This window comes from Algoriphagus locisalis (assembly GCF_900116615.1).
Classification (GTDB): Bacteria; Bacteroidota; Bacteroidia; order Cytophagales; family Cyclobacteriaceae; genus Algoriphagus; species Algoriphagus locisalis.
The window spans coordinates 1-57,671 of sequence record NZ_FPBF01000003.1 but is presented as its reverse complement, the minus strand read 5'-3'; the positions used below and the strand labels follow the sequence as shown (position 1 = coordinate 57,671).

At 40.7% G+C, this 57,671-nt stretch carries 35 protein-coding genes (1 of these 35 running past the window's edge); 16 read left to right on the top strand and 19 right to left on the bottom strand.

Going from position 1 to position 57,671, the window contains the following annotated elements; all coding sequences use genetic code 11:
- From BM386_RS09270 to BM386_RS09250, 5 genes are all read right to left on the bottom strand, one after another.
- Positions 1 to 251, bottom strand: partial view of a T9SS type A sorting domain-containing protein gene (locus BM386_RS09270; RefSeq protein ID WP_091692980.1) — the start only. It extends 1,585 nt beyond the left edge of the window; the window shows 251 of its 1,836 coding nt (coding positions 1-251); the start codon lies at positions 249 to 251; the stop codon falls past the left edge of the window.
- An 8-nt stretch (positions 252 to 259) separates the two neighbouring features.
- The gene (locus BM386_RS09265) at positions 260 to 970 is read right to left on the bottom strand and encodes a PASTA domain-containing protein (RefSeq protein ID WP_244545495.1); all 711 of its coding nucleotides are present in this window, start codon (positions 968 to 970) and stop codon (positions 260 to 262) included.
- Positions 971 to 1,143: 173 nt separating this feature from the next.
- Positions 1,144 to 4,221 carry a M43 family zinc metalloprotease gene (locus tag BM386_RS09260; protein ID WP_244545494.1) on the bottom strand — a complete coding sequence of 1,026 codons (3,078 nt, stop codon included), beginning with the start codon at positions 4,219 to 4,221 and terminating at the stop codon, positions 1,144 to 1,146.
- Positions 4,222 to 4,232: 11 nt separating this feature from the next.
- Positions 4,233 to 4,481 carry a NifU family protein gene (locus BM386_RS09255; protein ID WP_091692976.1) on the bottom strand — a complete coding sequence of 83 codons (249 nt, stop codon included), beginning with the start codon at positions 4,479 to 4,481 and terminating at the stop codon, positions 4,233 to 4,235.
- 5 nt (positions 4,482 to 4,486) lie between these two features.
- Positions 4,487 to 5,581, bottom strand: coding sequence for an Mrp/NBP35 family ATP-binding protein (locus tag BM386_RS09250; RefSeq protein WP_091692974.1), 1,095 nt, complete (start codon positions 5,579 to 5,581; stop codon positions 4,487 to 4,489).
- A 150-nt stretch (positions 5,582 to 5,731) separates the two neighbouring features.
- On the opposite strand from BM386_RS09250, the gene dnaG reads away from it, so the two are divergent.
- The 5 genes from dnaG (at position 5,732) to BM386_RS09225 (ending at position 12,516) form a co-directional block, all read left to right on the top strand.
- A complete protein-coding gene (gene dnaG / locus BM386_RS09245) occupies positions 5,732 to 7,669 on the top strand; it encodes a DNA primase (RefSeq protein WP_091692972.1) in 1,938 nt (645 codons plus the stop codon).
- Between the two features lie 85 nt (positions 7,670 to 7,754).
- The gene (locus BM386_RS09240; protein ID WP_091692970.1) at positions 7,755 to 8,966 is read left to right on the top strand and encodes a bifunctional 3,4-dihydroxy-2-butanone-4-phosphate synthase/GTP cyclohydrolase II; all 1,212 of its coding nucleotides are present in this window, start codon (positions 7,755 to 7,757) and stop codon (positions 8,964 to 8,966) included.
- Positions 8,967 to 9,048: 82 nt separating this feature from the next.
- On the top strand, positions 9,049 to 9,708 hold the full coding sequence (locus tag BM386_RS09235; RefSeq protein ID WP_342029140.1) for a hypothetical protein: 660 nt from the start codon (positions 9,049 to 9,051) through the stop codon (positions 9,706 to 9,708).
- Complete coding sequence (gene surE / locus BM386_RS09230) at positions 9,709 to 10,494, top strand: 5'/3'-nucleotidase SurE (protein ID WP_091692966.1); 786 nt, start codon at positions 9,709 to 9,711, stop codon at positions 10,492 to 10,494.
- A 78-nt stretch (positions 10,495 to 10,572) separates the two neighbouring features.
- Complete coding sequence (locus BM386_RS09225; RefSeq protein WP_139235878.1) at positions 10,573 to 12,516, top strand: tetratricopeptide repeat-containing sensor histidine kinase; 1,944 nt, start codon at positions 10,573 to 10,575, stop codon at positions 12,514 to 12,516.
- Here the strand turns inward: BM386_RS09225 and BM386_RS09220 are convergent.
- The 5 genes from BM386_RS09220 to ald form a co-directional block, all read right to left on the bottom strand.
- Positions 12,502 to 13,374 (bottom strand): type 2 periplasmic-binding domain-containing protein, encoded by an 873-nt coding sequence (locus BM386_RS09220; RefSeq protein ID WP_091692962.1) that lies wholly within the window; start codon positions 13,372 to 13,374, stop codon positions 12,502 to 12,504. The two genes, BM386_RS09225 and BM386_RS09220, sit on opposite strands and share 15 nt — an antisense overlap.
- Before the next feature lie 76 nt (positions 13,375 to 13,450).
- Complete coding sequence (locus tag BM386_RS09215; RefSeq protein ID WP_244545492.1) at positions 13,451 to 14,770, bottom strand: MFS transporter; 1,320 nt, start codon at positions 14,768 to 14,770, stop codon at positions 13,451 to 13,453.
- Positions 14,771 to 14,787: 17 nt separating this feature from the next.
- Positions 14,788 to 17,235 (bottom strand): glycoside hydrolase family 31 protein, encoded by a 2,448-nt coding sequence (locus tag BM386_RS09210; protein WP_091692961.1) that lies wholly within the window; start codon positions 17,233 to 17,235, stop codon positions 14,788 to 14,790.
- A 183-nt stretch (positions 17,236 to 17,418) separates the two neighbouring features.
- Positions 17,419 to 18,450, bottom strand: a complete 1,032-nt coding sequence (locus BM386_RS09205; RefSeq protein WP_091692959.1) for a LacI family DNA-binding transcriptional regulator — start codon at positions 18,448 to 18,450, stop codon at positions 17,419 to 17,421.
- Positions 18,451 to 18,936: 486 nt separating this feature from the next.
- Positions 18,937 to 20,055, bottom strand: a complete 1,119-nt coding sequence (gene ald / locus BM386_RS09200) for an alanine dehydrogenase (RefSeq protein WP_091692958.1) — start codon at positions 20,053 to 20,055, stop codon at positions 18,937 to 18,939.
- 434 nt (positions 20,056 to 20,489) lie between these two features.
- Between ald and BM386_RS09195 the strand changes: the two genes are divergently transcribed.
- The gene (locus BM386_RS09195) at positions 20,490 to 22,904 is read left to right on the top strand and encodes an alpha-ketoacid dehydrogenase subunit alpha/beta (protein WP_091694413.1); all 2,415 of its coding nucleotides are present in this window, start codon (positions 20,490 to 20,492) and stop codon (positions 22,902 to 22,904) included.
- A gap of 253 nt (positions 22,905 to 23,157) precedes the next feature.
- On the opposite strand, the gene BM386_RS09190 is transcribed toward BM386_RS09195, so the two are convergent.
- Positions 23,158 to 23,991 (bottom strand): helix-turn-helix domain-containing protein, encoded by an 834-nt coding sequence (locus tag BM386_RS09190; RefSeq protein WP_091692956.1) that lies wholly within the window; start codon positions 23,989 to 23,991, stop codon positions 23,158 to 23,160.
- A 101-nt stretch (positions 23,992 to 24,092) separates the two neighbouring features.
- Between BM386_RS09190 and BM386_RS09185 the strand changes: the two genes are divergently transcribed.
- Positions 24,093 to 25,478: a DUF1593 domain-containing protein gene (locus BM386_RS09185; RefSeq protein WP_091692954.1), complete on the top strand. Its 1,386-nt coding sequence runs from the start codon at positions 24,093 to 24,095 to the stop codon at positions 25,476 to 25,478.
- A gap of 743 nt (positions 25,479 to 26,221) precedes the next feature.
- Here BM386_RS09185 and BM386_RS09180 read toward each other — a convergent pair.
- Together BM386_RS09180 and BM386_RS09175 are read right to left on the bottom strand one after the other, a co-directional pair.
- Positions 26,222 to 27,499 (bottom strand): PQQ-dependent sugar dehydrogenase, encoded by a 1,278-nt coding sequence (locus BM386_RS09180; RefSeq protein ID WP_091692952.1) that lies wholly within the window; start codon positions 27,497 to 27,499, stop codon positions 26,222 to 26,224.
- Between the two features lie 275 nt (positions 27,500 to 27,774).
- On the bottom strand, positions 27,775 to 29,076 hold the full coding sequence (locus tag BM386_RS09175) for a M23 family metallopeptidase (protein ID WP_091692951.1): 1,302 nt from the start codon (positions 29,074 to 29,076) through the stop codon (positions 27,775 to 27,777).
- A gap of 321 nt (positions 29,077 to 29,397) precedes the next feature.
- Here BM386_RS09175 and BM386_RS09170 point away from each other — a divergent pair, with 321 nt between their 5' ends.
- Positions 29,398 to 29,724 (top strand): hypothetical protein, encoded by a 327-nt coding sequence (locus BM386_RS09170; RefSeq protein ID WP_091692949.1) that lies wholly within the window; start codon positions 29,398 to 29,400, stop codon positions 29,722 to 29,724.
- Between the two features lie 180 nt (positions 29,725 to 29,904).
- On the opposite strand, the gene BM386_RS09165 is transcribed toward BM386_RS09170, so the two are convergent.
- Entirely contained in the window at positions 29,905 to 30,294 is a 390-nt protein-coding gene (locus tag BM386_RS09165) for a hypothetical protein (protein WP_091692947.1), read from the bottom strand.
- Between the two features lie 564 nt (positions 30,295 to 30,858).
- Here BM386_RS09165 and BM386_RS09160 point away from each other — a divergent pair.
- The 3 genes from BM386_RS09160 (at position 30,859) to BM386_RS09150 (ending at position 36,142) form a co-directional block, all read left to right on the top strand.
- The gene (locus tag BM386_RS09160) at positions 30,859 to 33,909 is read left to right on the top strand and encodes a SusC/RagA family TonB-linked outer membrane protein (RefSeq protein ID WP_091692946.1); all 3,051 of its coding nucleotides are present in this window, start codon (positions 30,859 to 30,861) and stop codon (positions 33,907 to 33,909) included.
- A 25-nt stretch (positions 33,910 to 33,934) separates the two neighbouring features.
- On the top strand, positions 33,935 to 35,398 hold the full coding sequence (locus BM386_RS09155) for a RagB/SusD family nutrient uptake outer membrane protein (RefSeq protein WP_091692944.1): 1,464 nt from the start codon (positions 33,935 to 33,937) through the stop codon (positions 35,396 to 35,398).
- Between the two features lie 357 nt (positions 35,399 to 35,755).
- Positions 35,756 to 36,142: a hypothetical protein gene (locus BM386_RS09150; protein ID WP_211482898.1), complete on the top strand. Its 387-nt coding sequence runs from the start codon at positions 35,756 to 35,758 to the stop codon at positions 36,140 to 36,142.
- Between the two features lie 35 nt (positions 36,143 to 36,177).
- On the opposite strand, the gene BM386_RS09145 is transcribed toward BM386_RS09150, so the two are convergent.
- From BM386_RS09145 to BM386_RS09130, 4 genes are all read right to left on the bottom strand, one after another.
- Positions 36,178 to 37,221 (bottom strand): helix-turn-helix domain-containing protein, encoded by a 1,044-nt coding sequence (locus BM386_RS09145; protein WP_091692940.1) that lies wholly within the window; start codon positions 37,219 to 37,221, stop codon positions 36,178 to 36,180.
- Positions 37,222 to 37,569: 348 nt separating this feature from the next.
- Positions 37,570 to 39,696: a catalase gene (locus BM386_RS09140; protein ID WP_091692939.1), complete on the bottom strand. Its 2,127-nt coding sequence runs from the start codon at positions 39,694 to 39,696 to the stop codon at positions 37,570 to 37,572.
- Positions 39,697 to 40,284: 588 nt separating this feature from the next.
- Entirely contained in the window at positions 40,285 to 40,413 is a 129-nt protein-coding gene (locus tag BM386_RS23935; protein ID WP_244545491.1) for a glucoamylase family protein, read from the bottom strand.
- Positions 40,414 to 41,144: 731 nt separating this feature from the next.
- Positions 41,145 to 41,885 (bottom strand): LytR/AlgR family response regulator transcription factor, encoded by a 741-nt coding sequence (locus BM386_RS09130; RefSeq protein ID WP_091692937.1) that lies wholly within the window; start codon positions 41,883 to 41,885, stop codon positions 41,145 to 41,147.
- Positions 41,886 to 41,992: 107 nt separating this feature from the next.
- Here BM386_RS09130 and BM386_RS09125 point away from each other — a divergent pair, with 107 nt between their 5' ends.
- From BM386_RS09125 to BM386_RS09110, 4 genes are all read left to right on the top strand, one after another.
- Positions 41,993 to 44,338, top strand: coding sequence for a sensor histidine kinase (locus tag BM386_RS09125; protein ID WP_091692935.1), 2,346 nt, complete (start codon positions 41,993 to 41,995; stop codon positions 44,336 to 44,338).
- A 248-nt stretch (positions 44,339 to 44,586) separates the two neighbouring features.
- Positions 44,587 to 46,920, top strand: coding sequence for a T9SS type A sorting domain-containing protein (locus tag BM386_RS09120; RefSeq protein WP_091692934.1), 2,334 nt, complete (start codon positions 44,587 to 44,589; stop codon positions 46,918 to 46,920).
- Between the two features lie 272 nt (positions 46,921 to 47,192).
- A complete protein-coding gene (locus tag BM386_RS09115; protein ID WP_091692932.1) occupies positions 47,193 to 47,639 on the top strand; it encodes a response regulator in 447 nt (148 codons plus the stop codon).
- Between the two features lie 14 nt (positions 47,640 to 47,653).
- A complete protein-coding gene (locus tag BM386_RS09110; protein ID WP_091692931.1) occupies positions 47,654 to 49,306 on the top strand; it encodes a hypothetical protein in 1,653 nt (550 codons plus the stop codon).
- Positions 49,307 to 49,333: 27 nt separating this feature from the next.
- Here the strand turns inward: BM386_RS09110 and BM386_RS09105 are convergent, their stop codons facing one another.
- Positions 49,334 to 49,711: a response regulator gene (locus BM386_RS09105; protein ID WP_091692929.1), complete on the bottom strand. Its 378-nt coding sequence runs from the start codon at positions 49,709 to 49,711 to the stop codon at positions 49,334 to 49,336.
- 508 nt (positions 49,712 to 50,219) lie between these two features.
- Here BM386_RS09105 and BM386_RS09100 point away from each other — a divergent pair.
- On the top strand, positions 50,220 to 57,671 hold a 7,452-nt coding region (locus BM386_RS09100; RefSeq protein WP_091692927.1), incomplete at its 3' end, for an Ig-like domain-containing protein.

Here is a 57,671-nt window from a genome sequence, read left to right as displayed (position 1 = left end):
AGACCTATAGTTTCGGTGTAAGATGCTCCTGATATCGTCCATTTGAGCGTATCTATTCCTTGGGAAAAATCGTCCCAAAAAGGAAGCGTATTACCTTCGGCAATGCGTAAGTTGTTCTCAGAACCCGTAAGTTTCTTGATTTTGGTATGTTGTAATGGAGCAAACTCCACCAATTGACCGAAAGCCAACGTCGAGATGAAAAGGGCTATGATTAGCCCCGTCATTCGAAAAATATGGTGGGTTTTGAGCATGTAGCTTATCAATTATCCTTCGCAATCCAAAGATCGATCAATTCTCCGGTTTTTACCCTTGAGGCTGCCTGAGGAGTCTGTCTCAACACCTTTCCAGCTCCCACTGAGTCTGTGTCAAGATAGTATTTATTACCCACTCTTAGACTAGAACCTAATATCAGGAATTCCGCTTCCACCTCATCCATACCTTTGAGATCAGGAACAGCGAGAATCTGATTGCCCATTCCGTCGCCCACTACTAAGTCAATTGTCGCACCCTTAGGTATTTCAAAGCCTTCAGATACGGTTACTCCCCGGTATTTTTGCTCAAGCACCACGTTTGTTGCGATGTCTGGAACATACCTAATATCTCCTCTCTCCAGTCCCATATTTGATAAAATGTCCTGAACATTTTTCAGATGGGTATTGACCAGATTAGGCATCTTTAGCATCGGGGGATTCTTGGCGTTCAATGTGATGTAAACGGTCTTGCCGGTTTTCACCTGAGCGTTTGCTTCCGGGATTTGTTTCAATATTGCGAAAGTCTTCAAGTCGGTATTGAACCCCGAGTCAAGTGAAACTTCGTACTGAAGCCCTGCCCGATCAAGAATATCGACTCCTTCGTCAAATGTGTAACCGGATAAATCTGGCACTGATACCGATTCTCCATGATTGGTGTACATGGGTAGGTAAACTTTCAAAAAAAGGAAACCCAGTAAAATGGATATTCCTATAATCACAAGGAGGTTAATTAATATCTTTTTCAAAAGGATTGTAAAATAAAATACCTGAGAAATTTTAATAGTTAAAGATAAGGGGGAATTTCAATCCTCACAACGAAGGATTATTCTAAAACTGTTTAAACCCTATGGCAAAAAATAAGCCGAAGAGGATTTCTTCGGCTTATTTTTGATTAATTAATGATTAATCTTCGCGTTTCGCGAATGGTATTGCTGGAGATATTGATAATAAAAACCCCCTTCGAAAACAGCTGAGTGCTGAAAGTATAGGTCTGGTTTAGCGTCATTGGATATTCGATTTCCTGAACCAATGCTCCCGTACTGGAAATTACCTGTATGGTAACGTCTTCAAAATCAGATAGGTTAAATGCAATATTAAAGAAGTCACGGGCTGGATTAGGATATACTACTGACATGCCAACAGCTGGGATGACCGGCTCAGGGTTTGCATTCAAGAACAACTCAATATTATCCAAGTAAATAGGAGAGTCTGACTCGTTCCCGCCTTCAACTAAAAAAGCCAATCTGGTTTGAGTTTTTCCTGTGCCTGCAAAATCGCTTAGGTTCACATATTTTCGTGTGTAATCCCCGGCACTGTTTGGATTGGACTCACCAACCGATACAGTAGAAAGTTCAGCACCACTTACAGACCAAACCTCTGAATAATTATTTCCTCCATTTTCACTGGCTAAGACTTTTAAGGTGGTAGATGGACTTACCTGTCCTGCCGAGAGGTCAAAGAAAACACTGGCTTGACGGCTTACCGAAAGGTCAAACATAGGAGTACCCAACCAGTAACTTCTTCCAGCTAAGATTGTGTTAAGTTCAGCCACATTGTTTGGGCCTTCTCCATTAGAAACCGCCGATACAGACCAGGCGGCTGCATCAGTCTCAGGATTGATAGTTTGCCAAGGGGTCAGTACTGTAGCGTTATTGAAGTTTTGTCGCCAAGGCACTGGGATAGTTGTTTCGGATTGCACGACAAATAGCATCACACTATCAGCATTGTTTTCATTCTGGTCAAAATTAGGATTAGAGGCTACATACTTGAGCCCATTTTTCCCAGTGGAAGCTGCAGTAGGAGTAGTGATTACAAAGCGTTGACCTGGCTGAATAGTGGCTCCGCTCGCGACGTAAGTCCGCAGATTAGCGTTGTTATTAGTAGTAGAGAACAGGAAGCTGTTGATCGGAAGATTTCCAGTATTGGTCAAGGCCACACTATCAACTTCTAGAGCTCCGTCTGAAATTGGTGTAGGTGCTCTTACCTCATCTACACTTAGACTGTAATTGAATTCTTCATTTGGCAGAATTCGGATGTTTCTGATGTAGATGTTGTTTCCGTAGGCATTTTCTGAAATAAACGCCAAACGCACGGATCCCAGATCAGCGTATTCAGACAGGTTGACCAATTCTGTTCTGAACTGGGTATTATTGCTTGGGATAAACTCATCAAGGGTGGCGGCAGTGGTCTGTAATTCAACGCCACTCTTATCATAAGGGGCATTTGCGATATCAAAGATATTACCACAATCCTGGGATACAGCCACGATTAGCCCATCTGTAAACCCAGCTTGATCGTAAGGGGCGTAGGCTAATTCAAATACCAATTGAGCATTTGGATATTCAGCTAAATTGATAATAGGGGAAATGAAATAGTCAAGTTGCCCCGGTGCTTCATACTCGTAATGTCTGATGGAGACTAAATCCTGAGCAGTTCCTGAAATGGTTAAGTTTCTCTTTTCCCAAGTTGTTAATTGATCAGGGTTGGAAATAGCCCAAGGTGCAGGGAAGGTGGATAGGTCCTGAGCATAAGGGAGATCCACTGGTTGCTCTAGAATTGGGTTGATCGTTCTGCTGTTATTTGCAACCGTCAGATCTGCCACGTCATTGGCTTGGGTGATTCGAAATTCTATGTTGTTGGTATTTGGTAAAAGAGTGAACTCATTGAAATTTACCAAGAACCTTTCGCCTGTAGCTAGGTTGAATGTCACTCTTTTTGACTCTAGAACTGTTCCATTTCTTCTGAGCTCGATTCTGCCTGAAGTTAGAGTGTTTTGTCCTGCGTTTAGCACTTCTATTGAAGGATTGATGATAGGGTCACATTCAAACTCTCCAGGTTCTAATACTCGGGCTATAGCAAGGTCATTTTCTGCAAGTTCGGGCTCTTCAGTGGCTCTATTGTTTATCAGAGTAACTCTCCTCGGGCTATTTGCCAAGACTACTTCAAAACGTTCTACCTGCCCCTGAGTAAATAAATTCATACAGGCGTCCGGCGTATAATCCATGTAATTCTGAATCATATCGTTTGAATCGCAGCTAAATCGGGAAGCGTTGGCACTGCAGGTATTGTTAGAATTGTCCTGAAGAGGCGTGTCGGCTACAAAATCATCAACTCCGCATCCTCCATCACCCCAGATATGACGTAGGCCAAAGAAATGCCCAACTTCGTGTGTTGCGGTTCTTCCTCTTGAAGATGAAACAGCACTCCCACCAATTCCAAAATATCTATAATCTATCACTACACCATCTGTGATAGCGGAGGTTGGTGCACCCGTTAGACCCGGTAGGTCAGAAACAGGAAAAGATGCATAGCCAATAAACGGACTCACCAATGGGACTACATACATGTTCATGTATTCATCTGGATTCCACTGGATCAATTGCCCGATGATGCTGGCATCTGTATTGGGGTCATAAGTGGATTTAGATCCAGCAGTGCGGGTTATGCCACTGGTAGGTAGTCCCGAGGGATCCTGTTTGGCTAGAATAAATTCTATATTGATTTGCCCGGCAACAGGAAGAAATTCCGCTGGCGTATTTGCGGCATCAGCATTTAAGCGCTGAAAATCTTCATTCAGAATCCTTAGTTGCTCCTCAATCTGGGAAACCGGTACATTTGTCCCCTGACCTTCACCTTCACCATTATGAATCACATGTACCACCACGGGGATGAGTATGGGGTCATTGTTGGCTCTGAATAAAATTTGCGGAGTATCCTTTTGATCTTCTATTTTGTCATTAATCCAGTTTTCAAAAAATGGCTTTGAGCCAAAATAGCCCATTTCTTTTTCCATTTTCTGTTCCAAAATCACATGACCACATTTTTCTCTATGGGTATGAGAGTTTGTTGGATTCAGCTGATTAGTGATATCTAAGGTTTGGAATTGCTGCGCAAAGCCTGAAGAAAACACAAAAAACGCTCCTATCAGGAGCATACTGGCCTTGACAATAAACCGAAAACCTTTTTTCATTCAAATTCTAATTAAGCGACAGTTAGGTTGACGGCTTCTACACGGATGATCTCAGGGATTGCACGTTTGATAGCTTCTTCCACTCCAGCTTTAAGTGTCATGGTGGACATAGGACAAGAGCCACAGGAACCCAAAAGTTCTAGTTTCAATACCATGTCTTCAGTAAGTTCTACTATCCTCACATTTCCGCCATCTGCTTCCAGATAGGGTCGAATTGTGTCAAGGGCAAATTCTATTTGTTCTTTAAGTTCTGGTTGCATGTTTGTTACGCTTTAATTTCTACCACTTCAGTTTTACCCTTAGAGGCGTTTCTTATGGCAATTTGTCTGGCTATTTCTTCTGCTAGTTTCATGTAAGAGTCCTGGGTGATGCCGCTTTTCATTACAGCTGGGTAGCCTGAATCACCACTTTCTCTGATACTTTGTACAATTGGGATTTCTCCCAAAAACGGTACTTCGTATTTCTCAGCTAATTTTTTTCCGCCCTCTTTGCCAAATATGTAATACTTATTATCGGGTAATTCTTCGGGTGTAAAATAAGCCATATTTTCAATAACACCTAAGATGGGAACGTTAATTTGTGGTTGTCTGAACATCGATAATCCCTTATTCGCATCTGCCAAAGCAACCTTCTGAGGAGTAGTGACGATCACAGCACCTGTCACGGGTACGGTTTGCACCATCGTGAGATGAATATCCGAGGTCCCCGGAGGTAAGTCTATCAACAAGTAATCCAATTCGCCCCATTCCACATCTGAGATAAACTGCTTTAATGCTGAACTGGCCATGGGGCCTCTCCACACTACAGCGCTATCTACTGGAGTGAGAAAGCCAATAGACATCAGCTTTACCCCGTATTGCTCTATAGGGACGATGATGTTTTTATCACCTACTTTTTTAACTGCTGGTTGCTCAGCTTCCACATTGAACATGGTAGGAATCGATGGGCCGGAGATATCCGCATCGATCAAGCCGACTTTGGCACCAGATTTCGCCAGGGAAACGGCCAGATTTACCGCTGTGGTAGATTTTCCCACTCCTCCTTTGCCAGAGGCGATAGCGATTATATTTTTTACTTGAGGTAAAACCGGTGCAGCATCTCTGATTGTGGTCACCTGAGAAGTCATAAATAAGTCCCATTCAGGTTCGGTACCAAAGTCTTCTTCCAGTACCTCCAAGCAATTATTTTTGATCACTTCTTTGAGTGGGCAGGCAGGTGTAGTAAGGACTACATTGAAGCTGACTTTATTTCCGTTGATTTCTATCTTTTGTATCATCCCCAGTGTCACCAGATCCTTCTTGAGGTCTGGGTCTTGAACCCGGGAAAGTGTTTTCAGGATATTATCCTTCGTTAACTCCATGAATTGAATATTGTAATTTTGCGCAATTTAGAGCCAAAAGACTTCTAAATAAAGGATGAATTAAATCTATTGTACTTCTGAACTCGATGAGACCTCAGAAAGTTCTCATTTTTTAGATTGAGCAATTAACTTTGCTACATTCATTTTCCTATGGGCATCAGCAAACTTACTACAGACAAGGTCAAAGAACGCATGGACATCGAAGAGGTGCTCGGCGATTATCTGCCTATGAAGAAGAAAGGGCAGAATCTCTGGGCCAACTGTCCTTTCCATGGGGAGAAAACGCCTTCTTTCTCGATTTCTCCTGCCAAGCAAATCTATAAATGCTTTGGCTGTGGCAAAGCTGGAGATCCGATCCAGTTTGTGATGGATATCGAGGGAATAGGCTTTCAAGAGGCGATCAAACACATTGCCGGGCGGTACGGGATAGAAGTAGAAGAAGATGAAACCCGGACTCCTGAGCAGAATGAGGCTCAAAATGAACGGGAAAGTTTGCTTATCGCCTTAGGGTTTGCCAGAGACTTTTTTGTGAAAAACCTGCAGACAGCAGAAGGGAAATCCATAGGTCTGAGCTACTTCAAAGAGCGGGGATTTACTCCTGCGATTATCGAAAAATTTGATTTAGGCTATGCACTTGATGGTTGGGATAACTTGCTAAATGCTGCGAAAGCTGCCGGTTTCAAAGAAGAAATCTTACTTAAAGCAGGTTTGATCCTTCAGAAGGAAGGAGATGCTTCCCGTGTTTACGATCGATTCCGAAATCGGGTAATTTTCTCCATTCATAACATTTCTGGTAAGCCGCTGGGTTTTGGCGCGAGAATTCTCACTAAGGATAAGAGTCAACCCAAATACATTAACTCTCCTGAGACACCAGTTTATCATAAAAGTGATGTGCTCTACGGGATGTTTCAGGCAAAAAAGGCAATCCGGGAGAAAGACAATTGCTACCTAGTAGAAGGCTACACTGACGTGGTGAGTCTCCACCTTTCGGGTATTGAAAACGTAGTTGCATCTTCGGGAACCTCGCTTACTGATGGGCAGATCAAATTGATCAAGCGCTTTACCGATCAGGTGACTGTGCTTTACGATGGTGACGCTGCGGGAATCAAAGCTTCACTGCGGGGAATTGACCTGTTGCTGGAGGGAGGCTTGAATGTGAAAGCGGTGGTTTTTCCTGACGGAGAAGATCCGGATAGTTATTCTCGAAAAGTCGGTTCTCAGGCATTCCAAGATTATCTGGAGAACAATAGCCGGGATTTCATCGGCTTTAAAATCGGATTATATAAGGAAGAATTCACCAAAAACCCGATTCGCAAAGCAGAAGTGATCCGCGAGGTAGTTCAAAGTATAGGGAAAATCCCTGATCCGATTATTCGCTCCGTTTATGCCAAAGAAGCTTCAGGTCTTTTAGGGATAGAAGAAGACATCATCCACGCCGAGCTGAACAAGATTCTGCTCAAAGGACAAAAGGAGAATTTCAACAAGCAGAAGGACGACATCTTTGCTGAGCAAGCTGTGGATGAATTGATTCCTGGTGAGACAGCTACTTCTTTTTCTGAAATTCTACGAATCCAAGAGCGGGAGATGATACGTATTTTGGTGAATTATGGCTGGCAAAAATTAGGAGATGAGGAAATGCATCTCTGTCAATATTTGCTTTCTGAAACTGAAGATCTTGATTTCACCACACCTATTTACAACCGGATTTTAGACCTCTATAGAGCTAGTCTTATTCAGGGTGAAATCCCCACTTCTGATTATTTCATTGGGTTAGGAGATCAGGCCATACAACAAGAGGTGATAGATTTGATCACTGTTCGTCATGAAGTGTCGCATCATTGGGCAGATACGCATCAGATAATAATTAACACTGAGTCAGATGATCTCTCCGTTACTGGGTTTAAATCCATATTGAGGTTAAAGCGGAAGATGGTGCAAAAGCTGATGGAAGAGGCGAAGGAAAAAATAAAAAATGCAGAATCAGAGCATCTCGATGAGACTAAAGTTCATGAGTTTCAGGTGATTTATTTTGAACTGAAAAAAGTACAACTGGAAATCGATAAGGAGCTGGGAATAGTCATTGGCTAAACCAAACTTTATTTGGCATCTTCCTGTTTAAGATTTGAAAGCGTGTAAATTTGCCTTTCTTAATACTAATTCAAACACAAATTTCGTGGAAAAATATATTCTGGATCCTATTGAAGATGCTATCGAAGCCATCAAAAATGGACAGGTTATCGTCGTAGTAGATGATGAGGATAGAGAAAATGAAGGTGATTTCGTATGTGCGGCAGAGACTGTGACACCGGAAATCATCAACTTCATGGCGACTCATGGGCGTGGTCTTATCTGTGCACCTTTGATAGAAGATCGATGCGAGCAGCTGGGTTTAGAGTTGATGGTAGGTAATAATACCGCAGCTTTCGAAACACCGTTTACAGTTTCTGTGGATCTGATCGGTCATGGCTGTACTACAGGTATTTCCACCTCAGATAGAGCCAAAACCATCAAAGCACTCGTAGATGATAGTATAGATCCTAGCGAATTAGGAAAGCCGGGCCATATTTTTCCTCTAAAAGCTAAAAGAGGAGGAGTATTGAGAAGAGCAGGACATACCGAAGCGGCGATTGATTTGGCGCGTTTGGCTGGTTTTTCTCCTGCTGGAGTTCTGGTGGAAATCATGAACGAAGATGGAACCATGGCTCGACTACCAGATTTGGTAGAAGTAGCTAAGAAATTCAATTTAAAGTTGATTTCTATCAAAGACCTGATTGCTTATCGGTTAAAACATGAGTCGCTTATCAAGCGTGAAATCGGGGTGGAGCTTCCAACTGATTTTGGAGACTTTGAATTGATCGCATTCCGTCAAACCAATACCCAGGAATTGCACCTGGCATTGATCAAAGGCAAGTGGGAAAAAGATGAGCCTGTCTTAGTTCGGGTTCACTCTTCTTGTATGACAGGCGATATTTTCGGCTCCTGTAGATGTGATTGTGGTCCTCAGCTTCATGCTGCCATGCAGATGGTACAGAAAGAAGGCAAAGGCGTGATCCTTTACATGAATCAGGAAGGTAGAGGAATTGGTTTGATCAATAAACTGAAAGCCTATAAGCTACAGGAAGAAGGGATGGATACCGTTCAGGCAAATCTTGCGTTGGGTCTTCCATCCGATAGTAGAGATTATGGAGTAGGAGCCCAGATATTGAGAGATCTGGAAGTGAGCAAACTGCGTCTGATCTCCAATAATCCTCAAAAGCGAGTAGGTCTATTGGGCTATGGCCTGCAAATCGTAGAGCAAGTTCCCATAGAAATCAGTCCCAACATACACAATGAAAAATATCTCCAGACCAAACGAGATAAGATGGGACACAATATATTAAAGTAAATTGCTGTTCATCTATTGATATTTATCAATATCTGCCAGTCAAAATTAACCTGGTACGATTTATACCGTAAACTCAGCTATGATGGAAACCGTGAAAAAAGCAATATTCTCCCTTAGTTTAGTATTTCTGGTTGTGGTTGCCGCATTTGCACAGAATCAATTTCCTTCTCAGCTGTGGCACAAAGGAAATATCTACACCGCCGACGGACAGGTCTATGGTGGTAAATTGAAGTATGATCTGGATAACAATGTGGTTCAGCTGCAAGATCAAACTATGGAAACTTTTACCTCAACCAATGTCACCTATTTCGAGTTTTTTGACGAAGTGTATGGTGGGGTACGTAAGTTTTACAGTTTGCCTTATGCTTTTGAAAACGATTATGCAACTCCCATTTTTTTCGAGGTTTTGACCGAAGGAGATGAAATCGCCTTGTTGTGCAGGGAATATGTAGCCACCGACTCCAGGGGTATGGGCGGATATGGCATGATGGGCGGCTATGGTATGAACCCTTTTTACGGTCCTCAATCCATGATGATGGGGCAACGTTTAGCCTTTAACTATTACTTTTTGAAAAACGGTAAAATAGAAAAGTACAGCTTGAAGAAAAAAGATCTCTTTGAAATGCTGCCGGGCCATGATGATCAGATTTCACTTTTTATGCGAAAAAATCGTCTCGATTATGATAAAAGAGGAGACCTGTTGCGCATTACAGCCTATTACAACGAATTGAATCAAAACTAAATGTCCAAGCCTTTAATTCTCGTCTCTAATGACGATGGTATCACATCCAAAGGGATTCGAGTCCTCGTATCTGTCATGAAAAAACTGGGCGATGTAGTGGTGGTAGCACCGGATAGTCCGCAATCAGGTATGGGACATGCAATTACAATCGGTGAAACCTTGCGCGTAGAGGAAGTTGAAATCTTTGATGGTGTCAAAGCATACAAGTCTAGCGGCACTCCTGCGGACTGTGTCAAACTGGCGAAGCATTATGTTATGAAGGATAGAAGCCCGGATCTGATAGTCAGCGGAATTAATCACGGTTCGAATACTTCTATTTCTGTTCTTTATTCAGGTACCATGTCCGCAGCGATAGAAGGAGCTATGGAAGGTTATCCTGCCATAGGCTTTAGTCTTTGTGATTTTTCTTCCAAAGCTGATTTCTCGCATGTAGAAGAATGGGTAGAAAAAATAACCCGACAAGTGCTACAGAAAGGGATGACCAAGGGAATTGCTTTGAATGTGAATTTTCCACCGAAACAAAATGAGAAGATCAAAGGGATGAAAATTTGTCGTCAGGCAGATGCTAAATGGCAGGAAGAGTTTGACGAGCGATTTGACCCAAATGGCAGAAAATATCTATGGCTAGCGGGGAATTTTGTAAATTATGATAAGGGTGAGGACAATGACGAGTGGGCCATTGCCAATAATTATGTGTCGATCGTTCCTTGCCAATATGACTTGACAGCACATCATGCCATCACACAATTAAACAAAGATTGGGATTGGGAAGAGCTAAAAAGTTGATAAAAACAGCATTTTTTATTGTTTATTGCATTGTTTTTTAATTAGTTACTTTTATCAGTTCAAAATTAATTAAGCGTTTTGAGACGAATACTATTCTTCTTTTCAATACTGAGCATTTCTTTTGGAGCATTGGCTCAGATTCAGGAAATCGATAGCCTGAAGCGGCAGCTCCCTCTGGCGAATAGAGAGGAAAAACTGGTTATTCTGAATGAGTTGTCCTTCCTGCTTCGTGAAGTAGAACAAAAAGTAGCTTTTGAATATGCCCAAGAAGCTGAGAAACTAGCTCAATCGCTGAAAAATACCTATGAAGAAGCTAGAGCCAAAGAGAATTTAGGCTGGATATATTACCGAAGAGGGCAGTGGCAGAAATCCTTTTCCTATTCAAAGGATGCCTATAAACTCGCTATTGACGGAAATAATTTAGAGGAAGCAGCGAGAGTACTAAATAGTATGGGAGCGCTTTATTATGAGCAGCAAAACTATTCGTTTGCTATAATTCAATTCAAAAAGGCATTCGAAATCAGTGAAAGTGTTGGAGATGTCTATACGATGATACGTAGTCTTAACAACGTAGCAGAGAATTTCTTAAAGCTTAATGAACTGGATTCGGCCTTGTTTTATACATCAAAAGCCAGTGAGGCCAACAGAACTGCGGGTTCTCCCTATCTGCTTTCTTTTTCGAATAGAATAATAGGAGATGTTTACTTCGCTAGAAATCAGCTTGATTCTGCGGAGATAATCTATGAGAAAGCTTTGGAAAATGGTGTGAATCAGGGGATTTCCACTATTGAGGCTAGCCTCTCCTATAGACTTGGAAACACCTACCTCTTAAATGGGAAACAGGAAAATGCTAAGGAAGTATTGCTTAAAGGAATTGAGGTTTCCATCTATCATGGACTGATCGATGAGCTATCTAAAAACCATAAATACCTGGCCGAGTATTACCGGCAAACTGGTGATTACCAGCTGGCATACGAGCAGCAATCCAAGTTTGTAGCCCTGAATGATTCTATGGTGAATAAGTCGAGTAGGGATAGGTTGGCATTGATGCAGGGAATGTTTCAGGATGATTTGGAGCAATCCGAAATGGATTTGTTACTGGCTCAAAATGAAAATCAAGCGACCAGATTGGCACTAAATCGCAAGATAATTTTTCTGGTAAGCACAGGGTCGATTTTGATTTTGGGGCTTATGATTTGGTTGTTTTATTTGAATAGAAAAATCAAAAAATCTAATGCCGACTTGCTTATGCAGAAACAGAAAATCCATAAGCAGAATGAAGACCTAGAAGTTAAGTCACACCAGCTCCAAAAAATAAACCAGACCAAAAATAAACTCTTTTCCATCATTGGTCACGACCTAAGAGGTCCAGTGGGGCAGGTGAAATCCATTGTTGATTCCTTGATCTCCGGTCATCTCACGCAGGAGGAATTTGATGAACTAATCCATCATTTGAAAGTAGATGTAGATTCAGTTTACTTTGCATTGAACAACACCCTTAAGTGGTCTCTGGCTCAAATGGAAGGGTTCAAGCTTCAAAAAGTCAATTTTAACTTGACTCAGCTAGTTGATGAAAATATCAAATTGATTACTCCTAAGCTGAGAGAGAAATCTCTAGAAATAGAATACATATCTGCTTTTACTGATGTACAGGTGTATGCAGATCGGGATTTGATGGAAGTGGTAGTCAGAAATATCCTGAACAATGCAGTAAAATATTCCTCCCCTGATAGTTCTATTCAGTTTTCAATAGTTATGGATAATGAGCTGATTACCTGGTGTGTTCAGGATTATGGTCTTGGAATGGATGAGGAGCAGATTAGTGCCATACTTTCTCCTGACTATGTGATATCTGATTCTAAACTAGGGACTAAAAAAGAAAAAGGTTCTGGTCTTGGATTACAGATCTGTAAGGAATTTACCAGAATGAATGGGGGCGAAATTTTTATAACCAGTCAAAAAGGGCATGGAACTCAGGTTTGTGTAAAAATACCTGCAAGTAAAGTGCTAGTCAGCAATTGAAATGGTGTCGCTGGTAAGAAAACTCTCCATCGGAAGTTCTCTGGAAATTATTCCTAACTCTTTCATCGTATTTATCGATTCAACCAACTGACTTTTTGATATCTTATTATCGACAGCCCATGTGGTTTGGGCAAACCACTCCTTCACATCTTCTTTTTGCAGTTCGTAGGTTTTTGAAATGTCCTCAATAGCCGTTGGACTGGTTTGCAATTTTGCTGATTCCTGATAGACAAGATCTCTAAGCGTAAACAGTGTCTCTCCGAAACCTTCTATTGCCTTTTCCGTAGCAATGATTGCAAAACATGGCCATGGACTTGGAACTTCACCTATTCGCTTCATTTCCTGTGAATCTACCCAGGGTTTGGTCGTATATTTTTCCCATAGAAACATTTCCGGTTTCTCCGGAGTCATCACTTCCAACGCGCCAGGTAGGTTATTGATTACTTTAAATTCTAACCTATCAGATTCCCATCCTTCCCGCTTGGCAAGTACATAGCTCATCAGCTGCGATCCAGATCCCTCTCGGCTGATCAGAAAAGTTGGGGCTGTGATTTCTGAAAGTGAATTTACCGGTGACTCGCCACTGATATGAATTCCCCAGTTCAAGGGAGATATCACATGAAAACCTATCATTTTGGAGGGATTTCCTGCTTCGAAATCCTTCAAAAAACTTTCCGTCAGGACCAAGGCGATATCGGTTTTATCTTCTCTCAGATCCTTGTTCATTTGCCCGGAACCTCTGGATTCGTCTTTCCAGTGAAGCAAAATACCATCCTTTTCGAAAGGCTGGGCAGCTACTACTTTTTTCCAAGGGAAATTAAAATGCTCAGGAACACCGGTGATTCTAAGGGTTTTCATAAATCAGAATTATTGACTCCTCAAAAATAGAAAAGCAAAACCCATCTCAGTAACTGCTGATCAAATATTCCTGAAATTAATCGTGAGTAGCCTGCCTATCAGTGATCAATAAATTACTCAGGCTAGCAAGTATCAAAAGCGTTCCCGCTAAAAGCATGGTGTTGATCACTGCTTCGCCGAATAGCAATTTGTATAGGAAATTTACTCCTCCCAATGCCGCTACTATTTGTGGTATCACGATAAACATGTTGAATATACCCATGAAAACCCCCATTTTTCTAGGATCCACTGAGCTGGAGAGCATCGCATAGGGCATGGAAAGAATACTTGCCCAAGCTATTCCTACCAGTGAAAAACAGATATGCAGCATCCAAGCTTCCTGTATAAAGTAAATCAAAATGAAGCCAAGTCCTCCAGCGAGTAAACTCAGCATATGCAATAGCTTCCTATTGATTTTATACTTACTGGTAAAGAAGGCTAAGACCAACGCGTAAATCATAGACACTAAGCCGTAGGTTCCTAGGTAATTCCCAACACTATCTGCAGCGTCATTATATGCAATGCTAGTGGTGTCAGTAGCTCCGAAAATATGCTCTGTTATCGCTGGAGTGGCAAAACTCCACATGGTGAAAAAGGCAAACCAAGAAAAGAACTGAACCAAGCCTAGCTGCTTCATGACGGCTGGCATAGTTGAAATGTTTCGAACGATTTCCGACAACCCTTTGAAGAAACCCTGGTTCTTCTCGGCCTGGAACTCCTCCATATTTTCTGGAGGATATTCTTCTGTTTTCAATATGGTATAAAGAATAGATGAAAAAAGCACCAATGCGCCTATTCCAAAAGCGTATTTGACAGAATCGGGCACTATCCCGGCAGCAGCAGTATTAGGGACGCCCAGTTGGGTCATAAACCAAGGGAGGTTTGACGCGATCCAAGTTCCAATTCCAATGATCAAAGTTTGTACTACAAAGCCATAGGATCGCTGGGAATCGGGTAGTTTGTCTGCAACGAGCGCTCTAAATGGCTCCATGCTGATATTGATTGAGGCATCAAGGATCCAAAGCGCTCCTGCAGCCATCCAAAGTGCTGAGGAATAGGGAGCCAAGAATAAGGCTATGGTACTGAATACAGCACCAAAGAAGAAGAAAGGTTTTCTCCTTCCAAATTTGGGATGCCAGGTATGGTCACTCAAGTACCCAACAATCGGCTGTACCAACAAACCCGTCAATGGAGCTGCAATCCAAAGGAATGGAATAGCATCTTTCTCAGCGCCTAAGGTTTGAAAAATCCGCGACATGAATCCGCCTTGTAAGGCAAACCCAAATTGAATTCCAAGAAAGCCGAAACTCATGTTCCAGATTTGCCAGAAGCTTAATTCCTTTTTTGTTTGAGCCATTTGGGTTTAAATTAGGCTTAATTGATCGATTTTAATCCTTTGATAATCAATTTTTTATCAGGGTATTTTATGCTGAGATAGGGAAGTGCTTTAATTTCAAAAAACCTAGTTTCATGATCTGGAAGTGGGTCAAATTCAGAAAGTCTTCCCAAAAACGAAAAGTTCTCAAACTTCAGCTTTTCTTGCCTTCCCGCCAGTTCTACCGTCTCATTTGCAAAGCCATGGAAATAGATTTTCATTTCCGAAAAGTCACCCGGGTACTCTCCCGTCGGGGTGTCCATTGTCAGCGTTTCTTGCATGGAATCATAAGATAACATTCGTTTGTGAAACTGCCCTTTTTCAAAATCCCAACTTTCTCCATCATCCTCATAATGGTTGAAACTCCCGTTTTCTTTGCCTGCATATACGTGCACTTGAAGTATGCCATCATGAGGGGCTCCTGTGTGTGGCAAATCAGATTGACAGGTAAAAATACTTCCGCCTTTTACATACACAGGTAAATAGGCTAGAGGGCAATCTTGATAGATCGTATTTTTTCCTGAGTGAAATTCATCCGTAAACAAATAATACCAAGAGGACTCAGGCAGATAAACCTTGGTTATGGCTTTTGTACTTTCTACCGGAGCTACCAGGAAAGTATCACAGAATAGATACTGGTTTTGAAATGCAGACGCATAGATTCTTTCATCCTGAGCAAAGGAAATCGCCAAACTTGATGAGACAGGGAGGCCATTTTGCGTGGACTCCTGCATTTTGCTGTAAATCGTGGGAAGTAATTTGTACCTAAGCTTTAGGTAATTTCTTGAGATCTCTTCTACCTCTTCTCCAAAAGCCCAAGGTTCAGCATCTTTTGAATTGATCATAGAATGGGCTCTATACAGGGGAGTAAACGCACCTATACTCATCCATCTGGCAAAAAGCGACTTGCTTGCTTCTCCAGCAAAACCGCCCACATCAAAGCCAGAAAAAGAGATGCCACTCAGCCCTAAACTGTTAATAAGCCGCACTCCAGCCAGCATATGATGTTCTGTGGACTGATTGTCTCCAGTCCAGGCAGCGGCAAACCGCTGTACACCGGCAAAACCAGATCTAGTTAGTACAAAAGGTCTTTTCTCAGGATTCTGAAGTAAAGCACCTTCCTGGGCAGCTCTGGCCATTTGCATTCCATAGACATTTCTGGCTTTTCTATGAGATGCTGGATTTCCATCTACATCAAATTCTATAAGGTTTGGTGTAAATTGCCCCCAGGATGCTGGTTCGTTCATATCTGCCCAATAGCCATCTACGCCTGTCTGAGCGTAAAACTCCATTTTTTCACCCCACCAGGTTCTTGTTTTCTCTTTAGTGAAATCAGGAAAAGCACACCAGCCTGGCCAAACTTGAGCAATATAGTCTTTGCCATCCGGATATTTGACGAATAAATCTTCGGATTTACCTTCTTCATAGGGTAGGTATCCAGGCTCTTTTTTGATTCCAGGGTCCATGATGACTACCACCCGAAATCCAAGCTCCTTCAGTCTGGCAATCATGCTCTTTGGATCAGGGAATTTTTTACCATCAAAGGTAAATACCTTGTAATGCGACATATGGTGGATATCCAGGTAGATCACATCTGCAGGGATATCTTTATCGCGAAAGGTATTTGCCAGAGCAAAAACTTCCTTGTCCGGATAATAGGAATAGCGGCACTGCTGAAAACCCAAAGCCCATTTGGGAGGCATCTTCATTCTTCCCGTCAGAGAAGTGTAGCTGCTGATGATTTCTGCCACAGAAGGAGCATGGATGAAGTAATAGTCCATATCACCATCTTCCGCATTGAAATAGACAAAGCGGTCTGTGGAGGCTCCAAAATTGAAGACGGTTTTATGTGAATTGTCAAAATAAATCCCATAAGAGCCTTTTGTGTGTGTTCCTATGTAAAATGGTATGCTCATGTACAATGGGTCATCTGCGATTCCATAGGCGAAATAGTCAGTGTTCCAGTTTACGTAGGCACTCCCAAATCGATTTAGGTTACCGGTTTTTTCACCCAGCCCAATGAACTTTTCGTTGGGTTGAATTTCTTTATAGCAAGTTACTTCTGTTCCTATCCAGGAAATCCCCAAAGAATCATCTTTATTGAGCAGATTGCCTTTTGAATCAAAGAATGAACAAACTCCATTAGAAAGATCAAATTGCAAATGAATCAATGTTGATTTAATATGGATTTTTTGATCTATTTCTTCTATTGACAGATCCACCGTTTCAGTTCCGCTGATTACTGAATAAGGATTAGAATCGAAAGACTCATTTCTTGAGGATTGAACCCGCACCATTCCATCTTTTACAACAGTTATTTTGATTTGTGCGATTTCATTTTGAGCAATAATTCCCTGATCGACTTGTTTCCAGTTTACTAGATTTCCAATGGAAATGTATCGGGAGTTAGGTTGAGGAGACGCGGGTTCTGGGAGATTTTGGGACATAAAAGATTTTCACTTAAGCTGCTAAAGCGCACCTAAATTAGAATCAAAACTCAATCATAAAAAAATCGAAAGTGCCTGAATCATAGGATTTCAAAGGCTGCTAAAATTAGGATTGTGCCTTAGAATGAAATTTAGCCCTATTCAAACGTTTGCACTTTTTGACTAAAAATCTTGATCTTTTTTTTAAAATCTCTTCGAAGAATCTCTGTCCATCAGCTTTGTTTCTAAAACCAGAGATTTCTCCATGGTTTCTGGATCTATTTTTTTCTCAATGATATCAAGCAAAATCTCGGTGGCTTTTGCACCCATCAAGGTTCCAGGTTGCGCCACTGAGGAGAGTTTTGGTTCTAGCATGGAGCAAAATTGCCAGTCGCTGAATCCTACAATACCCACGTCAAGGGGGATTTTCAGTCCGGCATCTCTGCACGCCATCATAGCACCTACAGCTCCGATATCGTTGCAGGCAAAAAATGCGTCAGGATTAACCGCAGATGAGGAAAGTAGCTCTGAAACTAGTTTCTGACTTTCTTCTACAGTGCCTAGTGGACAAGGGATGATGTGATCTGGATGGACGGGTAGCCCATTCTTTTCCAAAGCAGCTTTATAGCCATTTGCACGATCTCTGGTGATTTTTAGAGAAGGAGGGCCAGCTAGGTGGACGATATTTTTGTAGCCTTGGCTGATTAGATGAGTAGTAGCATCGAAAGCTCCTTGGTAATCATCTACCATTACATTTATAGCTCCCGGGATTTGTGGCGCTCTGTCAAAAAAGACAATCGGGAACCCCTGATCCAGAACCCTCGTGAAGTGTTCAAACGTATTGGTTTCCTTCGAATAACTTACCAAAACCCCATCAATTTGATTGGAAAGCATAGTTTCTATACTGGAGATTTCCCGTTCCAATTTTTCGTTGGACTGGACCAAAATCACGTTATATCCTCTGGATTGTGCGACTTCCTCGATTCCGCTTACGACGGTGGAAAAGAAGAAATGAACTACCTCAGGTATGATCACACCTATGGTGAAGGATCTGCTTTTGCGTAAGGAGAGCGCAATTGCATTGGGGCGATAATTCATTTTCTCAGCCATTTCCTTCACCTTTCGCTTAGTTTCATCGCTGATTCCAGGGTAATCTTTGAGGGCACGGGAGATCGTAGAGGCCGAAAGGTTGAGTTCGCGCGCTATGTCTTTTATGGTGGCTTGTCCTAATTTCATAATATTAAACTATCTCAAGAAATTATTGTAACGCAGTCGTTTATAAAGTCTGTAGTTAGCAATCTATTCAATTTTGAAGTTAAAACTTGTAGGAAGTGTTTTTATCTTCTTAGTTTTTGATAATATCTTCATTTTGGTTAAACAGAGGTAAATAGAACTGTGATGACGTTAACTTAACCATACATCGGGTTTCTTTTTCATTGGTCAGAATTTTGAAAAAGCCGCTGCCTGGATATTGCTATAATATTTTGTGAGCTCCAACCCTAAAGAAATCCCACCGGGTTCAGCAATTAGATCACCCTGTTTACACTAATTCCCAGTTGATGATCAAGCTTCTGAATCACCTATTAGCTGTCCTCTGTGTCCTCAGTGTTATTCTCCGTGAGCTTTGTGGTTTGGAAAATGACCACCATGGTTAAATCTGTACAAAATAAAATCCCTCCAGTTTTCACCGGAGGGATTCTGATTTATTGTAATCTACTGAGTTTAGTCAGCCAAGTATTTTATCACTGGAGTATAATCCATATCAAATGCTTCTGCTACTGCCTGATACACAATGTCACCATTGATGATATTCAAGCCTGGAACCAGATCAGGATTGTCCTGAGCGGCTTTCTTCCAGCCTTTATCCGCGAGTTGCATAGCGTAAGGAAGAGTTGCATTGGTCAATGCCAACGTAGAGGTGTAAGGTACAGCGCCAGGCATATTGGCTACGCAATAGTGAACCACATCGTCGATTACGAAAGTAGGATCCTGATGCGTAGTAGGCTTACATGTCTCTATACATCCACCTTGATCTACTGCCACATCTACGAGCACAGTTCCAGGAAGCATATCTTTCAACATATCACGCGTGATCAAGTGCGGCGCTTTTGCACCCGGAATCAATACTGCACCGATGATCAGATCATGGTTTTGGATTAGTTTTCTGATGTTGTATTCATTAGACATCATGGTGTTCACGTTTGCTGGCATCACGTCAGCCAAATAGCGTAAACGCGGTAAGTTGACATCCATGATAGTCACGTCAGCTCCCAGGCCAGCAGCCATCCATGCAGCTTGTGTTCCTACGATACCACCTCCAAGAATCAATACCTTTGCTGGAAGTACACCTGGTACTCCACCAAGAAGAATACCTCTTCCGCCAAGTGGTTTCTCTAGGTAGTTTGCGCCTTTCTGTACAGCCATTCTACCTGCCACTTCAGACATCGGAACCAAAAGTGGAAGACTTCTATCAGATTTCTCTACCGTTTCGTAGGCAAGACAGATAGATTTGCTTTCTACCATCGCCTTAGTCAAAGGTTCATAAGAAGCAAAGTGAAAATAGGTAAACAACAATTGATCTTCTTTAATCAGCTTGTATTCCGCCTCAATAGGTTCTTTTACCTTCATAATCATCTCAGCGATCTCATAGGTCGCTTCGATAGTTGGGAGGATAGTTGCTCCAGCTTCGGCATAAGCCTCGTCCAGGAAACCACTACCTTCTCCAGCGGTGTGCTGAACGTAAACAGAATGACCTCTTTTTACCAATTCTTTTGCACCGGCAGGAGTAAGCGCTACCCGGTTTTCATTGTTTTTGATTTCCTTAGGAACACCTATAATCATGACTTCAAATTTTGGATTTAAATAAACTTGCGCACAAATATAAGAACTGAGTTGCTATCAAGTTGCACGATAAAGAATAGTATTTGGTATGCTTTTGAAAATAATTGAAATTCAAAATTATGTTCCGTTTATACTTTTAATCATTAAATTTATTTTAAAATATGATTTTTAAGCATTTAAAATTTTGACCTGATTTTTTTGCTAAATGCTTGGTTTATAGCCTACAGTGCTTTAGGTTATATTATTACTAATAATGGATATTGTTGTTTTTTCGAAATTAAATTTTGTTTTGATTCTTTATTTTGACCTGCTTCAAAATTTTTGATGGAAAAATTCTAATAATGAAATTTGCATAGAAAATGGATTTGGCTATTTTTGAAGGATTCAAAAAATCAACCAAGCAAAACCCAGATAACTTTAGTAAATTAACCCTTATGTCAGAAGTTCAATCAGTTCCCCAAAACCTGAATTCACCGAACCTTTCTAAAGATGCTATACTCGAAGACTTTCGGGTTGCTTTGATCAGTAGGCATGCTTCATTGATGGGTAGGAAAGAGGTTTTTATGGGGAAAGCGAAGTTCGGGATTTTTGGAGATGGCAAGGAACTGGCGCAAATAGCCATGGCTAGGGCTTTCCAACTTGGAGATTTCCGCTCAGGATACTACAGAGACCAGACATTCATGCTGGCAATCGGTGAATTGACGGTTCAGCAATATTTTTCACAGTTGTACGCTCACACCAATGTGGAGCAAGAGCCTGCCAGTGCAGGGCGATTGATGAATGGCCACTTCGCTACCCGTTCTATTAATGAGGATGGAAGCTGGAAAGACCTGACTAAAATGTATAATTCAGCTGCCGATATTTCGCCAACAGCTGCCCAAATGCCTAAGCTTCTGGGGTTGGCTTACGCCTCCAAACTGTATCGGGAAAACAAGGGATTGAAGGAAATGACTAAGTTTTCGGTCAACGGAAATGAAGTTGCCTGGGGAACTATAGGAAATGCATCCACTTCAGAAGGGATGTTTTTTGAATCTATCAATGCTGCCGGCGTTTTGCAGGTGCCGATGGTGATTTCCGTTTGGGATGACGGTTATGGGATTTCTGTTCCAAATGAATTTCATACCACTAAGGGTAGTATTTCGGAGGTTTTAGCGGGATTTGAGCGAACTGATTCCCAGAAGGGAATTGAGATAATCAAGGTGAAAGGCTGGGATTATGAAGAACTCCTGAATGCCTATGTGGAAGCTGGTGAGCTGGCTAGAACCTCCCATGTTCCAGTGTTGATACATGTGCTGGAAATGACCCAGCCTCAAGGTCACTCTACCTCTGGGTCGCATGAGCGATACAAGGATAAAAAGCGACTTCAGTGGGAGAAGGACTGGGATTGTATTTCGAAATTCAGAGAATATATACTGAGCAATAAAATTGCTAATGCCGATACCTTGGATAAGATAGAGGCTGAAGCCAAAGCGCAGGTGAAGCAAGAAAAGGAAGCCGCCTGGGCAAGTTTTTCCAATGAAATCAAAACGGAATTAAATGAAGTTGTGACACTTCTCCGGGAAGCGGCGCAGCATAGTACAAGAAAGGTGCTTATCGATCAACTGGCGGAGGAGCTTTCCAAAACGATCAATCCTATACGAAAGGATGTGGTGATGGCTGTCAGAAAAGCGCTTTTGACGTTGAGACTGGATAGTTCTGCTGCGAAGTCAGGCTTAAAAAACTGGTTTTCAAAGCAGTCTGATTTGAATTTCGATAGATACAACAGCCATCTTTACAGTCATTCCAAATGGAGTGTGCTGAACGTGGAGGAAGTGCCTGCCAAGTTTAATGATAAATCTCCTTTAGTAGATGGGAGAGAAGTGTTACAATCCTATTTTGACCTGACGCTGCAGAAAGATCCCCGCTTTTTTACCTTCGGTGAAGATGTGGGTAAAATAGGAGACGTAAATCAGGCATTCGCAGGCTTACAGGCTAAGCATGGGGAGCTGCGCGTCGCTGATACGGGTATTAGAGAATGTACAATTATAGGACAGGGTATAGGTACAGCATTGAGAGGCTTGAGACCGCTGGCAGAGATTCAATACCTGGATTACTTGCTCTATGGTCTTCAGATGCTTTCGGATGATGTAGCCTGCCTGAATTACCGAACCAAAGGAGGTCAAAAGGTTCCTATGATCGTGCGTACGCGTGGACATAGATTGGAAGGAGTTTGGCACTCAGGTTCTCCTATGGGAATGATCCTTTCCTCACTGCGGGGAATGGTAGTTTGTGTGCCTAGGGACATGACTCAGGCAGCAGGAATGTATAATGCACTTCTGAAATCTGACGAACCGGCAATCGTCATTGAATGCTTGAACGGGTACAGATTAAAAGAGAAAATGCCTGAAAACTTAGGCGAATATACCGTTCCACTAGGTAAACCAGAAGTTTTGAGAGAGGGTACTGATGTAACCTTAGTAACCTATGGTTCCATGTGTAGAATTGTTTTAGAAGCCGCTACCGACTTAGCGGAGATGGGAATTGAGATTGAAGTTATTGATGTGCAAACGCTACTTCCTTTTGACGTACACGGAATTATCGGTGAGTCTATCAAGAAGACCAATAGAGTGATATTTGCCGATGAGGATGTGCCAGGTGCAGGTTCTGCATTTATGCTTCAGCAGGTAATCGAAGGGCAGGATGTGTTTAAATTCCTGGATTCCGAACCTCAGACGATAGTTGCCAAAGCACATAGACCAGCATACTCATCTGATGGGGATTACTTCTCCAAGCCAAGTGTGGATGACGTAGTAGAAAAAGTATATGCCATGATGTCTGAAGTGAACCCTAAAAAATATCCAGCTATCTAATAGATAATCAATTATTTATAGTCAAGCCATTCGATTTTCCGAATGGCTTTTTTTATTAGTTGAGCCTTGCTGTGCACACCTTATGCAAGCCAGTCCAATCAGTGCAAATCAGGTAATTTTAAGGTTGGCGAGTGGTCATTTCATGTGTTTATAATTTTTTATTAAGGTCATCCCGAATAGTCGGGACAGGCTATGGAATCTTCGCATGAATTATAATCATTCCTATGTGTGTCGCTTCGGGTCATGCTTGATTTCATCTGTTTTTTTTCCTGAATTCTCGTGGCGTACAACCTGTGATCTTCAGAAATGCGGAATTAAATCTACTGATTGATTGAAAACCGCAATTGAAAGCCAATTTGGTGATAGGAAGATCTGATGTCATTAATTCCCGCTGGGCATGGGAAATGCGTTCTTCGGTGATATATTCACTTAGGGTAGTGCCAAAAGTTTTCTTGAAAATGGAATTTGCATGGTCAGGATGCAGACCCATCGCCTGGCCAATTTCTGATACTCTAATGGGCTCGCTATAATTCTGGGCAATAAACATCGCGATTTTTTCCACTTGGTTACTTTCTTTGATAGGGGTAGCTGAGATGCTTTCTGAGACATCAGGTGCAAATTCACTAGCCATTCTATTTACCCGAGCCTGAATCTCCAACAAGGCAATTTTCGGGTTTTTCTCTTCCTGAAAATCACTGAGCCAGCGTTTGAAATTAAATTCATCAATAGAGGAATAGGTGGGGTTCGTCTCCGCTATAATTTGTCCACTCAGAATTTTCTCTAGAAAGCTTGGCGCTAGCTTCCATTCCAAAAAAACAGAAAAGGGTACAGTGCAGACATAATATGGATTCGTAGATTCAAAGCCTACGATTTGATGCGGTGTCAATGCCCAAAAAAGCGTGAATCGATTGGCCGGCATCTCGATTTTCCTTCCTTGAAATAAATAGGTGATACCTTTTTCGGGGAAAAAATTGATTTCGATTTCATTGTGCCGATCTGGTCTGTGCATCAGACTTGGAACCCACATTTCACAGGAAAAACCATAAGGCTTAAAAACATTTCTTTTTTCATCAAAACGCTTGTTCATCTCGGAATTCGATAAGTTTTGAAAGGAATATAGGTGGTTTTTGTTTTATTACGAGGGTAATTTTGTAATGTAACCTAACCCAAAATTAATCAGCTTGAACTATGTACAGGATTTTATCTCTTTCCTTTTTCGCATTTCTTTCACTTACCGGATTTGCACAGCAAAGCAAGAATGGACAAACACTTAAGCCTAGAATAGTTGTATTGACCGATGTGTCCACCTGGGAAACGGATGACAGTGAATCCCTCGTTCGCCTGATGGCCCATGCAGATCTCTTTGAGATTGAAGCCCTGATTTTCACCACAGGGTGGAGTTTGGATAAAACCCGTGAGGACTTTATGGGGCTCATTCATGCAGCGATAGATGCCTATGAAAAGGATTTGCCTAACCTTCAAAAACGCTCCAACCAGCAGCAATTCAATGCAGTTGAGTCCCGGCAGACTATAGGCTATTGGCCAAGTCCTGACTATCTGAGGAGTGTGACCATGTTTGGCAGTGAAAACCGAGGGTTGGAATTTCTAGGTGAAGGCAACGAATCGGCAGGGAGTGATTTTATCATCCAACTGGCAGACCAAAAAGACGATAGACCGCTGTGGATTACGATTTGGGGTGGTGGAAATACCCTGGCTCAGGCTATCTGGGATGTGAAGCAAAATCGATCGGAAGCTGAGCTAAAGAAATTTCTCCACAAAATCCCAACCTATGCCATCACTGATCAGGACCGGGATCAAAAAACTCCATACGATATCAGCTCTCATTACTGGATGAGAAAAGAGTTTGCAGAGGACCTGCTGTTTATCTGGGATGAGTCGGCCTGGATATTTCAAAATGGTACAGGCAAGCGAAATTGGGAAGCCTATGTGGAGCATATTCAGGGACATGGGGCGTTGGGAGCAGTCTATCCCAAATACAAATATGGCGTGGAAGGAGATACGCCGGCGTTCTTGCATCTGATGCCAAATGGACTGAATGATCCTATGTTTCCTAATCAGGTAAGTTGGGGAGGATATTCTGTTTTTCAGTTGACAGAAGATAAGGTGACTTCTTCTTATTCCAATTTCAATTCTCCAGCGGCGGATATTTCAAGGAAATACCTGGAGCATTTCTATCCTGCCACTTTCAATAATTTCGCAGCCCGTATGGATTGGGCAAAGGAAGGAAAAGGTAACCGGAATCCTCTTGTTTCCATCAATGGAGACAAAGGGATCAGTCCATTTATAATTGAGGGCAAAGCCGGGGAAAAGATCAAACTGGATGCTTCAAAATCAAATGATCCGGATAAGGATGGCTTAAACTATAAATGGTGGGTAATTCCCGAGGCAGGAACCTATACCGGGAATATTGAAATAGCAGACAGTGAATCAGGCATTGCCACGGTCCATGTTCCTTCGGATGCTGTGGGAAAGGAGTTTCATGTTATTTGCGAGGTTAGCGATGACGGGATCCCAAACTTAACCAGCTATCGTAGAGTGATTTTCAAGCCTTAATATACTACACTGTTTGAAATTATTTATTTGATTTTTAGAGGTTTAAATGACTTTCTAAGTACCAATGAAGTGTCATTTTAGTTGTTATGTTGTAGTGTAATAGTGAGTAGTTGAAAAAACAGCCTCAAAAACCTTTGATTTTTGGGGCTTTTTCATGCCATTTTCATAAGCTCCAATTAAGGCTTTATGGCATTTTGTGTGTAAATCGTGTGAAAATGAAAAAAGCACTTAGCGAATATTTGCGCTAAGTGCTTGATTTACAATGTGGACGCAGAAAGAGTCTTTTCGAACTATTTAAAAGAGGATATATGGGTATTGTTACGTTTTATGGATGATTTGGAGACTATTAAAGTAGGTTGAAAGTCCTGTTTTAAGCATTCTGATTATACTCTTAAGATCAATATATTGCCATAGACAACTATAAAAATATTTTTTTTATGTGTTTAGCTAGGTGGAGTTGGGGATTCAGAAATCGAGCATCATCAATGCTGTTCTCTTGGTGTCTCCTAAAACACTGCGAATTGACATTAGGCTGACCGGTTTGGGCCTAAAATTCCTCGCCAAGTTAGTCCTTTGGGATCTGGGCGACCGTTAGATCCGGCATAAAGCCGCTTGCTGCACAGCGATTTTATTCCTTTACCTTCCTGTCTTTGTCGTCCACGGCTTGATGGAGCTTCATGGTTCATTGTTCCATAAAAACTAAAAAGATTATGGAGACAATAGAAATATGAATTTTAAGTAAATTACTGTGCCCGTACCTGCCAGAGTGTGTTTCCACTGTCATCATTCACCAAAAGTGAACCGTCCGGCATGACGGTGACATCTACTGGTCTTCCGTAAACTTCAGATTTTTCCTCATCAGCTATAAATCCAGTCATAAAGTCCTCTGGCTCTCCGGCAGGCTTTCCATTCGCAAACGGGACAAAAAGTACCTTATAACCGCTGAGTTCTTTCCTATTCCAAGAGCCGTGCTGGCCTACAAAGGCCCCATTATTATATTTACCAGGAAAAGCACCACCATTATAGAAAGTGAGTCCAAGAGATGCTGTATGGCTTCCCACAGGCACATCTGGGATTATAGCCTGAGCTACTTTGTCTGTACCTTTACCTTCCATTCGTGGATCTGGAATTTGTCCAAAGTAGGAGTAGGGCCAACCATAAAATCCATCTTTTTTTACGCTGGTGATGTAGTCTGGAACCAAATTATTGCCCAGTTCATCCCGTTCGTTTACAGCCGTCCAAAGCTCTCCATTTACAGGATTCCAAGACATACCTACTGGATTTCGTAAACCAGTAGCATAGAGGATTTCACCTGATCCATCCGGATTGATCTCCAGGATTGCTGCTCTCCTGATCTCTTCTTCCATTCCGTACTCTGCGACGTTACTGGCCGAACCAACTGAGATGTATATTTTTGAATTATCCTCGTTTGCAATTAGATTTCTAGTCCAATGATTGTTATATCCTCCGGCTGGCAATTCTACGATTTTCTCACCCTCTCCTTCGAGTTGGATTTGACCTTCTTTATAAGGGAAACGGTAAAGGCCATCCGTGTTGGCAATATAAAAGGTCTGCCCGATGATCAGCATTCCAAAGGGTTGATTTAGGCCATCTTTAAAAACTTCCCGCACTTCATATTGCCCATCATTATTTTTATCCTGAAAAATAGTGATTCTATCTGCGCTGTTCTTGGTATTGCTTTCTACCACAAATAAATCCTTGTTGGGGCCAATGTAAGTCGCCCGAGGATTATCAAGATCAGCGGCAAATTTTGTAACCGTAAATCCTTCTGGCACTTTGGGTGTCTGGTCTTCTGGCCAACCGATCACTTTACTGCGATTCGTGGTAGGCTCCGAGGAGTATGGAGAAGGTAAGATTAGCTCTCCTATGGCAGTAAGTACGGTGTCTGCACGTTGTTGGCCAAGTTCTTTCTTTTCTTCCGAGGATACCTTTTCCTTGCAGGAAATTACTAAGCAGACTCCAAAGACAAGTAATAGGGTAGGTTTGAATCTATAATGCATAAATTTTGCTGTTAATGTGCGATTTGAAATTGAATTCAATCCATTAGCCAAAAAATTAGAATCATGCTTATAGCTTGATTAGCTAAGATTTAACAGCTGTGTACATGCCGTGATCCTTTTATGATTTTTTCACCAAAGAAATATTATTCCCTCTTGTGAGGAGAAACCTGCCCAATTTTTAAAGAAGTAGCATAGACTGTATGACCATAATTCTATAGAAAAGATGGATTTTTTCTCTCTTGAGAGCTGATTAATTCAGAATCCGCAATTAAAAATCAAGTTCCGGATTTGCGTTTGAAATAGATGTTTTCGTCCTCATCGCTGATCACTTCATATGTGTCCAGATCTGCCACCTTTTTAAAGTCCTTCTGATCCACAAGCAGCGAATAATTTAAGTTTTGAAGTGATGGCAGTACTGCAACTGAACTATCGGGTAAAGACTGGGTTTCTGGTTTTCTGAGCAATGCTTGATATACATATCCTATTTCTCCAAATGTGGTTTTGATTTGGTACCAATCCTTTGTGGAAGCAGTAATAAATATTGGGGTTGACTCTTTCAATTGGAAGAGTAATTCGGAACCTATTTCTGGTTCTGCTCTAACATTTGCCTGGTCCACATCGACAATCATGAGTAGCGGTAATTCTTCGGCAGGGAAAGGTTCTGCTTTTTTATGAGCTGTATTTATTACTGGATAGGGGTCAAAAGCCCCATTTTCATAGATCCCAAAGTGCAAATGAGGAGCAGTAGTTCGTGCATTTCCAGTATTTCCGACCAGCCCTAAGGTATCGCCGGGTTCTACGCGTTGTAAATTTCCGACCAATTGGCTGTCCAGGTGAGCGAAATAAAGACGCCAATTCCTCTTATTATCCCTTAACCAAACTTGTTTGCCGCCCAATCCACTATTTCTCACACTTGTGACTAAGCCTGCAACTGGAGCAACCACGGGAGTTCCCCGTGCAGCAAATATATCCACTCCCTCGTGGGATCTGGCTCCTCCATCCCGGGCAGCTCCCCAATAGCTTTGGATAGAAGCTGTATTTTTTCCCTGAACGGGAAATACTGCATAGGTCTGTACAGCATTGACCAAAATTTGAAAATTGCCTTCCCCAAGCATTTCAGGTTGAACCCGGAGTATATACTTTCCGGTTTGGTCAGCTTCCAATTGGATGGAGTCTTGAATAATGGCACGAGATTCAAGTTCCTTTAGAGACTCAGCATCCAGTAGATCTACAATTAACCGACTACTATCACTTGCTGTCCAGCGGATATCTATTAGAATACTGGCTCCTTTTTCCAATTGAATTTCCCAGGCATTGGCAGCTATGGTTTTGGACTTAAAGCTCCCATTGATGGCAATAGGAGGGCTGAGTAAACTAGCTGTATTTATGACTTCCTCTGCTTTGGATAACCAGTTCATTCCAATTTTGGATTTCAATATGCCTGATTTTTCTAGGGAATTCTCGTAGCTCTTACGGGCTGAAGAAGAACTGAATACACCAAGGCTGGCTTTGTTACAGGAGGTTACAGATAGAATAATTGCAAGGCATAGAAAATAAGAATAGGGGTAGGATTTCATCAGAGGTAATATTGAGATCAAAGATTGAGACAGGCGTGTTATATTATCTTCTTTTTCTTGCTATACGCTAATAGTATGCCGATACTTAGCTTTCGCCTGTTCGCTTTAATTCTTTAAAAATGCAATTGGTGTTTTTTTCTATCTGTTGAATTAAATCTACATTTTGTGAAGAAAATTCTCCTAAAGTTGTGAGGTGTGCTGTAACTGAAAATGCTTGAAAAGAATTAATATAAGGTGTTTTGAAGTAAACTATTGGCTTTTTTAAATCACCACTAGCTGTGGTTTATGTTTTGTTAGCTGGATGGGTAAACCCATTAATTAATGACAAGTTTGACTCCTTTAAAGAGTGATCTTTGTAATGCATTGGAGCAGTGCATAAAAGATGTGCAACTCTTGATTTCAACTATAAAGCACGGATCGGACATGAAAGAATTTATTGCTGTAGCTGAACATTGCCTTGAAGCATGTATGGCCTGCCTCGACGCCTGCGAATCGGGGAGATTTGACCGAGGTATCATGATGGCCGACAGTGCAGAGGCTTGTGCGCTTTGTGCTGACCAATGTGAATCGCTTGATTTGCCAGAAAGCAGAAAATGCTTAGCATCCTGTAAAATTTGCCTAGAAGAACTATTTCACTTGTTGGCTTAAGGAGCTTGGAATTTTTTAAGTTATAAAATCCGCATAAATGATGGCGCCTCCTCACGACTGTTTTCATTTTTCATTCCCAAGGGGAATCAAGTTGGGGTTGCCTAGTGGAAATCGAAATGATAGATTACAAATCTCATTCATCGGGCAATCCTTCTGTCGGTCAAAGGAGGCATCATCATTTTAATTATCTATTTGATTCTCTTGCCTTACGTTTCCGTTTTCAAAAAACTCGACAGTTTTATTTGATTGATCGGATAACTCGAACTTTACTTCATAAACAGTGATGGAATTCTCGATCTTACTGCTTGTTCTTACAATCCTAGACTTAGAAAGAACTTCATCATTTTCAATAGCATTGATTACAGGAGCCGGGAGATGAATAGAATCTGCTTTATCCAGCGTTCCACTTAGTAGGGTACCGTCCCGCTTCACCATCGTAGTATCGTCTTCATTCATTTGCGTGCTCATTTCGTTTTGAGCTTCAATACTTTCTTCGTTGACGTTACTTTTACCACAAGCAGTAGATAGCATAGCTACCATCGCAGGGAATATGATATAGTGAGTTTTCATAATTGCCAAAATTTTAGTGACTGTTAACAGCAGATCAAAAATCAGCCCTTTTTAATTATAAGTGTGTAGCTATCTAGCTTCTAATGCCTTCCTGTTAAGCAAGATTTGATCAAGAAATGGATATGAGAGAGCTGTATGCTTTTTCGTTTTTGAGGAGATTTTGGACTGCTTACTATTTCTTATTTAATGGGTAGATTCTAAAGCATTTAGCCTTAAGGCCGTATTCTAAAGATTTCTCCATATCACTGTTCATTACGATTTAGTTCTACTTGATTAACCCAAATGGGGCGACAATTTTTAAATAAATAGGAGTCAAGCGATAGCTTTTTAAATGGTTTTTACAACTACAAGATTCAGGACAGTATGAGGAGGCGTTTGCTCAATCTGTTGACAATTAGGCTATTATTAAAAGTCTGGGGTTTCTTATTCTTAAGTTTGGATTTTTTTAAATGCTGGACCTACAGTGATTTAAAGGTATTTCGGTTGAAATTTTTACCTAGTGGAATAGTTGTTGGTTTGGTACGAGAAAATCTACCCTGATTGTTTCCATTCTACCGACCAACTATGAAAAAGTTTTCAACCCTTATTTTTCTGGCTTCAATTTCAATAGGATCTTCCTGTGAGGTTTTCGCGGAAAATATTACTTCATTGACTTTGCAGGATACAGTTCCCATTTCCGACCCCAAAGCGACTAATGAACCTAGTTCAATTTCTGGAACTGTTAAAGATGAAGATGGTAATCCTTTACCAGGAGCCGCTGTGCAGATTAAAGGCACCCAAACAGGAGCGATTTCAGATGATTCCGGCAATTATTCTATAGATATCCCTGAGAATAGTGAAGGGGTGGTTCTGGTATTTTCATTTTTAGGCTTTCAGTCAAAGGAGGTTGAAATAGGTAACAGGAGCACCATCGATATCACACTGATCAGCGATGATCAAGAGCTAGAGGAGGTAGTAGTGATAGGATATGGTTCTACAAGAAAAGCAGATCTCACCGGGTCAGTCGCCCAGGTAAATACTGAAGAAATTAACGCCTTTCCCACATCAAATGTGCTTCAGGCATTGAATGGGCGGGCTCCAGGAGTGCAAGTCATCCAAAATAACGGTGCTCCAGGAGGGGGAGTTTCCGTTAGAATTCGTGGTGCAAATTCCATTCAGGGTGACAATGATCCTCTGTATGTAATCGATGGCTTTCCTTTCTCCGGTAATCCTACCAATCTGAACAATTCAGATATCGCCAGTATAGAAATTCTAAAGGATGCTTCATCTACTGCAATATATGGATCCAGGGGCGCTAATGGAGTAGTACTGATCACTACCAAAAGTGGAAAGGGGGCGGGCACGGTTGTGGAGTTCGATGCTGCATACAGTTTGCAAAGCCTGAGGGAAAAACTAAACCTGATGAATGGAACTCAATATGCCCAGTTGATGAATATACAAGCTGAAAATGACGGACTTCAACCGTATTTTTCAGATGTAGAAATCAATGGTTTCGGCCAAGGTACTGATTGGCAGGATGAAGTTTTTCAACAGGCTCCCATCAAAAACACCTCTCTGAATATCTCCGGAGGAGGAGGGAACACTCAATTTTTGGTTGGGGGGAGTATTTATCAACAGGACGGAATCATCAAAGGGTCTGATTATGATAGATATTCTATCAGGACCACTATCAACCATAAGATCAGTGAAAAATTTTCAGTTGATTTTAACAGCACACTGAGCAAATTGGTGACTGCACGTAGGGATAGTGAAGGAGGTTCCAGAGGAGCGAGTATGATAGGAGCAGCAATAGTAGCTTCCCCTTTGTCTGATCCATACAATTCTGATGGCACTATCAACAACTTGGCTGATGATTTTGCATTTGTTTCTCCGGACCTGATCAATCCGCTCTACTTTATTAACGAGCAATCCACTGTAATAAACGCAAATGTGGTTTTGGCGAATGCAGCCATCAATTACAATCCAATTCCGGAAATTACCATCAGAATAGCTGGAGGGGTAGAAAACCGTGACGACAGAACTGACAACTATAGAAGTAGAAATTTTATAAACAGCAACGGAAATGCCAGTATTACCACGAGTCAATACATCAGTCGGCTGAGTGAAAATACGATTACTTATGCTGACGTATTCAATGAAAAACACGATTTGAATGTGTTGGCAGGTTTTACCTACCAGGATTTCACTACTAAATATCTGGCGGGAAGCGGAGCCGGGTTTCTCAGTGATCTATATGAAACGGATAACTTGGGAGCTTCGGAAACTCCTGGTATTCCTACCTCCGGCTATGCAAACTCAGTTTTGCTTTCCTACTTGGGAAGGATTAATTATGGATTTGCAGACAAATACCTATTCACTGCTTCTGTCCGCGCAGATGGATCTTCCAGGTACAGTGAGGGCAATAAGTGGGGATATTTTCCTTCTGGGGCCTTAGCGTGGAAAGTCTCCGAAGAGAATTTTATGCAGGGACAAGAAACTGTATCTACTCTAAAACTCCGTGCCAGCTGGGGGCTGACAGGCTCTCAGGCTATAGATCCTTATGCTACACTCAACAGGTTATTCCCAGGATACACCGTTTTTGGTGATGAACTTTATAACTTCCTTGCTCCGGGATCTACCTTGCCTGGAGAGCTTAAGTGGGAAACCACCCAGCAATTTGACTTGGGTATGGATTTGGGACTTATTAATGATAGAATTATCCTTGGAGCTGATTATTACCTGAAAACTACAGAGGACTTATTGAGTACTGTCAGACTGCCCAGTTCCTATGGATATACGACTACCATAGACAATGTGGGATCTATAGAAAACAGAGGAGTGGAATTGAGTCTCTTTGCCCAAGTTTTTTCCACGGAATTCCGGTGGAGTTTAGATGGAAATATTTCTTTTAATCGAAACAAGGTGATTAGCCTCAATGATGGACAGCCGATTCTCACCAATTTCATAAATGTGATCACCGTGGCCGATAACTTCTCCATCATGGAAGAAGGCAGACCTTTAGGTCAATTCTGGGGGTATCAAGAAGATGGCTACACGGAATCAGGCGCTATCAGATATAAAGATCTAAACAACGATGGGGAAATCACAGATGAGGATAAAACGTATATAGGGAACCCCAACCCTGACTTTTTTTATGGTTTCAATTCAAACATGACCTTTAAAGGCTTTCAGCTGGATCTATTTTTTCAGGGAAGCAAAGGGAACGATATAATGAATGTAAGTGCGATCTCCAGCACTATGGATTACGGACAAGGATTGAATATGCCGGAAGAAGTATTACTGGATCACTGGACTCCCCAGAATACGGATGCCAACTACCCAAAAATCAGTAGAAGTACAGTGGCAAGAGTATCCGATAGATTTGTGGAAGACGGTTCTTATTTAAGGCTGAAAAACGTGATGTTAGCCTATAATTTCCCCTTAAAAAACACAAATGGAAAATTCATCCAGAGTCTTAGAATCTATGCCAGTGGTCAAAACCTGTTGACATTTACCGATTATTCCTGGTGGGATCCTGAGGTTAACAGTAAGGGTGGAGACAATCGCCTAGGTATAGATCACTTCAGTTATCCTATTCCTAAGTCTTATACCCTAGGTCTCAATGCTACTTTTTAATCTTTAATCCATAGACATATAGATCATGAAAACTAGTAGAAAATATAATCTCTTCAACACTAAAGTTTGGGCAGCTTGTCTTTTGGGGATAGGTGCTTTTACCATCTCCTGCGATTCGCTTTTGGATGAAGAACCGAAAACAATTGTCTCTGAGAATTTCTATCAAAACGCCTCTGATTTTGATGCAGCAATCAACGCGGTTTATTTTCCGCTGCGGATGGTGAGATCTGAGCAGGTCGCCGTGCTTAGTGCACACACGGATTGGGGCTATGGACGAGGGAGCAGGGCGCAGTACAACGATTTCGACGGGTTTAATCCCACCAATATCAATGCAGCCGCTTCCAGATGGAACAGTTTCTACCAAGGAATCCGAAATGCCAATATCGTGATTGAGAAAGCGCCATTAAGTGAAGAATTGACCGAAGAAGAAATGAATGGATTTATTGCTGAGGCTATGTTTCTAAGAGCTTTAACTTACTTCGATCTGGTGAGAAACTGGGGAGGAGTTCCGCTTCGTACCGAGCAGAATATATCGGATAAGGATGTGCCAAAAAGTAGCGTCGAAAATGTTTACTCCCTGATATTATCAGACCTGGAAGCAGCGGAAACAGGTCTTCCAACTGCTGCAGCAGAGCCTGGCCGGCCTACGCGATGGGCTGCTAAAACCTTACTGTCAGATGTTTATCTGCAATTAGGTGAGTTTGATTCAGCAAAATTGAAAGCCCAGGAAGTTATAGACTCTGATGCGTTTGAGTTAGTTAACGTGACCTCAGTGGATGAGCTCCGGGATAAAATCTTTGGTCCAACATTGATCAGTTCAAGTGAAGAAATCTTCTCCTTTAAGTTTGCCAGGCAAACGGGACAAGGAAACGGGCTACCCTGGATTCTGAACCACCCGAGTACCGGACTTTATAATTTCGGCGGAGCTTATGCGCATTACGGGGATGCAAGCAATCCATTCTACAAGGAATGGGAAGAAGGTGATTTAAGGAAGTCTTTATGGCAGTTAGTGGACTTTGGTCTGGGAGATTCAACCCTGGTAAATGGAAAATACGCAGAGCCTCAGGCAGTGGATAATTCCGGAGCTGGCAATGATATCCCTATTTATAGATATGCAGAACTATTGCTTATTTATGCAGAAGCTTCAGCTCAGGTAGATGGCTTGACTGAGGAAAATATAGAAGCAGTTAACCAAGTACGAAGAAGAGCCTTTGGCTTGGATCCTATGGAGGCATCTTCCATGGATTATAGATTGGAAGATTTGAATACTACTGAATTTTTAAACTTGATCCTTCAGGAAAAAGCCTATGAGACTCAGTTTGAAGGCAAGCGATGGCTGGACCTGAAAAGAACTGGAAGAGCGGAGGAATTCGTGATGAAAAATAAAGGCTTGTCAATTGCTGATCGCCATTACCTGTGGCCGATTCCCTTAGAAGAACTGAATTTCAACGAAGCCATGGGCACAGCTGATCAAAACCCTGGTTACTGATTTACCTTACATCAGAGGGCTGTTTTTTGACTTGGACGGGTATGAAACCATCCAATTTAAAATTGCCTGGTTGTAGGAGGTTTTTTATTGCAGTAAGAAAAGATAGACCTTTTGTGTTTTGGAATACTTAAATTGTTTAAGTCTAGGGAGTTGGGTATTTACAGGGAATAAAAGCCTGATACCTGTACATGGAGGTCGTTTTATAGAATTTTATTCCGTTAATATTTGATTCAATATCGACAGCCAAATCCATGAATAGCCTGTAATATGCATGCCCGTATAAAATGGCGGGTTTTGGATTTTTGATAAATGATGATGAATAAAGTTTACGTGGTTTTTTCTGGGGAATATCAACTAATGAAGGTGCAGACCAGGCAACTGGAAGGTACGTTACCTGCATTTAGGATTGAGGGCGTATTTTCCGCCATCGAAAAATGCGAGGAATGGATCAGGAGACATGAAAAAAGTATTTCTTCCACCGTTTTGAGCTTTCTCGAAATTCCTTTTGATCCCGTTAGTGGAGAAAGGGAGAGTGAAATGCAAGTTTTCCATGTACGTATGAATAGTGATTTGCATATCATTGAGTTAAAAATGGGGAATGAAAGTGATATAAAAATAGGGGAGAGCTTTAGCATCAGTCAATCAGAAAGCGGAGATTTTCTAGGAGTGTTTTTTGCAAGGGATTTAATTGATGCCTGTAAACTAGCTTTTACCAGGGGTCAAGAATTGCTGAGCGGAGAATAGACCACTCAAAAGTAGCAGGAGACTCACTGCTAATATTATAGTAACTTTTTTAGCTCTGTTTTACTTTTTCTATGAGCTTTTCTGAAATTGGAAGGGGTATCGTGATACATCTTTTTGAAGAGTTCACTAAAGTAACTTTGACTGTTGAACCCTACCTTTTCCTTGATTTCCTGAATGCTTTCTTCCGTATTGAGCAGCAAGTCCTTCGCAAGACTCAATCTCAAAAATTGCAGGTATTCATTGGCACTTTTTCCGAAGAAATGACGGAAACCATTCTGAAATTTTTTAGTGTTTAGGCCCACTCTTTGGGCAATGGAATTCAGGGATTCAATAGAGTCTAGCTCCATTTTCATGATTTCTACAGCTTCTCTGATTGCATGTGCCTCGGACTGCCGCAGGATATTACGTTGATCTGTCCCTTGATAGTCATCATCATATTGTATGAGTTGTTGCACAAGCATTCTATAGGATATGCTCTCTAGAAAAACCTTCTTGATCAGGTCAGTATATTCATGGGTTTTTATTTCTTCAAATATCTCGCCTAGTCTGAGACTGTACATGCCATTGTAATAAAATGAGGTTCTGGCAAGTTCATCTTCAAATATGGATTTTAAATTGGTGTGTGCTTTTGCCAATTCACAAGACATGCGCTGCTTAAATCTTAGCCTATCAATTTCGAGACTATAAACTTCTGTTTTCTGCTGCTTTTGAAATTGAAGTACATGCCCATTGTAACCCTTACTGGCCACGATAATATTTTGATGTTGCTGTAGGGCATGCTTTTCTTCATCTTGTTCAAAATGGTGGAGTAGGTTACCATTCAAACAAAAAAGAAATTTTAGGGGATGGGTTTGGCTCACGGTGAAACTTATCTCCAGATCCTCATGGAATAGGCAATCATAAACCAGCAAGCCCAGTCCTCCTTCAAAGTTTATTCCCTTAATCTGTCCCTGACCCCATGAATCCGGAATTTGAACATAGTATTCCCCGCAATCTTGGGTGTATTGAGTACTTAAACCTTTGGCAATATCTGCTATAACCTCCTTTAAAGGGAGAGAATGAACCTGAAGTGTTTTCATAGAAAATGTAAGATGAAAAACATCAACTGAAAATAGTACTATTAACCTAGAAAAAGAACAACTATTTCTTAAACCTGAAATAGGTGTCAGCAAAATCTTGTACAGAAACTATTTACATTTTTAACAGATGGTATTTTGTCATTTTCTATTCAATCATGAGTAGGCTAGCATTCGTTTTTACAATAAGTTGATTATAAATAATATATAAACTTTACTTAATGCTTGGCAGTAATCAGGAACTTCTAGAGATGAGTGTTATCTACATAAATAATACCCTGCACATGAGTCCCGGATCAAAAAAAGTAATGAGTTGGAGTTTGAAAATACTCCAACTCATGTTCAAGACGTTTAGACAGGTATTTGATCTGCATCCTCTCTTTCCCAAACTCTATGGGAGGAAATGGATTCAATGAAAGATTTGGGATCCTTATTGAACAAAACGCCTTTAGGCAGTTTATTTTTTGAGGCATAGGTCAAATCCCATAGATTTTCTCCAGTACCATTGATGCCAATAAATTTGTAGTGCCTATAAGCTTCATCTATAAACCTAATGGCCAAAGAATCATTCTTCAGACTTTTGGTACTCTTTGATCCGTCTATTACTAGCACTGCATCGAATAATACTGAAGCCGTAGTCATTAAGCTATGATCAACTGTAAAAGAGCCACCTTCTGATGCAGTAATAGAGCCACTGTGGGTGCTGATGATTTTAGAATCAGCTCCAGCATCTTTAATAGCCCTTTGAAATGCCTTGATAGATGTTTCATCTACTCCATCATCTGCCAAAATAGCTATTATCCTTCCTTGGATTCCTTTTCCTGGCGATGCCAATAAGCTTAACTTTTCTGATTTCTTCAGTTTGGTTTTAGATTCAGTAGGTTGGTAATCACTAGGATCGGAGTCTGCGGGGTAGCTATGGTTAAGGGGAGCTTCTGGTTTCTGGATTTCTCTGATGCCTAGCCCTTTGGCCACCTCTTCCGCAAGTGTCTGATCTACGTAAGTCAGCATGCCTACCATCCGATTTCGGATGGCTTCGCTTTTTACTTTGCCCAGTTCAAACTGAAGCGCCTGAATAATGTGTTTCTGTTCCACTTTGGTTTGGCTATTATAAAAGAGCGTAGCTTGGCTAAAGTGGTCCATAAAGCTCTTGCTTCTGTTTCGGATTTTATGGCCTTCTATTTTCTCATGATGAGATACATATCCACCGTCTGCCATTGAGGCTTGAAATGGACATCCTCCACTTGCTTTGTTTGGATTATACCCCCCCTTGCCTTTGTTGATGGTTTGCCTCATAGATCCGCCGCGTTGGTTGTTATGTACAGGAGTAATAGGACGGTTGATTGGGATTTCTGCGAAATTGGGACCTCCCAGTCTGGTCAATTGGGTGTCTGTGTATGAAAATAACCTTCCCTGAAGCAAGGGGTCGTTCGTGAAATCAATACCCGGTACCACATGTCCCGGGTGAAAAGCCACTTGCTCTGTTTCGGCAAAGAAGTTATCAGGATTGCGGTTCAGCACCATTTTGCCAAGGATCTTCACAGGTACCAATTCCTCAGGGATAAGTTTGGTGGGGTCTAATAAATCAAAATCGAATTTGTGTTCATCTTTTTCTTCAACTAGCTGAACTCCCAACTCCCATTCCGGAAAATTCCCGTTTTCTATCGATTCCCAAAGGTCTCTGCGATGGAAATCAGGGTCCTGACCAGAGATCTTTTGGGCCTCCTCCCAAATGACGGAATGCGTACCCAATTTTGGTTTCCAATGGAATTTTACAAATACAGATTTTCCTTCCTTATTAATGAAACGGTACGTATGGACACCAAATCCCTCCATCATGCTAAGACTTCTGGGTAGTGCCCGATCACTCATTACCCACATGATCATATGCATGCTTTCGGGGATGAGAGATATAAAGTCCCAAAACGTGTCATGAGCCGAGGCGGCTTGGGGTATTTCATTGTCTTGCTCAGGCTTTACTGCATGAATCAAATCGGGGAATTTCATGGCATCCTGAATAAAAAATACCGGCATATTATTACCTACCAAGTCATAATTTCCTTCTTCAGTATAGAATTTTACAGCAAAGCCCCGCACGTCGCGCGCGAGGTCAGAGGAACCTTTGAATCCTGCCACTGTACTGAATCTGGTAAAAACCGGGGTTTTTTTACCTTTCTCTCCGAGAAAGCCGGCTTTTGTTATAGAAGAAAAATCCCCATAACTCTCAAAGAATCCATGTGCTGCTTCACCTCGAGCATGGACTACGCGCTCTGGAATCCGCTCATGATCAAAATGAGTCATTTTCTCTCTGAAATGAAAATCTTCTAACAAAGTAGGCCCACGGTCCCCAGCAGTGAGGGAATTCTGATCATCATTTACCCGTAAACCCTGATTGTTACTCATTACTTCCCCGCTGCTATCTTCTGTATTCATGTGAAGATCATCGGTTTTGGCATTTTCTGGTTTCTTACCTTTCATGGTATTTAAATTTTAGTGGTTTGGTGTTTTTACCACTAATAACATTCCATAACTATGATTTTTAAATATTGGCTATATCCTAAAGAGAAGAGTAATCGAAGGGAACATAGATCGCTTCTTCACCAATAAGCTTTAGGACTGATTTAGGGAGGGTTACATGTTCTTTATGCCAAGTAAATGGAAAAGTGACCGGCTGCTTAGGGATAAAAAATTCTTAATAGTTCGATTTGCCAGTTATCTCATTCCTTATTATCTAAGCATGTCGAGGTGCTGATTGTCTTCTTTATTCCTCATACTGAGTAATTTATTTAAGTAGCATGCTTCTGCGCTTTAGAGTTAAGAAAGTTGGTTCCTTTATCATGCGTACAAAAAAGTGCAAGCTTATGTAGTTTACAGTCACTCCTAAGTACATTGAGCTACTGAGCCAAATATCCGATTTGATGGAAAAACAAGTCCAACTATTAGAAGAGCAAACGCCTAAGGAATTAAAAAGAGGCTGTTTCAAAGGGAGAGCCTCTTCTTGTGATTAAGGGATTGTTTTGAATTAGGGTCAATGGAGGAGGGTAGGCCCCAACTACTTCAATCCCCCTAAACTTCAGGTGCTCCCATAACTAATTTCCATCCCAAACCAGTTCTATAATTTTCTATCATCGCCACCATTGGTGCTTGGGCAATTGCAAGGTATAGGGTAGGGAAGTAGTTGTGTTCTGGGCTCATCGCATCATAAAAACCGCATCTACCTATGACCTTTTTACTATAATTCTAATAGATTCTTAATGACTTTGATTGATTCCTCTGGATTGTAAGGAATAGAAGAAATCAGTCCAGTGTCATTTTGTGGGAAGTGCGTATTGTTGCCATTGATAGAGTAAGAGGCAGTATGCCCCCATAATTCTTTCCCTTAGCCAGCGGCATATTCAATAACATGTGCTCGATTGATCAGCGTATGATTTTTATTTACCTTTTCTTAGTCGGCATACTGAGCCTGTGCATTAGAAATGCTAAGAGGGAGTTTTGCAGTTAAAACATTCTATGTCATCCTTTCGCAAGAGTGTTTTTCTGAGAATTTCTGACTGGCTACCGATAGGAATTGTTTTTTTCCATTCATTCTTTTGCCAACTTAGCGTCATCTCGTCACGCGAGGCAATAGGCAAGGGTATAAAGCAATCGCGCTTGCCTTTTTTGGTTTTTTCCTGCAGGTAGTTTCGTCCACAGGCTGATGCAACTTTATACCTATTTGTTAAACAAGAACACTAAATAAGATGATATCCAAATCAAAGGTTAAATATACTAACCCAAATGCGATTGAAGAAAGGGGCACGAAGCAATCATAGGGTAGCAGAAGGCAGACTTCATTTGATTAGAATTGCCCTCCTAATAAGAGAAGATTAATCCCCTTTCATGCATAGGATGGAAATGACTCAGAGGTTAAACCTATTTCTAGGGGTTTAATTTGAGAATCGGTTAATGCTGCTTATTAGCTTTGCGTAGTAGTTTCTACCGATAGGTATTTCTGAATCAGATATTTTGATAGTGGTGGAGCTTAAGGCGTCAATATTCCTAACATTGATGATGTACGATTTATGCACACGGATAAATTGCTCTTCGGGCAATTTTTCCATTACCTCCTTGGCAGTATTTCTTAAGGTAAATTGCTTTCCTTTTACTACAATTTTGGTGTATGCTCCTTCAGCTTTGATCCAAAGGATATTTTTTATTACTATTTTTTTCAACCATCCACTTTCGCGAATAAATAGGTCAGAAGGAAACTTCCCTTCAATATTGTGAGGTATTGAAGATTCAATTTTGCTGTGTTTAAAATTTTGAATGGCTAATTCAATGCTCGTTACTAAGTTTTCTGTTGAGAATGGCTTGGTTATAAAACCGTCAGGTTTGACATGACTGACTTTTTCCACAATATCCTTTCCTGAAGAGGAAGTCATAAATATGATCGGAACCAACAAGGAGTTACGTAATTCTTCAGCTAGGTCAATGCCTGTTTTAGATCCTTTTAGCTGTATGTCGAGTAAGATAGCGTCTGGTACATTTTTTTCGATTTTGGAAAAGGCATCATCTGCATTGTCCAAAATTCCCGAAACTTCATAGCCCTGAATAGTGAGAATTTCCTTGACATTATCAGAAAGACCCTGATTATCTTCTACTAAAAGAATTTTAGTTTTACTTGACATCTTTTGTTTAAGCTTTAGTTTTATGAAAAAATAGGTTTAATTCATACTAGTGGTTAAACTACAAATAAAGTTTCGTAATTCTAGGAAGAGTATAATTATTATTTAAAATGTTAAAAACTGAGCAAATATTAACGGCATTCAATAATGAGGACTTGGTTTTTTCATTGGAAACTGGGGAATTGCTTAAAATCAGCGAAAGGATTACCAGATTATTAGACGATCAAATTTTTACAGGTTTTGATTCCTTAGTCGAGTATGAAGCTATTTTAGCTAGGTTTTCTATTGGGGAAAGACTTCACGAAAGGTTGAAACTTATCGATTCAAATGACTTCTTCCTAGAATCAACACTTCAGGTAGGTGGGGTGATTTATACATTGAATGAGTTGATCTGGTTGGATCGTGAGGATATGACCTTGCATATTTTTGTGTTTGTAGTCTCGGACGATAATTCATTTGATTTGCCGGAAAGCTCGATGATAGAAATTGTGGATAAGATGCCTAATCCCTCTTTGTTGATTTCAGGTGATTTTTCAGAGGTGCTGATTGCCAATATCCCCATGATCAAGTTGCTAAATCAGCCTGTGTCAGGTTTAGTTAGGGGTTTTCATTTAGGAGATTTTTTTGCTGATCATGAATTGTTTCAAAAACTCCTCCAGTGGGCACTTGAACCAGGGGGTAATCGACTGTCATTTCAGGCCAAACTGTATCTGAAAAACCCCGAAGGCAATTGGTTTGATATTACTTTATTCAAGGCAAAAGTAGATGATAAAGATTGTATTTTGATTTTATTACTCAGTGCAGATAAAAGCAAGAGAGATCAACTGAACTTGGAAAGATCCAATAGTTTACTTTCCAATATTGTGGAAGTGCAAAAGCTATTTTTGGCTCAAGAATACGAAGCAAAGCCTTACCAATTGTTACTAACGAATATTCTTGGGGTAATTGAAGCTGAAATTGGATTTATAGGTGAGGTTGCCTTTGATTTGAATAATAAGCAGGTTTTGAAAATACATGCAGCCACAGATATTTCAACTGCTGGCCCTGAAGCTTTTAAACTCTATGATAAATATGTCAAAAACGATTTTTTGTTTAGGCATTTTGACAATCTGTTTGGAGCATGTATCACTGAGTCCAAAGTGATACTTGAAAATAATCCACCTCAAAATCCCCATACAAAGGGAATAAAGATTCCAGGTCATCCTCATATTGATAATTTCCTGGGGATTCCCATTCTAAAGGGTGATAAAGTAGTCGGGCTAATTGGACTTGGGAATAAGAAGGGAGGGTTTTGCGAGTCTGACATCCAGGAACTTGAGCCTTTTGCATCCACCTATTCTGTGATTATTGAAGCATTTAACTATGAAACAGAAAAAATTAAGTATGAGAAAGAGTCATTAGAAAAAGCATTGATTCTTTCCAAGGTAGCTGATTTTTCTCCAGATTTAATTGTAGTTGCAAATGAGGACTTTGAAATAGAATATCTCTCTAAGTCATCGGAGAAATTTTTTGAAATAGGGGTAGATACCTCTACCATACATAGGAAGATTCGTGCTTTGCTCAAAAAAACTTTGGTAGAAAAAAATAGAGTGTCCAAAGACCTTTTTAAATCCAGATTGAAAATCAGATCAAATTCGGGAAATAGTATTTGGCTGGAATCTATGATGAGTTTAATGCAGGATAGCCACAGCCCCAAGTTGATAGCTGTGATTCGCGATGTATCAGTGCAGGCTAGAACTGAAGAAAATCTAAAGCTTTCATTGAAAAAGGAAAGAGAGTTCAATTCCTTTGTGAGCGATTTTATGAATACCGTATCCCACGAATTTAAGACACCTCTAGCTACCATCATGTCTAGTCTGGAGCTTAGCAAACATTACCTTGACAATATAGAGGAGCAAACTTCATTGGAGAGAGTCAAGTATCACTGTGGAAAAATCCAATCAGAAATTAACAACCTGCATCAAATAGTCTCTCATTCACTCGATTTTAATAGGTTTGCTATTCAAGGCACCGCCCTGAAAGAGGTACAGGTCAATTATAGAAAATTTATAGAGGCTTGCGTCAACAAGTATGGCTTGAAATCAAGTATAGAATATCTACCTGAAGTGGATCAATCTTTGGAGGTGAATATTGACAAGTTTATGATAGAAACAAGTCTGGTAAATATCATGACCAATGCCATCAAATATGGAGGTGAGAGAAAGCCGGAATTACGATTATTTAAGGAGGGGAAATGGTTTGGGTTTACGGTCACTGATCACGGGATTGGTATAAAAAAAGAAGAGCTTTCTTATATTTTTACACCATTTTTTCGAGGGTCTAATGTAAAAGGGATTGAAGGTACTGGTTTTGGTCTGGTAGCTGTTAAGAATTTCATTGAGATTCATGGTGGGAATATCAAATTTAAATCGGAATATGGAGTTGGTACCACAGTAGAAGTGCGATTACCGATTTAAAACCCTGTTTTGTGCTTATTTTCCAGTATTTGTCATTGAATGTTTGTTATTTGTTATAATAAACTACAATTGTGTAATTGTAGTTTTTGTTTAGATAATATATGATGTTTTTATACTAATGTAAAGGTGTTTTATTCTTTGAAAAATGAGTTTTAAATAGGTGTTTTGTTCTAGTTTTTAGGATCAATATCTGGAATAGATAGCTAGCGATTATTTCTCTAATTTCCATTTGTAAAGATGGAAATTGAATGGAATTAAGAGTAAAAAATAAAGCTCATTTTTTATGTTTTTTTGTGACTTTTGTATCAAGTTTTTGTGCTGTTCAACTAGCATATGGAAATAAGGTTTATGCAGATGTCGCATCAGGAATAGTTCCTTATAAGTTTACTCCTTGTGGAGGTTTTCTGCAACCCAATTGTGATCCATCCATACTGAATCTAGCAAACGCTGCCGGAGATCCGGATGAGTTTGCTGAGCTGATTGCCAGCCCAGGCACACTAGTTGGATTAGGGGCGTATAGATCTAAAATTGAATTACGATTTGATTCTTCACTTCCGGCAAATACAACTACCTATATCAGGATTGGGACTGAAGAAAGCTTGTTAGAATCCTTATTGGGAGGAAGCTTGGGTGATTTGGTTTCCACGGTATTGGGAGCTGTATTATTAGGAGAGCAAGAAATTATTGTGGAAGCTCGAAATGAATCTGCTTCCATAGAATTAAGATCCAGCTTGGATGGATTTGATTCAGGAAGGGTAAGGTTGGTGATGGATAGTTCTGGGGCATACTTTATTGCTATAACACCTGCTTCTGCTTATGATCGGATTCACATTACTAATCAGTCTAATTCAATCGCTGGTCTTGGAAAGGAGTACTCTTTGGAAGTTTATCACGCGTTTTATTTTGAACAGAACCCTTGTGGGTATTCTGCTGAGTTTACCAGCTTCGACGGTGCTGGACTTACCTTAGACGCATTATCACTTAATGCTCAAATTGATGGTTTGAATCTGGCTATAGATGAGGAATTAGAAAACACCTATTCGGAAATATCCTTGGGTGTGGTTGGATTGGCGGGATCAATGGAGCAAATGATTTACTTTAATAACCCAGTTCAACCTGGAAATGAGGTTTTAGTGAGTATGGGTACTGGTAAATCCCTATTGGATCTAGGGTTGTTGGATTATGTAGAACTGGTTATTTATTCCTCAGGAGTGGAAATAGAGACTATCTCGGCTTCTTCCTTACTGGACTTGGATCTATTAGGTTTATTGGGAGAGGATGAGTTTTTTAAGTTACCGTTGACATCAGATTTGCCCATAGATAAAATTGGGATAAGGATGTCATCTTTGGTAGGCTTAGGAGTGCTTGAGGGAAGTCTTAAGATAAGCGGTGTTACAGTGTCCCCAGTCCGACCTGCAGTTGTTAATGTGCCGGAGGAAGGATCATTTGTCATTTGTCAAGGAAATACAGTTACAGTGACTCCAATAAATGAAGCTGGAGGAGACTTGAATTGGTATATCTTGGATTCTGGCACTGAACAAATGCTTGGAACTGCTTCCTCATATACTACAGCTTCGGATCTTGAGCCTGGAGAATATGAATTTTTAGTGCGGTCAACCGTTGGACTTTGTGCTACTGAAAGTGAACCCGCTAACTTTAAAGTCAAAGTAAATCCTATTCCGGATCCTGCCAATATCCAGATCCTTCCATCAGGCTATGTGGAGGTGGATGAAAATGGTAAATACATCTATGTAGAAGGTGAGAATCCTGTGACCCTTGAACCCAGTCATATAGACATGGAACAACAAGGGGAATTTAAATGGTATCTGGATGAGACCATGATGGTGGAAATCCAGGATGGCGATAAAATTAGTGACATTACCTATGACCTGGATGGAGCTATTATCACGATGACTGGGCTCAAATTCAGGGATGAACTAGATCCGTACAAGTTTTACCTTAATTATGTCCCTGAGGAGGGTTGTGCTATGGAAGTGCCCATGGAAATTGATTTAAGTGCTATTGCCAGGATTTTGCATATTTCTCTCTTAGAATTTTCAGGAAGGGAATCGAATAAGAGGACTTTTGAGCTAAACTGGAAATTTGCAGGGCTGACTGAACAAGATATCGTCAAAGTGGAAAGATCCGGACCAAGTCTTCGGTTTGAAGAGTTGGTGAATTTCACTGACATGGATGGAATTGAGGCATCATTTTATGACACCCATCCGCATCCGGGTAACAATTATTATAGACTTCAAATTGTTGATGCGGAGGGTAGAATTAAATTTTCCTCCCAATTATTACGATTTGAACTGACTTCTTTAGGAGTAAAGACCTTTGGTGTATTTCCCAATACCTTTGAAAATCACATTGACATAAGAAAGGAAAGTCAGGATGACCTTAAGGCAAATATTGCACTTTACTCGGGAGACGGAAGTGCATTAAAACTAGTAGATTTTGAATTCACGGATCTTAAATCTGATTTTAGGATTACAGATCTTGATGGATTACCTGCAGGTAATTATGTTCTTCGGGTTTATTTCAACGGCAAGAATGAGACACATCATCTAATCAAACAGTAAGGAATGATTTTTAAAGGCTTGGAAAAGTGTATAGTGTGTTCCTGTTGTATGATTTTGTTATAAAAGTGTAGTATTTTGTTAGAATTAGGGAATATTATTTATAAGTGTTGTGTCTTAGAATAAATTAATTTGTGTTTTGCTATCATTAAAATGCGTTTTAATAATAATGCTTAAGGTGGATTGAATAGTCAGTATAAAATGAAGGTGGTTTAAGATTTTCAATTATTATATTTGACTTATCATGATTTAATAACAAATTTTTAATTCTACCTATGAGGACAGAGCTGATTTTAGTCGATGATGATCCGATTTCCTTGCTTATATCCAAGCATTTGATTGAGAAGGTTATGCCAAATCAAGATGTTTTAAGAATAAAGACTTTTGATGTAGCTGTTGATTGCTTGTCATATTTATCACATATGAAAGATGGCCAAAATGTGAGGATAGGAGATTTCAAGATTTTATTAGACATAAATATGCCGGAAATCGATGGATGGAGGTTTTTGGGTCTGTTGGATAAAATCGATCCGGAGAAACTGATCAAAGTTGTAATCCATTCCTCTTCTAAAAACCCAAAGGACATGGAGTTCGCTTTTTCTTATTCCCGTGTGGTCAATTATATACCAAAACCTATGGATAATGCTAAGGTATTACAGCTAAAAAATGACATGAATGTGAACGATAATCACCAGAATAATATGTTTAATTTAAACCGATAATTATAATTTTTGAGGTGAATTACATTGTCTATTTAACTGTTTTTAGTATTATTTGTAATCTGGCTGTTATTGGTTTACTGCTTTTAAAAGGTCTAAAAGTAAAATTTGAGCAAAAATTACTAATCTTTAATTTGGTACTCTTAATTTGGCAAATAGGGGAATTGCTATTACGAATTCCAGCATCTTTAGAATTTATATATAAGTTTGATCTTTATGCATCCTCTTGTTATTTATTTATTGGCTATTTTCTACTAGAAGTGGTTTATGAATCAAAGTTGATAGTTCTCAATAGAATGTATTTAATTAGGGTTTTGATTTTTGCTGTTAGTTTATTTTTTCTGATCTCGTATCTATCATTTCCTGAGCCAAGGTTATTTGTGACTTCCGAATATTTTGGTCTGGTCCAAGGATTTAGAGCTGGGTCTCTGGACATTTATTCAAGAGTATGGATTGGCATCTGTGTTATGATTGCGCTTGCAATAATAGCTCGGTCTTTATATGCTGAGGTCGTGAATTTTAATAAAATAAGGTTGTTTTTTATTGCTCTCTTAGTTCCATCTATTTACGGTTTAGTATTTCAGATTATTTTTCCTATATACCTAGGCTATGAAGTTCCTGGAGCCACTGTTTTACTTTCTGTTTTTTCTATTGTTTCTTTAATTGTATTCAAAGACAATTTTATATTTTACAATTATTCTGATGAGAGTGTCTATGGGTTGTTCAATAAGGTTAATTCCATCATGTTTGTCTATGATGGAAATGGTATTATCCATTTTTCCAATAACTTGTTTTCTGAATATTTTCAAAATTGTAGTTCTATTTTTGACTTAAAAGAAGGGGCTGTATTCCTTGAGAAGGTGTCAGGATTTGGTTCAGATAAAGAATTGAGTAGCGGTAGTGGGCGAACTAAGGAAGTTTTGATTACTGAAGAGCAAATTGGATCTGAACGATTTCAATACATGTGCTACCCAATTTATAATGAGTCAAAAATTGAGGGTGGAATGGTAATTGGTGTCAATGTCACAAAGTATTACCAGATTAGAAATTCCATTCTTAATTCATTTGACAATTTTAAAAGGATCAATGCTGTTCCAAACTCATTCTTTATAGAAATCAATTCAAAGGAAAAGCAGGTGATATTGAACGATAGAATTTTAAGTAAATTTACTGTTTTTCAAAGTAGGAGTTACGGCTACTTTCAATTTTTCCTTCTTTTAAGAAAGTATGTAGAATCTGATCAATTATTAGAATTATTCACCTTTTTTAAAGGAAACTCTGGAAATTTATTAGAAAATCGATCAAAGAAGTTAATTCTTGAGGTAAATAATTTCAAATTCTTTTATGTTTTTGAGATTTCCTTTAAGAAAATGGATTTTCAATTGATGCCATACAGTGATTACATATATTTGACAGATATTACTGAATCTAAGATCAGTAAAATTGCCAATGAATGGTCTGATAAAAGTACTTCTTGGATTATTAGTCATATTTTTAGAAAACCAATAGCCAACATTCTTGGGTTAATGAATTTAATTCAAAATGAAAAGCATATCTATGATTCTAGACTGTCCAATCGTGAGATTTTTACTTTAATTGATTCAGAAGTAAATGAACTAGATGATAAAATGAAAGTATATTTAAATAATAGCTTAAAAAATTGCGATTAGTATTTAGCTGGATAATTTTTGTTAACCCTAATTTCTTTTGGAATTAGCAAGGGCTAGTTCTATACTTGTAATGAGTGCATCGTAAGTGAATGGTTTCGTTACTATTCCTTCAGGTGCTAGGTGTTGGATTTTTTGTATGACATCCTTACCTGAGTAGGATGTGATGAAAACGATTGGTATTTTTATTTTATCCCTAATTTCTTCTGCTAGTTCTATTCCATTTTTTATGCCCTTTAGCTTGATGTCAATTAAAATTAGATCTGGTTTCTTTGTACTGATTACCTCCATGGCTTTTTCCGCACTAGTTAAAATATCTAATACTTCATAATCAAATACTTCAAAAATTTCTTTTAGGTTTTCTGCCAGAGTCTTGCTGTCTTCAATTAGTAGAATTTTTGTTCTCATTTACCTCTGTTTATTTTTCTGTAAAGGTAGTATTTTAATGGTTTGATATATTGTTTTTCTCGAAATTTCGAACGTTTTTACTCGATTTTTTTACTTTGAAATATCTGATGTTTCCTTAAAATATCCTTAGAGGTTTTATTGTTTATTATAATGACAGAATACACCATTTATATGACAAAAATACTCCGATTAGTTACAGATGAATTTTTAAGATATATCATGACGAATTTATAAGGTATTTTTGTCTTAGAGGTTGTTGTTACCTAGTATATATAGTCAACATGCGTGGGTTTTCACGTGCTTTTTATAGTATGTGGGGTCTCGATAGATGGAAGATAAGCCTAGGTGTAAGGGGATGATACACGCCTTAAGAGTGGATTGTATTCGGTATTTACTCCATTTTGATTTGGTGTGTTGTGATTTTTGTTTAGTCAATTTTGATCATAATGATATGATGATGAATAGTTTATTTTATTCAAGTTTTAGAAGTTTAAGTTGTGTTTTTCTAATGCTTGTTTTGGTGGGGCTCAGTCCTGGATCCTTTGGTCAATCAAAGAATTTTGCCACGTGGACACCTAGTTCAGGGGTTATTACAACTGGCACATTAGGTAATGGTGGGGCAGGTGTTTCAGATGTAGCTGACGCAGCGAACAATTCTGATTCAGATTTCGCCACTATAACCTCTTCCAGTATTTCTATAATTGCTGGAGGAAATGCCTGGTTACAAGTTAAATTTCCTACGGACAGACTACCTGGTACTACTACTTTTGTTAAGATTGATCTGCCTAATGCTTCTGGACTTAACCTGCTGGATCTTTTAGGCTTAGTAAATGAAAATATTTCTGCTTCAATTTATTCAGGGGCAGGCAATTCTTCCAGTGATGTAGGTTCAGAGCTTAGTATTACAATAGACTCCCGTTTGGTTGTAGATTCAAATGGGGATTATTATTTGGCGGTTACTCCAGAGAGTACCATTGCTTACAATTCAGTTAGGATATTATTGGAATATCCCGGAAGTCTTCTGGGTCTTGGATCCTTTAATTTGAATGTCTATAATGCCTTTACCTTAGTTGATCCTACTTGTGCTGAAGCTGAGTTTGCTGATCTTGGGCAAACTTCTGGCATTAATATTAGTCTGCTGGGAAGTGATCTAGTTACCAATCCTGAAAATGCGATTGATGGTGATTTAAGCACTTATTCTTCTGTAAGCTATGGAGGTTTGATAAATGTTTCCGCCGCTTCTTCAGTTTTTCAGGACTTTTATTTCAATGGTCTATGGGCTCCAGAAGATTACTTCAAAGTCACTTTTGCCATCGATGGAGGTCTTGTTGATTTAAACCTTCTGGGTGACTACGAGGTGAGGGCTTATGATGGGGATGATTTGGTGTATGCAAACAAACTAACCTCCGGCATTATTGGAAATCTTGAACTTGTAGGCTTAATCCAATCCGGTGATCCGGTAACTCTCGCCTTTGGCCCAGGCATTTCGTTTGATAGGGTAAGTGTAGGATTAAATTCTACCGTCGATCTAGGGGTAGCTAGTTCACCACTTCGGATTCATGAAGTTGCTCGTTATGGGGAAGCTTGTCCAGATCCTGATCCCTTACCGACTCCGGGTGCTACCGATCCAATGCTTAGCAATAGTGATTGTGAAGCAACACTTATCGATTTTGAAAACGCCAATTTCCCTTTCAATGCAGTAGATGGGAATAATGATACGTTTACCACACTGCAGGCAGGTTCAGGGACTCTTTTGGGGATAGGAGCATTTGATGGTCAGATCCAACTTGGCTTTGATCAAAGAAGTGCTGGTACTACATCTTATATACGTATTGATTTTGATGAGGAGGCTCTTCTGGGCTTACTCGATGGTTCATTAGGGGATGTGTTAAACGGCGTAGGTGGGTCTCTTCTGGGAGGCAATAAACTATTCCGAGTAGAAGCCTTAAATGGCGCTTCATCTGTGCTTTCTGCTTCAACGGATAATGGATTTTTTAATCAGCCCGTTCGTATCGTTCAGGACAAAAACAACCACTACTATATCGCCTTAACTCCAACGGCTGCCTACAATAGTGTCAGAGTTACTCTTGAATATCCAGGAGTGATAGGTGGAGCTTCAGCTACCAGCATGAACGTGTATCATGTCTGTACTTCTACAGGTTTTGAAGAATGTGAGCAGGCATTTTCTACTTTCTCTGAATCAGCGGGTATCAGTTTGGATTTAGTTGGGCTAGGTGCGGCCGGTGTTACAGACGCTGGTTTTGCTATTGATGGAGACCCTGCGACAGCTTCTGAGATCAGTTTGGGAGCTGCAGGAATTGGTTCCAGTATTTATCAGTTTGTGGACTTCCATTCCTTATCAGCTCCAGAAGACCATTTTAGAGTCAAACTGGCTTTGGAAGGCGGGAATGCGTTGACTGCAGAAGTTTTGGGTAGTATTGTAATCAAAGCTTTCGATGGAGACACTGAAGTGTATTCCCAAGATCTAAGGGATGGATTGATTTCGGGGCTTGATTTATTGGGCTTATTGCAAAACGGAGAGACAATCAACCTTCCTTTCGGACCTGGTCTGGCATTTGACCGTGTGGCCGTGGGTATAGAATCCTTGGTAAGCGCAAATGTGATCCAAAATCCTGTAAGTGTATTTAGTATAGAGCGCTTTAGTGATGCCTGTCCGGATCCTGAGTTACCAGAACCACCACAAACTGAGCCTCCTTTCAATACTTCCGATTGTGCGGTAGAAGTGGTGGATTGGGCAAATGCCAATTTCCCTCTAAATGCTGTGGATGGAAACAACGATTCCTATGCGATACTATCGGCAAGCGCAGGAACAGCATTGGAACTAGGAGCTTACAGTAGCCATATCGAATTGAAATATGCTGCACCTGTGGCCGCTGGAGAAACTTCTTATGTTAGAATTGAATTTGAAGATGATGAGTTGAATGCGCTTTTAGGGGGTAGTTTAGGTTCTGATTTGGCGGATTTATTGGGCACTGTAGCACTTGGTGATCACTACTTTACCGTAACTCCGAAAACCGCAGGAGGCTCGGATATTTACACAGCGAGCAGCGCTACAGGTTTTGGCAATCAGGACGTACGAGTGGTACAGGATGAGTCAGGTAGATTCTACATTGCCTTTACCGCAGATCAAGCTTATCAGTCCGTTCGGATTGACCATCATCTGGATGCTTTAATAGGCGGAAATAATACAGCTACCATGCATGTATTCAGCATGTGTAGAGAGACAGAATTTGACCTGTGCGAGCAGGCAACATTTACCGATTTTGATGGTGATGGAATCGCACTTGATCTGTTGGATATTACCCAAGGTGGCGTATTCAATCCGCAAAATGCAATAGATGGAAACTCTTCTAATTACTCTACCATAAATCTAGGTGTGGCAGGAATTGGAGCTTCAGTTTACCAGAATATTTATTTCAAAACCAAGTCACAAGCAACAGATGCACTTCGAATCCGGGTTCAACTGGATGAGCCGGGTATATTGAATTTGGACCTTGCAGGTTCTTATCGAGTAATCCTATATGATGGCAATGAGGAAGTGTACAATGAATCACTTCAGGATGCTTTAATCAATAACTTGGATTTACTGGGATTACTTAATTCAGGGGGAATTCAAGAGTTGATGATCGAACCGGGAGTGGTTTATGACCGGGTGAGTTTTGGTTTAGAATCTGCCGTTGCGATCAACACCAGTGCTCCAATCAGATTGTATGGAATTAGCAGGATTTCCGATGGGTGTCCGGATCCGGATGTAGAAGAACCGCCATATTTGAGCCCGGTTTGTGCGGAAGAACTGATTGATGCTTCTTTTGCTGATAACCTTGCCAATCTTTTTGACGGAAACTTCAACAGTTTCGCTACCATAAATTCCAGTGCAGGTTTACTAGGAACAGGAGTTGGCGCATTTTCTGGGCACGTGACCTTGGGATATGGAGACGGGGTAGTTGTCCCTGCAGGTACCACATCTTATATGAGAATTGACACCGATCCGGCATTACTTGATGCGCTTTTGGGCGGCAGCGTTGGAGGAGTATTGAGTGATTTGTTGAATACCATCGTTCTTGGGGATCACTATTTCACAGTAGCTGCAAATGATGCCGGGGGTAACCCGATATTCACAGCAAGCAGTGACAATAGTTTTGCTGGCTTTAATGATCAGGTTAAAATTGTTCAGGATGAACTGGGCAGGTATTACCTGGCGATCACTCCTGATTCAGATTACAACAGTATCACCGTTACGGATCATACTGATGCACTTTTGCTAGGTCAGGATAACAGCATTAATATCTATGGCCTATGTTACGAAACAGGTGCTGAAGCTTGTGCCACAGGATTTACTACATCTTTTGATGGATCTGGAATTGCTACTCTTGATGCTGGGGCTATCGGCGGATACGGTGTGACCAACGCAGAGCGGGCACTTGATAATAACAACAACGACGATTATTCTGAAATAAGCCTAGGGGCTCTGGCAGTAGATGCTTCTATCCAACAAAACATCCAGTTCAGACAGACAATTCCTGAAGAAGGTTCATTCAAAATCAAACTGGGGGTAGGTACAGGGACAGTTGATGCAGGAGTATTCGGAAGAATAGATGTGCTAGGATACTTAGATGGGGAAGAGGTTTACGAAGAGACCTTGGATAATGCTGTGCTGGGGAATGTGAATCTGGTAGATCTTTTTAACAACGGAGCAAATGAAGAAATCCGAGTTTCTTTAGGTGTGGACGTTGACGAAGTTGCCATTCGCTACAGATCATTAGTATCGGTATCAGTGAATCCAACGATAAGATTGTATTACATTTTGCAGGATTGTGAAACCCCTGATTTCCAAAGCTGGAAGAGCTACATCATTGATGGGGACCCAATGTTGACTTCCGTATCGGGTGGCGAAACAGTACAATACACCATACATGTAAGAAATACCGGAACAGTACCGATGACAGATTACCTAATCACGGATGCTATTCCTGCTCACACTACGTATGTAGATGGAAGCGGTGGAGTAAATAATTCCGGTGTCATCACTTTTGAAAACATTGACATCGCCGCCGGAGCCACCGAGACGGTAAGTTTCAGTGTGTTGGTTGAGGGGAATCTGACAGATGTAGAATTTATATCCAATGTGGCTTTGGTTAAATCACTTCCTGAAGATCCTGGAACTGAGACTTTCCCGCCTTTGGATAATGAAAACCCTACAGATCCTGACGAGAGCGGTGATACGGGGACCGATATTCCTGTAGATCCTATTTTCTCTGCAGAAATCTGGAAAGCCGTCTCAGTGGATGGAGATGCTTCCCTGACCTCGGTCAGCGGCGGTGAGACGTTGGTTTATACCATTTACCTAAGAAATACAGGTAATCAGAACCTGACTGATGTGACGATAACAGACGCTCTTCCTGCAGGAATTACTTATGTTTCAGGAGGAACCCTAAATGGAAATGATGTCAGCTTCAACCTTGCAGGTTTGGCAGTAGGAGCGACCACTACTGTGGGCTCATTTACTGTAACTGTGGAAGCAGATCTTACAGGAATAGATGAAATCAGGAATATTGCCATAGCAAGTTCTGCAGATTTGACTACTCCGATTGAATCCTATCCGGCAGTGGATAATACCAATCCTACCGAGCCGGATACTGCAGCTGACCCAGGCACTGTAACCGACGTTGAGCCGGTACATTCCATTGAGTTTGACAAAATCGGGTTAAGCAACAATGCAGAAAGCGATGGTAAAGCAATTGTAGGAGATATTATTTCTTACACCTTGACTGTAACCAACACTGGAAATAAAACACTTACTGATATTTCAGTAGTCGATCAGCTTCCGGCCAATACAACGCTGGTAGATAACGGGGGAGGTACCGCAGGTGCAGGTACCCTGACTTTTGATATTGCTACTTTGGCAGTTGGTGCGATGCAGGAATTTACATTCACCGTTCAAGTGGATGCTGTAACTGGCTCTGATCCAATTGTGAATAATGCAGAGGCATTCTATACTGATGCAGCAGGAGGAAATGCTTCCGAAACAGCTCAGCATTCTATGCCTACGGATTGTATGACAATTGATGCTGGTGATATTACGCTGACAGCTGACCAAAGTGCAATCTGTGAAGGAGAGACTACCATACTGCATGCAAGCTTGAACGGAATCAGTACTCCTGATCCTGAATTCAGATGGTATCTGGATGCCAGCCTAACTGGACCTTATTACTCAGGAGCTGATTATGAAGTCAGCCCGACTGCTTCCACCACCTATTATGTGTCCGTGGTAGCAGAAGGTTATTGCTTCAGTACTCCTGCAGCTACTACTTCTATCACTGTCAATGAACTTCCTGATGTTCCTTCAACAAGTTCGGATATAACGATTTCGGAAGGATTTGGTACTGTGCTTACAGCTTCAATTGACCCAATGCCAGCAGATGTTGAAATTGTCTGGTATTCTGAAGGCGGAGCAGAATTGGCTACAGGTAGTTTATACAATACCGGTGTTTTAACAGCAGGAGTATATACCTATTATGCCGGTACAAGAAATATCAATACAGGCTGCTTGTCTATTGATACTACAGCTGTTACAGTAACTGTAGAGCCAGTGACCACTGATGCAGATTGTACCATCGCAAATGCCCAGAATAACGGGACATACTTCCTGTGTTTACTTTGTTCAGTAGAAAACCCTGGTAATGCTGTCGATGGTAATATCGACTCATACTCAAGATTTGTGGCACCGGTTGCGGTTACTGGAGGTGTATATCAGGAATTGATTTTTAACCAAACTGGCACAGCTGGAGATACCATTGTAGTTACTTTAGGAACCGGTGGATCATTGCTTGACCTAGGCGTTTTAAGCGGACTTTCTTTCGAGTCCTACAATGGATTTTCTGCGAATGGAGATGGAGGAATAGTTGATAATAACTTGATTAGTTTATCCCTTCTTGGAGGAGACAGTAAAGGGCAAATTCGATTTGTTGCCGGTGGGGCATTTGACCGGGTAAGAATTGAATACAGACCATTGCTTGGGGCTTTGGAAAGTGGCTGGAGAATTTATCAGGCAGAAATTAATTATCCTGCTCCGACAGCTATCACAGATGATGCGGAAGTATGTGTGGGAGAAACAGTCACCTTGGATGCTACTCCATCAGCAGGCACCAGCCTGAGATGGTATGATGCTGAGACAGGTGGAACCCTACTTGCAAGCGGCAACAGCTATACTACCCCTGCGCTGGATGTGCCAGGCATAGTGACTTATTACATAGCGGTCTTGAGAGACGGTTGTGAGGATCCGGTGAGAATCCCTGTTGATGTGACCGTGAATCCTGGCGCAATGGCTTCTGACATCGATGCCATGGGCGGCACGATCTGCGAAGGTGAGAGCTTCACGCTTTCTGCGAGTAGCAGCACGGTAACCAATCCTGTATTCCGATTCTTTGAGGATGAAGATCTGACGATGGAGATAACCAACCTGACTGTAAGCCCAGGTTCTACCACAACTTACTATGTGACTGTAAGCGGTGACGGAGTCTGTGAAAATGCTCCGGGCGATGCGGCTGAGGTAGTGGTGACTGTGAATCCGAATGCGGTAGATGCAGATATTAATATCAACGATACGGTAACCCAATGTGAAGGAGAGGACGTGGTTCTTGCACCTACTACCAGCATTGCCAACCCAATCTTTACCTGGTACTTTGATGCTGGCAAGACCAATCCTATACCTGATGATGAAGTATTTGGAATTCCATTTAATCTGGGTTCCGATGGGACATTGATTATTTCCGGTCTTCCAGCCGGATCTATTAACGAGTATTTTGTAACCGTAAGCGGAGATGGTGTTTGCGAAAATGAGGTTGCTAAATCTGTAAGCGTAACGATCACCAACAGTCTTGACGCACCTGAGTTTGTAGCCGAAGAGCTTGAAGTCTGCGGTACTACAGCGGATGTGACT

Coding starts and splice junctions, on each gene's coding strand:
- BM386_RS09215 (WP_244545492.1), bottom strand. CDS start 14,770: ATGGCTCAAACAAAAAAGGAATTAAGCTTCTGGCAAATCTGGAACATG.
- BM386_RS09255 (WP_091692976.1), bottom strand. CDS start 4,481: ATGCAACCAGAACTTAAAGAACAAATAGAATTTGCCCTTGACACAATT.
- BM386_RS09185 (WP_091692954.1), top strand. CDS start 24,093: ATGTACAGGATTTTATCTCTTTCCTTTTTCGCATTTCTTTCACTTACC.
- BM386_RS09145 (WP_091692940.1), bottom strand. CDS start 37,221: ATGAAAACACTTCAGGTTCATTCTCTCCCTTTAAAGGAGGTTATAGCA.
- BM386_RS09155 (WP_091692944.1), top strand. CDS start 33,935: ATGAAAACTAGTAGAAAATATAATCTCTTCAACACTAAAGTTTGGGCA.
- BM386_RS09190 (WP_091692956.1), bottom strand. CDS start 23,991: ATGAACAAGCGTTTTGATGAAAAAAGAAATGTTTTTAAGCCTTATGGT.
- surE (WP_091692966.1), top strand. CDS start 9,709: ATGTCCAAGCCTTTAATTCTCGTCTCTAATGACGATGGTATCACATCC.
- dnaG (WP_091692972.1), top strand. CDS start 5,732: ATGGGCATCAGCAAACTTACTACAGACAAGGTCAAAGAACGCATGGAC.
- BM386_RS09235 (WP_342029140.1), top strand. CDS start 9,049: ATGGAAACCGTGAAAAAAGCAATATTCTCCCTTAGTTTAGTATTTCTG.
- BM386_RS09170 (WP_091692949.1), top strand. CDS start 29,398: ATGACAAGTTTGACTCCTTTAAAGAGTGATCTTTGTAATGCATTGGAG.
- ald (WP_091692958.1), bottom strand. CDS start 20,055: ATGATTATAGGTGTTCCTAAGGAAATCAAAAACAATGAAAACCGGGTA.
- BM386_RS09210 (WP_091692961.1), bottom strand. CDS start 17,235: ATGTCCCAAAATCTCCCAGAACCCGCGTCTCCTCAACCTAACTCCCGA.
- BM386_RS09250 (WP_091692974.1), bottom strand. CDS start 5,581: ATGGAGTTAACGAAGGATAATATCCTGAAAACACTTTCCCGGGTTCAA.
- BM386_RS09120 (WP_091692934.1), top strand. CDS start 44,587: ATGGAATTAAGAGTAAAAAATAAAGCTCATTTTTTATGTTTTTTTGTG.
- BM386_RS09150 (WP_211482898.1), top strand. CDS start 35,756: ATGAAGGTGCAGACCAGGCAACTGGAAGGTACGTTACCTGCATTTAGG.
- BM386_RS09140 (WP_091692939.1), bottom strand. CDS start 39,696: ATGAAAGGTAAGAAACCAGAAAATGCCAAAACCGATGATCTTCACATG.
- BM386_RS09175 (WP_091692951.1), bottom strand. CDS start 29,076: ATGAAATCCTACCCCTATTCTTATTTTCTATGCCTTGCAATTATTCTA.
- BM386_RS09125 (WP_091692935.1), top strand. CDS start 41,993: ATGTTAAAAACTGAGCAAATATTAACGGCATTCAATAATGAGGACTTG.
- BM386_RS09105 (WP_091692929.1), bottom strand. CDS start 49,711: ATGAGAACAAAAATTCTACTAATTGAAGACAGCAAGACTCTGGCAGAA.
- BM386_RS09115 (WP_091692932.1), top strand. CDS start 47,193: ATGAGGACAGAGCTGATTTTAGTCGATGATGATCCGATTTCCTTGCTT.
- BM386_RS09220 (WP_091692962.1), bottom strand. CDS start 13,374: ATGAAAACCCTTAGAATCACCGGTGTTCCTGAGCATTTTAATTTCCCT.
- BM386_RS09260 (WP_244545494.1), bottom strand. CDS start 4,221: ATGAAAAAAGGTTTTCGGTTTATTGTCAAGGCCAGTATGCTCCTGATA.
- BM386_RS09130 (WP_091692937.1), bottom strand. CDS start 41,885: ATGTCAAGTAAAACTAAAATTCTTTTAGTAGAAGATAATCAGGGTCTT.
- BM386_RS09205 (WP_091692959.1), bottom strand. CDS start 18,450: ATGAAATTAGGACAAGCCACCATAAAAGACATAGCGCGCGAACTCAAC.
- BM386_RS09180 (WP_091692952.1), bottom strand. CDS start 27,499: ATGCATTATAGATTCAAACCTACCCTATTACTTGTCTTTGGAGTCTGC.
- BM386_RS09165 (WP_091692947.1), bottom strand. CDS start 30,294: ATGAAAACTCACTATATCATATTCCCTGCGATGGTAGCTATGCTATCT.
- BM386_RS09195 (WP_091694413.1), top strand. CDS start 20,490: ATGTCAGAAGTTCAATCAGTTCCCCAAAACCTGAATTCACCGAACCTT.
- BM386_RS09160 (WP_091692946.1), top strand. CDS start 30,859: ATGAAAAAGTTTTCAACCCTTATTTTTCTGGCTTCAATTTCAATAGGA.
- BM386_RS23935 (WP_244545491.1), bottom strand. CDS start 40,413: ATGAGCCCAGAACACAACTACTTCCCTACCCTATACCTTGCAATTGCC.